Origin of the sequence: Spirillospora sp. NPDC048819, assembly GCF_040650055.1 — a bacterium.
Classification (GTDB): domain Bacteria; phylum Actinomycetota; class Actinomycetes; order Streptosporangiales; family Streptosporangiaceae; genus Spirillospora.
The window spans coordinates 1-57,086 of record NZ_JBEZGN010000047.1 but is presented as its reverse complement, the minus strand read 5'-3'; the positions used below and the strand labels follow the sequence as shown (position 1 = coordinate 57,086).

48 protein-coding genes (1 of these 48 running past the window's edge) are annotated in these 57,086 nt (G+C 72.1%); 19 read left to right on the top strand and 29 right to left on the bottom strand.

Going from position 1 to position 57,086, the window contains the following annotated elements:
- Positions 1-898, top strand: partial view of a CocE/NonD family hydrolase gene (locus AB0C35_RS40415; protein ID WP_358467964.1) — the end only. 1,121 nt of this gene lie to the left of the window's left edge; the window shows 898 of its 2,019 coding nt (coding positions 1,122-2,019); its start codon lies beyond the left edge, outside the window; the stop codon is at positions 896-898.
- Positions 899-932: 34 nt separating this feature from the next.
- Here the strand turns inward: AB0C35_RS40415 and fmdA are convergent, their stop codons facing one another.
- From fmdA to AB0C35_RS40360, 11 genes are all read right to left on the bottom strand, one after another.
- On the bottom strand, positions 933-2,180 hold the full coding sequence (gene fmdA / locus AB0C35_RS40410) for a formamidase (protein ID WP_358467961.1): 1,248 nt from the start codon (positions 2,178-2,180) through the stop codon (positions 933-935).
- 61 nt (positions 2,181-2,241) lie between these two features.
- Positions 2,242-2,526: a zinc ribbon domain-containing protein gene (locus AB0C35_RS40405; protein WP_358467958.1), complete on the bottom strand. Its 285-nt coding sequence runs from the start codon at positions 2,524-2,526 to the stop codon at positions 2,242-2,244.
- Between the two features lie 143 nt (positions 2,527-2,669).
- The gene (locus AB0C35_RS40400; RefSeq protein WP_358467955.1) at positions 2,670-3,053 is read right to left on the bottom strand and encodes a VOC family protein; all 384 of its coding nucleotides are present in this window, start codon (positions 3,051-3,053) and stop codon (positions 2,670-2,672) included.
- On the bottom strand, positions 3,037-3,939 hold the full coding sequence (locus AB0C35_RS40395; protein WP_358467953.1) for an ArsR family transcriptional regulator: 903 nt from the start codon (positions 3,937-3,939) through the stop codon (positions 3,037-3,039). The genes AB0C35_RS40400 and AB0C35_RS40395 overlap by 17 nt, the downstream gene beginning before the upstream one ends.
- A 48-nt stretch (positions 3,940-3,987) precedes the next feature.
- Positions 3,988-4,935, bottom strand: coding sequence for a hypothetical protein (locus tag AB0C35_RS40390; protein WP_358467950.1), 948 nt, complete (start codon positions 4,933-4,935; stop codon positions 3,988-3,990).
- Positions 4,936-4,979: 44 nt separating this feature from the next.
- Entirely contained in the window at positions 4,980-9,146 is a 4,167-nt protein-coding gene (gene fxsT, locus AB0C35_RS40385; protein WP_358467947.1) for an FxSxx-COOH system tetratricopeptide repeat protein, read from the bottom strand.
- Between the two features lie 8 nt (positions 9,147-9,154).
- Entirely contained in the window at positions 9,155-10,285 is a 1,131-nt protein-coding gene (locus AB0C35_RS40380) for a MoxR family ATPase (protein WP_358467944.1), read from the bottom strand.
- Positions 10,286-10,367: 82 nt separating this feature from the next.
- The gene (locus AB0C35_RS40375) at positions 10,368-11,846 is read right to left on the bottom strand and encodes a hypothetical protein (RefSeq protein WP_358467941.1); all 1,479 of its coding nucleotides are present in this window, start codon (positions 11,844-11,846) and stop codon (positions 10,368-10,370) included.
- A 124-nt stretch (positions 11,847-11,970) separates the two neighbouring features.
- Positions 11,971-13,446, bottom strand: a complete 1,476-nt coding sequence (locus AB0C35_RS40370) for an MFS transporter (protein ID WP_358467938.1) — start codon at positions 13,444-13,446, stop codon at positions 11,971-11,973.
- A gap of 205 nt (positions 13,447-13,651) precedes the next feature.
- Entirely contained in the window at positions 13,652-15,967 is a 2,316-nt protein-coding gene (locus tag AB0C35_RS40365) for a hypothetical protein (RefSeq protein WP_358467935.1), read from the bottom strand.
- Between the two features lie 267 nt (positions 15,968-16,234).
- Positions 16,235-16,432: a hypothetical protein gene (locus AB0C35_RS40360; RefSeq protein WP_358467933.1), complete on the bottom strand. Its 198-nt coding sequence runs from the start codon at positions 16,430-16,432 to the stop codon at positions 16,235-16,237.
- A gap of 363 nt (positions 16,433-16,795) precedes the next feature.
- Here AB0C35_RS40360 and fxsT (AB0C35_RS40355) point away from each other — a divergent pair, with 363 nt between their 5' ends.
- A complete protein-coding gene (gene fxsT / locus AB0C35_RS40355) occupies positions 16,796-19,312 on the top strand; it encodes an FxSxx-COOH system tetratricopeptide repeat protein (protein ID WP_358467930.1) in 2,517 nt (838 codons plus the stop codon).
- Between the two features lie 219 nt (positions 19,313-19,531).
- On the opposite strand, the gene AB0C35_RS40350 is transcribed toward fxsT (AB0C35_RS40355), so the two are convergent.
- Positions 19,532-20,755, bottom strand: coding sequence for an FxsB family cyclophane-forming radical SAM/SPASM peptide maturase (locus tag AB0C35_RS40350; protein ID WP_358467927.1), 1,224 nt, complete (start codon positions 20,753-20,755; stop codon positions 19,532-19,534).
- A 102-nt stretch (positions 20,756-20,857) separates the two neighbouring features.
- Positions 20,858-21,412 (bottom strand): GNAT family protein, encoded by a 555-nt coding sequence (locus tag AB0C35_RS40345; RefSeq protein WP_358467924.1) that lies wholly within the window; start codon positions 21,410-21,412, stop codon positions 20,858-20,860.
- A gap of 481 nt (positions 21,413-21,893) precedes the next feature.
- Between AB0C35_RS40345 and AB0C35_RS40340 the strand changes: the two genes are divergently transcribed.
- Positions 21,894-25,457, top strand: coding sequence for a CDP-glycerol glycerophosphotransferase family protein (locus AB0C35_RS40340; protein ID WP_358467921.1), 3,564 nt, complete (start codon positions 21,894-21,896; stop codon positions 25,455-25,457).
- 484 nt (positions 25,458-25,941) lie between these two features.
- On the top strand, positions 25,942-26,745 hold the full coding sequence (locus AB0C35_RS40335; RefSeq protein WP_358467918.1) for an IclR family transcriptional regulator: 804 nt from the start codon (positions 25,942-25,944) through the stop codon (positions 26,743-26,745).
- A gap of 53 nt (positions 26,746-26,798) precedes the next feature.
- On the opposite strand, the gene AB0C35_RS40330 is transcribed toward AB0C35_RS40335, so the two are convergent.
- Positions 26,799-27,248 carry a DUF3598 family protein gene (locus AB0C35_RS40330; RefSeq protein ID WP_358467915.1) on the bottom strand — a complete coding sequence of 150 codons (450 nt, stop codon included), beginning with the start codon at positions 27,246-27,248 and terminating at the stop codon, positions 26,799-26,801.
- A 22-nt stretch (positions 27,249-27,270) separates the two neighbouring features.
- The gene (locus AB0C35_RS40325) at positions 27,271-27,996 is read right to left on the bottom strand and encodes a VIT1/CCC1 transporter family protein (protein ID WP_358467912.1); all 726 of its coding nucleotides are present in this window, start codon (positions 27,994-27,996) and stop codon (positions 27,271-27,273) included.
- Positions 27,997-28,119: 123 nt separating this feature from the next.
- Here AB0C35_RS40325 and AB0C35_RS40320 point away from each other — a divergent pair, with 123 nt between their 5' ends.
- Positions 28,120-28,743 carry a neocarzinostatin apoprotein domain-containing protein gene (locus AB0C35_RS40320; protein WP_358467910.1) on the top strand — a complete coding sequence of 208 codons (624 nt, stop codon included), beginning with the start codon at positions 28,120-28,122 and terminating at the stop codon, positions 28,741-28,743.
- Between the two features lie 53 nt (positions 28,744-28,796).
- Here AB0C35_RS40320 and AB0C35_RS40315 read toward each other — a convergent pair whose 3' ends face one another.
- The 6 genes from AB0C35_RS40315 to AB0C35_RS40290 form a co-directional block, all read right to left on the bottom strand.
- Complete coding sequence (locus AB0C35_RS40315) at positions 28,797-29,831, bottom strand: oligopeptide/dipeptide ABC transporter ATP-binding protein (protein WP_358467907.1); 1,035 nt, start codon at positions 29,829-29,831, stop codon at positions 28,797-28,799.
- Positions 29,828-30,775 carry an ABC transporter ATP-binding protein gene (locus AB0C35_RS40310; RefSeq protein WP_358467904.1) on the bottom strand — a complete coding sequence of 316 codons (948 nt, stop codon included), beginning with the start codon at positions 30,773-30,775 and terminating at the stop codon, positions 29,828-29,830. Before AB0C35_RS40310 ends, AB0C35_RS40315 begins: the two co-directional genes overlap by 4 nt.
- Positions 30,768-32,333, bottom strand: a complete 1,566-nt coding sequence (locus AB0C35_RS40305) for an ABC transporter substrate-binding protein (RefSeq protein ID WP_358467902.1) — start codon at positions 32,331-32,333, stop codon at positions 30,768-30,770. Before AB0C35_RS40305 ends, AB0C35_RS40310 begins: the two co-directional genes overlap by 8 nt.
- Positions 32,334-32,350: 17 nt before the next feature.
- On the bottom strand, positions 32,351-33,268 hold the full coding sequence (locus AB0C35_RS40300) for an ABC transporter permease (protein ID WP_358467899.1): 918 nt from the start codon (positions 33,266-33,268) through the stop codon (positions 32,351-32,353).
- A complete protein-coding gene (locus AB0C35_RS40295; RefSeq protein ID WP_358467897.1) occupies positions 33,265-34,233 on the bottom strand; it encodes an ABC transporter permease in 969 nt (322 codons plus the stop codon). The genes AB0C35_RS40300 and AB0C35_RS40295 overlap by 4 nt, the downstream gene beginning before the upstream one ends.
- 126 nt (positions 34,234-34,359) lie before the next feature.
- Positions 34,360-35,160, bottom strand: a complete 801-nt coding sequence (locus tag AB0C35_RS40290) for a DUF1838 family protein (RefSeq protein ID WP_358467894.1) — start codon at positions 35,158-35,160, stop codon at positions 34,360-34,362.
- 174 nt (positions 35,161-35,334) lie between these two features.
- Between AB0C35_RS40290 and AB0C35_RS40285 the strand changes: the two genes are divergently transcribed.
- The 3 genes from AB0C35_RS40285 to AB0C35_RS40275 are packed head-to-tail and all read left to right on the top strand — an operon-like array spanning position 35,335 to position 37,418.
- Positions 35,335-35,997: a biliverdin-producing heme oxygenase gene (locus AB0C35_RS40285; RefSeq protein ID WP_358467891.1), complete on the top strand. Its 663-nt coding sequence runs from the start codon at positions 35,335-35,337 to the stop codon at positions 35,995-35,997.
- 9 nt (positions 35,998-36,006) lie between these two features.
- On the top strand, positions 36,007-37,230 hold the full coding sequence (locus tag AB0C35_RS40280) for an NADH-ubiquinone oxidoreductase-F iron-sulfur binding region domain-containing protein (protein ID WP_358467888.1): 1,224 nt from the start codon (positions 36,007-36,009) through the stop codon (positions 37,228-37,230).
- Positions 37,227-37,418, top strand: coding sequence for a ferredoxin (locus AB0C35_RS40275; protein WP_358467885.1), 192 nt, complete (start codon positions 37,227-37,229; stop codon positions 37,416-37,418). Before AB0C35_RS40280 ends, AB0C35_RS40275 begins: the two co-directional genes overlap by 4 nt.
- A gap of 96 nt (positions 37,419-37,514) precedes the next feature.
- On the opposite strand, the gene AB0C35_RS40270 is transcribed toward AB0C35_RS40275, so the two are convergent.
- The gene (locus AB0C35_RS40270; protein WP_358467882.1) at positions 37,515-38,192 is read right to left on the bottom strand and encodes a biliverdin-producing heme oxygenase; all 678 of its coding nucleotides are present in this window, start codon (positions 38,190-38,192) and stop codon (positions 37,515-37,517) included.
- A gap of 102 nt (positions 38,193-38,294) precedes the next feature.
- On the opposite strand from AB0C35_RS40270, the gene AB0C35_RS40265 reads away from it, so the two are divergent.
- The gene (locus tag AB0C35_RS40265; protein WP_358467880.1) at positions 38,295-38,894 is read left to right on the top strand and encodes a TetR/AcrR family transcriptional regulator; all 600 of its coding nucleotides are present in this window, start codon (positions 38,295-38,297) and stop codon (positions 38,892-38,894) included.
- A 24-nt stretch (positions 38,895-38,918) separates the two neighbouring features.
- Here AB0C35_RS40265 and AB0C35_RS40260 read toward each other — a convergent pair whose 3' ends face one another.
- From AB0C35_RS40260 to AB0C35_RS40235, 6 genes are all read right to left on the bottom strand, one after another.
- Positions 38,919-39,566: an LPXTG cell wall anchor domain-containing protein gene (locus tag AB0C35_RS40260; protein ID WP_358467877.1), complete on the bottom strand. Its 648-nt coding sequence runs from the start codon at positions 39,564-39,566 to the stop codon at positions 38,919-38,921.
- 31 nt (positions 39,567-39,597) lie between these two features.
- Positions 39,598-40,503, bottom strand: a complete 906-nt coding sequence (locus tag AB0C35_RS40255; protein WP_358467874.1) for an ATP-binding cassette domain-containing protein — start codon at positions 40,501-40,503, stop codon at positions 39,598-39,600.
- Positions 40,503-41,597, bottom strand: coding sequence for a hypothetical protein (locus tag AB0C35_RS40250; RefSeq protein ID WP_358467871.1), 1,095 nt, complete (start codon positions 41,595-41,597; stop codon positions 40,503-40,505). The genes AB0C35_RS40255 and AB0C35_RS40250 overlap by 1 nt, the downstream gene beginning before the upstream one ends.
- The gene (locus tag AB0C35_RS40245; RefSeq protein WP_358467868.1) at positions 41,594-42,658 is read right to left on the bottom strand and encodes a DUF916 domain-containing protein; all 1,065 of its coding nucleotides are present in this window, start codon (positions 42,656-42,658) and stop codon (positions 41,594-41,596) included. The genes AB0C35_RS40250 and AB0C35_RS40245 overlap by 4 nt, the downstream gene beginning before the upstream one ends.
- Positions 42,659-42,730: 72 nt before the next feature.
- Positions 42,731-44,053, bottom strand: a complete 1,323-nt coding sequence (locus AB0C35_RS40240) for a WxL domain-containing protein (RefSeq protein ID WP_358467865.1) — start codon at positions 44,051-44,053, stop codon at positions 42,731-42,733.
- A gap of 437 nt (positions 44,054-44,490) precedes the next feature.
- Entirely contained in the window at positions 44,491-45,174 is a 684-nt protein-coding gene (locus tag AB0C35_RS40235) for a TetR/AcrR family transcriptional regulator (RefSeq protein ID WP_358467862.1), read from the bottom strand.
- 91 nt (positions 45,175-45,265) lie between these two features.
- Between AB0C35_RS40235 and AB0C35_RS40230 the strand changes: the two genes are divergently transcribed.
- From AB0C35_RS40230 to AB0C35_RS40195, 8 genes are read left to right on the top strand one after another with little or no spacing between them, the layout of a single operon-like run.
- Positions 45,266-45,988, top strand: a complete 723-nt coding sequence (locus AB0C35_RS40230) for an alpha/beta hydrolase (RefSeq protein WP_358467860.1) — start codon at positions 45,266-45,268, stop codon at positions 45,986-45,988.
- On the top strand, positions 45,985-47,466 hold the full coding sequence (locus AB0C35_RS40225) for an alpha/beta hydrolase (RefSeq protein ID WP_358467857.1): 1,482 nt from the start codon (positions 45,985-45,987) through the stop codon (positions 47,464-47,466). Before AB0C35_RS40230 ends, AB0C35_RS40225 begins: the two co-directional genes overlap by 4 nt.
- The gene (locus AB0C35_RS40220; protein WP_358467854.1) at positions 47,448-48,773 is read left to right on the top strand and encodes an ABC transporter substrate-binding protein; all 1,326 of its coding nucleotides are present in this window, start codon (positions 47,448-47,450) and stop codon (positions 48,771-48,773) included. The genes AB0C35_RS40225 and AB0C35_RS40220 overlap by 19 nt, the downstream gene beginning before the upstream one ends.
- Before the next feature lie 5 nt (positions 48,774-48,778).
- Positions 48,779-50,821 carry an ABC transporter permease gene (locus AB0C35_RS40215; protein WP_358467851.1) on the top strand — a complete coding sequence of 681 codons (2,043 nt, stop codon included), beginning with the start codon at positions 48,779-48,781 and terminating at the stop codon, positions 50,819-50,821.
- Positions 50,818-51,567 (top strand): ABC transporter ATP-binding protein, encoded by a 750-nt coding sequence (locus AB0C35_RS40210; protein WP_358467848.1) that lies wholly within the window; start codon positions 50,818-50,820, stop codon positions 51,565-51,567. The genes AB0C35_RS40215 and AB0C35_RS40210 overlap by 4 nt, the downstream gene beginning before the upstream one ends.
- Positions 51,564-52,301, top strand: coding sequence for an ABC transporter ATP-binding protein (locus AB0C35_RS40205; RefSeq protein ID WP_358467845.1), 738 nt, complete (start codon positions 51,564-51,566; stop codon positions 52,299-52,301). Before AB0C35_RS40210 ends, AB0C35_RS40205 begins: the two co-directional genes overlap by 4 nt.
- A gap of 21 nt (positions 52,302-52,322) precedes the next feature.
- Positions 52,323-53,846, top strand: a complete 1,524-nt coding sequence (locus AB0C35_RS40200; protein WP_358467842.1) for an AMP-binding protein — start codon at positions 52,323-52,325, stop codon at positions 53,844-53,846.
- 42 nt (positions 53,847-53,888) lie between these two features.
- Positions 53,889-54,020 (top strand): hypothetical protein, encoded by a 132-nt coding sequence (locus tag AB0C35_RS40195; protein ID WP_358467839.1) that lies wholly within the window; start codon positions 53,889-53,891, stop codon positions 54,018-54,020.
- A 24-nt stretch (positions 54,021-54,044) separates the two neighbouring features.
- Here AB0C35_RS40195 and AB0C35_RS40190 read toward each other — a convergent pair whose 3' ends face one another.
- Positions 54,045-55,487, bottom strand: a complete 1,443-nt coding sequence (locus AB0C35_RS40190) for a tannase/feruloyl esterase family alpha/beta hydrolase (RefSeq protein WP_358467836.1) — start codon at positions 55,485-55,487, stop codon at positions 54,045-54,047.
- Positions 55,488-55,777: 290 nt separating this feature from the next.
- Between AB0C35_RS40190 and AB0C35_RS40185 the strand changes: the two genes are divergently transcribed.
- Both AB0C35_RS40185 and AB0C35_RS40180 read left to right on the top strand, forming a co-directional pair.
- Positions 55,778-56,605, top strand: coding sequence for an ABC transporter ATP-binding protein (locus tag AB0C35_RS40185; protein WP_358467834.1), 828 nt, complete (start codon positions 55,778-55,780; stop codon positions 56,603-56,605).
- The coding region (locus AB0C35_RS40180; RefSeq protein ID WP_358467831.1) for an ATP-binding cassette domain-containing protein at positions 56,592-57,086 on the top strand (495 nt) is incomplete at its 3' end. The genes AB0C35_RS40185 and AB0C35_RS40180, both read left to right, overlap by 14 nt.

The following is a 57,086-nucleotide window of genomic DNA, read 5'->3' as shown; positions in this document are numbered from 1 at the left end:
CGTCGGTAAGTTCGCCGGCAAGTGGTGCTCCTACAACGCGCCCCCGGACCTGCCCTACGACCAGCGCGAGGAGGACGGTGGGTCGCTCGTCTTCGAGAGCGACATCCTCGACGAGCGGTGTGAGGTCCTCGGCGCGCCCATCGTCCGCCTGGAACTGGCGGCGACCCGGCCGCAGGCGATGGTGGCCGTCCGGTTGTCGGACGTGGCGCCGGACGGCCGGGCCACCCGCGTCACCTACGGCCTGCTCAACCTCACGCACCGGGACGGGCACGCCGCCCCGCGAGCGCTGGACCCCGGCAAGCGGTACCGGGTCGGCGTCACCATGAACGCGATGGCGCACGCCTTCCCGGCCGGGCACCGCATCCGCCTGTCGATCTCCACGTCGTACTGGCCGCTGGCCTGGCCGCCGCCGCGCCCGGTCCGGCTCTCGGTCTTCACCGGTGCCATCGACCTGCCGGTCCGGCCCGTCGGCGCGGCGGGCGAACCGGACGTCGCGGCCTTCGGGGAGCCGGAGGGGACGCCCCCCATCTCCACCACGCAGCTCAAGATCGGCGAGGAGGGCTGGACGGTGTCCCGCGACCTTGTGAAGTACGCGTCCGCCCTCAAGGTGATCAAGGATCTCGGTGTCGTCCGCATCGACGACATCGGCCTGGAGATAGCCCGCCTGGCCAAGGAGACCTACGGCTGGACCGGCGACGACTACGGTTCCGTGTTCGGCGACGTCGAGTGGCGCATGGGATTCGTCCGGGGCGACTGGGACGTCAGCACCGTGACCCGCACCAAACTGACGTCCACCGCGACGGACTTCCACCTCCACGCGCAACTGGACGCCTACGAGGCCGACCGCCGGGTCCACTCCCGCAACTGGACGATCACCATCCCCCGCGACCAGCTCTGACGGCCCGCGCGGTCGGCCCGCGCGGCCCGGGCGGTCAGGACGCGACGGCGCATTGACCGCGGTCGACGCGGCGGGGCCCCTCGGCGGTGGGACGGACGTCGAAGTCGAAGACGGCCGTGGGCAGGTACAGGGTGCAGCAGGCGTTGGGAATGTCGACCACGCCGCTGAGCCGGCCCTCGATCGGCGCGGCGCACAGCAGCAGGTAGGCCTGCTCGCCCGTGTAGCCGAACTTCTTCAGGTACTCGATGCCGTTCAGGCAGGCGTTCCGGTAGGCCAGCGTGGCGTCGAGGTGATGGTTGGTGTCGGTCTCGTGGTCGACGGAGATGCCGATGAACGAGATGTACTCGTCGTAGCGGGGCTCGACGTTGCCCGGCATGAAGATCGGGTTCGTCGTCACGCCGTACTTCTCCATCCCGCCCTTGATCAGGTCGAGGTGCAGGTCGATGAACCCGCCCATCTCGATCGCGCCGCAGAACGTGATCTCGCCGTCGCCCTGGCTGAAGTGCAGGTCGCCGGTGGACAGCAGCGCGCCGGGGACGAGGACGGGCATGAACACCCGCGCGCCGCGGCTGAAGTTCTTGATGTCCTGGTTCCCGCCGTTCTCCCGGGGCGGGACGGTGCGGGCGCCCTCCCGTCCGACCCGCTCCAGGTCGGCGCCGGTCAGGGTGCCCGCGAGCACTTCCTGCGGCTGCGGAGGCATGGCCAGCGGCGGCACCCGGTTCGGGTCGGTGTCGATGAGCGCCTGCTCGCGGGCGTTCCAGCGGGACAGCAGTTCGGCGGACGGCGCGGTGCCGAACAGGCCGGGATGCGTGATGCCGGTGAAACGGACGCCGGGGATGTGGCGGGACGTGGCGGCCTGGCCGTGGAAGTCCCAGATGGCCTTGCAGGCGTCCGGGAACCAGTCGGTGAGGAACCCGCCGCCGTTGCCCCTGGCGAAGATGCCGGTGTAGCCCCAGCCCTGCCCGGCGACGTTGCCGGTCTCCTGCGGGACGGGCCCGATGTCGAGGACGTCGACGATGAGCAGGTCACCGGGCTCGGCGCCCTCCACCGCGATCGGGCCGCTCAACATGTGGTTGACGTTCAGGTTGAGGTCGCGGATGTCGTTGGCCGAGTCGTCGTTGACGACCTGGCCGTCCATCCACTCCCGCGACTCGACGCGGATCTCCGACCCGGGACGCACGGTGACCGCGGACGGGATGTCGGGATGCCACCGGTTGTGGCCGGGAACCTGCTGGTCGCGCATCGACTTCGCCTGGTCGACGCTGAACACGACGTCGGGCATTTCTTCCTCCAGTACGTGTCTTCTCGCGGTACGGGTGTCTTCTCGCTCATGGGCGAGTGGCTCATGGGCGGGGGAGCAGCGCGTGCCTCGGGTCGGCGGGCGGGGCCGCCGGTCTGCGCGGTGCCTCGGGGGCCCGCTTGACCACCTGCGGCTCGTGGGCGCTGGCCTCCTGGGCCTGAAGCGCCCGGCCGAGCGGGCCGGGAGTGCGGGCGAGGTGCGGCGCGGTGAAGACGCGGGACGCCTCCCCGCCGCAGGACGCGCACGTCTCCGCGGCCCCGGCGGTCCCGATCGGACGGGAGACGTCGAACGGTCCGCACTGCGCGCAGCGGTACTGGTAAATGGCCATGGGCAGCCCCCCAATGCTTCGTGGCGGACTATTCCGCCGAGAAGCACCGGTAAACGAACCGCCCAGGTCAGCCGCTCAGTGGGCGGCGGCCTCGAACAGTTCGATGAGGCTGTCGGCCGGGTCGGTGAGCAGGATCTGGCGCCTCAGTGGGTGGCGGGTTGGAACAGTTCGATGAGGTTGCCTGCTGGGTCGGTGAGCAGGATCTGGCGGCCGCCGGGGCCGGCGACGACGTCGCCGAGGAAGGACAGCCCGGAGGTGCGCAGCCGGTCGATCTCGGCGTCTAGGTCGGCGACGATGAGGTGGATGCGGTTGCGGCCCGGTGCGGCGGAGTCATCGGGTGTGGCGCGGGCGCCGGAGCTCGCCGGGCCCGACAGCAGCAGCCGAAGCGGGCCGCGGACCACGTCGGCGAAGGCGGGCGCGGGGTTGGAGCGCACGGTGAAGCCGAGGTGCGTCGTGTAGAAGTCGACGGCGGCGGCGACGTCGTCGACGATGTAGCGGACGCTGGCGAACTCATCCGGTGTCGTCATGGCTGACCTCCGGGTCCGTGGCGAGCACGGGTAGCAGGTAGCGGATACGGGTGTCGATCTGCGCCGCCGTGTGCCTGAAGGCGGCGCGGTCCGGCCGGCTGGCGGCGGCCGGGTCGGGAATGCTCCAGTGGAGCCGTCGCGGCCGGCCGTCGAACTCGGGGCAGACCTCGCGGACCTTGTCGCACAGGCTGATCACGTAGTCGAACGGGCGGCGGGCGAGAGTGTCCAGATGGCGCGGCCGCTGGTCGCCGACGTCGATGCCGTAGTCCTCGTGCAGGATCCGCACGGCGTCGGGATGCAGATGCGCCCTGGGGTGGCTGCCGGCGCTGGTCACCTCGGCGTGGCCGCCGGTGCGGTGGCGCAGCAGGGCCTCGGCGATCGGTGAGCGGGCGCTGTTCCCGGTGCATGTGAACAGCACGCGGGGCCGGGCCGGGCGTCCGGCGGACGCGGGAGGCGGCGGGGTCGGATCGAGGTGCGGTGCCGGGGGCAGACCGGCGCCGGTGGCGACGGGTCGGGGTGGGGCGGGGGCGAAGTGCGGTGCCGGGTCCAGACCGGTGCCGGTGGCGACGGGTCCAAGTGGGGTGGGGGCGAAATGCAGTGCTGGGTGCAGGCCGGCGCCGGTGGCGGCCAGTGCGTGTGCGCAGCGTTCCAGATCCAGGTGGTAGTAGCTGTCGCGGGAGTCGAAGCTGCTGCGGTGGGCGGTGACCAGCCCGCCCTCGCGCAGCAGCCGCAGATGGTAGGAGACCAGGTTCTGCGGCTGGCCGAGCAGTTCGACCAGCTCGCGGACGCGGAGGTCGCTCCCGGCCAGCTCGGTCAGCAGCCGCCACCGCAGAGGGTGGGCGGCCAACCGCACGAACGCCGGGACGGCCTGACCCGTCGACTCCATGCCTCCAGGATACATCAAACGAGTTTGATGTATCGGCGGGCGGGAGGCTCAGGAGTCCAGGAGGAAGCGGTTGAGGGTCTGCTCCACACGGGTCATGGCCATCGACGGGCCGGTGAACGCCCTGACCGCCTGGTGCAGCCGGTGCAGGCCGCCGGGATAGTCCAGGCAGGTGCGGACGATCGCGTAGGTGTCGGAGCGGGCGTCGGGCCTGCGCGGGATGACGACGCCGATCTCGAACGGCAGGGCGTCCACGAGCTGGTCGCGTCCCCGCTCGTGGGCCAGCAGGGGAATGTCGAGCAGGTGGTCGACCAGCTCGAACAGCGGCGGCGGATCGCCTGCGGGACGGACCGCCCCGGCCGGAGCGGGGGGCGTCGGCGGCGACTGCGCGGGAACGGGCGACGGCAGACCCGGAACGTTCATCCAGGACGTCGTCGTCAGCTCTTTGACCTGGACTTCGACGGGACGGTAGTCACCCGGGTCGAGCAGGTCCCAGCCGTGCCGGACGACGTCGTCGTAGACGCGGTCGGACACGATCACCCCCACGGCCGTTCCCGAGACGCGCAGGGCCTCCTTCAACGCGGGCGCGTCGAGGATGCGGAACGCGTCGTTCACGGCGGTGCCCACCAGGCCGCGGCCGTCCGAGCGCGCCATCCCCATGTGCACGGCCACCCGCAGCTGCATCTTCGCCGGATCGCCGGAGACGGCGTTGTGGTGGCGGATCTCGGCGCGGAGGCGGTCGGTCACCGTGGTGAGGAGCGTGGCGAGGTCGAACTCCGGAGGCACGGCGATCATCACGCCGTCGCCCCGGTCCTCCCAGTAGCAGGCGTCGAAGGCGATGCCGTTCTCCCGGAAGGCCGTCCCGAGGCTCTCGTAGAGCACGTCCCGCACGTGGACGCGCACGCGGTCGGTGCGGGACGGGTCGCCGAACGAGGCGATGTCGCAGATGTAGAGGGAGCAGAGGCCCGCCGGTCGCCAGTCGCCGCGTGCCGTGTCCACGGGTCGATTATGGGTGCCGGTCGGCAAGTGCGCCATGGGGGGAGTCACTCCAGGAGGAGGGGTTCGATGTGGAGTTCCAGGAGTTCTCCCGCAGCCGCCGCGGCGACGTCGGGGTGCCGGTCGCCCAGGACCGTCCGCAGGTCGGCGGCCGACTGCGCGCCGGGGTTCTGCGTGATCACCCGGTGGTTGTGGGCGGCGGCCAGGGTGTGCGGGTGCGCCGGGCCCAGCCGCCTCTGGAGGCCCGCCGCGGTGTCGGCGGAGAGCGCGGCGGCGGACTCCAGCTCGCCGAGCAGGTAGAGGTCGGCGGCGACGCCCGCCGCGCAGCAGAGGGCATGGTGGTGGTCCGGATCGCCGCCGAGGCCGGCGCGGGCCGCCTCGTCGATCCCCAGTGCGGTCTGGGCGTCGCCCGCGGCCCGCAGCGCCGCGCCGTACCCGGCCGCGCAGACGTGGGTGAACGGGTGGCCGTCGCCCAGCACCCGGCGGTACGCGGTGCGGGCCTCGCGGAGCCTGTCACACGCCTGGCCCAGGACCCCCACGGAGATCTCCGCGAGGGCGAGGCACACCTCGGCGGCGAGGGTGTGCGGGTGGTCGGCGCCGAACTGTTGCCGGACGTCGTCCAGCGTCTCCCGCGCGACGCCGTGCGCCTCCGCCGGTTCCCCGGACGCGCGGAGCGTCCCGGCGTGGGTGACGAGGAGCGGCAGGACGTGCGGGGCGGGCGGCGCGGAGCGGGCGTCGGCGAGGCATTCGCGCTGCACCGCGAGGGCCTCGCCGTACCGTCCGAGCTCGTGCAGGTCGCGGCTGAGGCCCCCGGCGACGCGGACCACGTCGCGGTGCCGCGGGCCGAGGCGGCGGCGCAGCCTGGCATGGGCGTCGGAGTCCAGTGCGTGCGCGTGGTGGACGTCGCCGAGCAGCCGCAGGTCCGTGGCGACGTCGGCGGCGGCCAGCAGCGAACGCGCGTCGTCGGCGCCGAAACGTCTGAGCGTCCGCCGCCAGGTGTCGTCGTCGAGTTCGTACGCCTCCCGGAACCTGCCGTGGAACCGCAGATCGGCGCCGGCACCGCGTGCGGCGGACAGGGTGCCGGGGTGGTCGGGGCCGAACCGGCTCCGCATCCGCGGGAGCAGGTCCGCGCCGAGGCCGGCGGCGGCCCGGTGGTCGCCGAGCATCCGCAGCGCATCGGCTAGCCACCGGCCGACCTCCAGGAGCAGCTCGTCGTCGGGGCCGTGCAGGTCCGGCCACGCACCGGCCGCCGACTCGGCGAGCCGCCTGCCGCCGTCGGCGTCACCGCGTGCGAGCAGGTACCGCACCTGGTCGAGCACCACGTGCCGCGCGGTGCCGAGAACGGCTTCGGCGGGCACGAGATGCGGGGTGATCTCGGCGCGCGCCTCCCAGGTGGCGCTGTTCTCGGGCTCCTCGGCCGGGGTCGCGGCGCTGAGGACGGCGTCCACACACGCGCGGACGGGGGAGTGGTCCGCCTGTGGGTGGCCCGCCCGTGGGGCCGCTCTCAGCCGCAGCATCGCCCGAACCTGGGGATGGACGCGGAGGACTTCCGCGTCCGGATCGAAACGGCCGAGCGCGTAGCGGTCGATGTCGCGCATCGCGTCCCGCAGCGTGTCCTCATGCGCGAGCGCCGGTGCGAGGTCCGCCAGCGGCCCGGCCGACAGCATGCGGGCGGAGACCGGGTGGGAGCCGAGGTACGTCCACAGCTCCAGGAGCCGCCCGGCGACGGGCCGTTCCGCGCCGAGCCGCGTGAGGGCGAGTTCGGCCGCGGCGGCGACCTTGGGCGGCATCGGCGGCCTCCCTTCGCCGAGCGTCCGTGCCCGCAGGTCGAGGAGACGCAGGTAGTCCCGGACATCCTCGCCGGACGACCGCCGTGCCGCCTCCAGCCATGCCGCCGCGAGTCTCAGCGCCGACGGATGGTCGTCGAGGTCGCGGGCGAGCAGGTCGGCCTGCCCGGTGGTGAGCCCCGGCGCGCGTGCGCGCAGCAGGGCGACGCTGTCCGCACGGTCGAGGCGGCCCACCCGGATGACGGTGTGCCCGTCGGCCAGGGCGGCGGCGTCGCCGCCGGTGACCAGCACATGGCCGGTGGACGCGCCGGACGTGGCCGGAGGCATCAGCGGCCCGAGGCCGGGCGGATCCGCCGCGTCGTCATAGACGAGCAGCCAGCGCCCGGCCACCGCGCCCGCCCCGAGCGCCCGGAGGGCCTGGGCGGCGGTGCCGAGCCCGGCGCCGCCCGCGTCGAGCCGTTCCGCCAGCGCCGCCAGGGAGGCCCACGCGTCCGTGGCCTGCGCGGCGGGAATCCACCAGACCAGGTCGTACTCGCCCGCGTACCGGTGCGCGTACTCGGCGGCGAGCCGGGACGTGCCCTCGCCGCCGAGCCGGTGACCGGACGCGGGGACGAGCGCCACCGGGCCGTCGTCCAGCGCCTCCCGGGTGGCGGCCAGCAGCGTGTCCCGTCCCACGAAGCCGGGATCGCGCGGCGGCACCCCGCCCCAGATCGGGGTCCCCGCGGCGCGTCCGGCGCCAGGCCCCGGCGCGGTCCCCGGACGGGTCGCGCCGTCCGCGCCGCTCTCGGCGGACGCGGCGCCGAGCCGTTCGGCGACCTCCTTGTAGCGGCCTCCGAGCCGGGCCAGTACCTGGACGGCCACCTGCGCGAACGGCTGGTCGGGCGGGAGCGGCTCCTCGCCCCGCCGGATCGCGCCGAGCAGCGCCGGGAAGTCGTGAGTGGAGCCGAGTTGCTGCTTGACGACGTGCCAGACCTCCGTGAGCACGCGCAGCGCGTCACCGCGCAGCATCCCGCTGAGCAGGACGTCGCGCACCCCCTCCCGGAAGTCGTAGGAGACGGTGCCGCCGGAGCCGTCAGACCTGCTGGCGGCCACGTCCTTGCGGAGGTCATCGGTGACCGTCCCGCCCTGCGATCCGGCCGTCCGCATCAGGTCGCCCAGGTAGACCTCGGCGAGGTGCGCCGGCGTGGAGCGGGGCAGCATCGCCCGCTGCACCAGCCGCATGACCTCCAGGTTGAGCGGGGCCGCCGCCAGATGCCGCGCCAGCTGGAACGCCTCGGGCGAGGACGCCGCGCGGAAGCGCATCACCCGCTCCATCGGGGACGGGTCGGCGCCGCCGGGGTCCTCGGCGAGCGGTGCCACGGCACGCCCGGTGAACAGCGCGACGCCCGGCATGTCCCGCCCGCCGGCGGCGACGAACCCGGCCCAGGTGCGCACCCAGCGCGGCTCGAGCTCCATGACCGGCACGGCGATGCCCGGGTCGGCGGCGGTCCCGTTCGGGCCGCCGTTCTCGGAGAGGAGGGGGGCCGTGGTCGGCACCACCGTGAGCCGGTCGTTGGGGGCCGCGCGGATCGCGGTGCTGAACCGCACCGGCTCCAGCGCCGCCGCGCACCGCGACCAGAGCCGCTGCGGCAGCGGCTGGACGATCGCGACCGGCCCCGCGCGCCCCCACCGTTCCAGCAGCGCGGCGGCCCGGCCGTCCCGCCAGGCCCCGCCGAGGCAGTCGGTCACGACCAGGACCACCCTGCGCCGCGTCGGGTCGATCAGCTCGTCGGGGCTGCGCCCCTGGCCGGGGCTCTCGCCGCCGGGGGCGGTGTCGGTGCGCAGCCGCAACCGCTCGGCGTCGGTGTCCAGCCGCCACACCCGGACGTCGCGGAACGCCCCGAGCTGCTGGAGCAGGACCCGCAGCTCCTCGACCGTGCGCTGCCAGATGACCATGGAGCGGCCGGTGTCGACCACCAGTGACATCTCCAGCCAGCGCTCCGGCGACGGACGCATGACCGGAACCCAGACACCGGTGTCGGCCACACTCTGCGCCGTGTGCGCCTCGTCCAGATACGTCCGGGCGGGGGACGGTGCGGAGACCCGCAGCGGACGCATCGCGCGGACCAGCGGGAGGCTGTGCGAGATCGCGGCCACCCCCGGGCTGCGGACCGGGAACGCCCTGCCCGGCTCACGGCCCGTGACGTACAGCCCGGCCTGCGGGGCCGGATCCCTGCCCGCGGCGGCCGCCCGGTGGCCCTGCGAAGGTCCCGCGCCGCCCGCCGGCCGCGGCCCGGGAGTGTCTGCGGGCACGCGCGGCCGGGGCGCCTCCTGGGCCGGCGGGGCGGCGTTCCCCTCGGCCTCCTGTATCCGCGCGGCGAGCCACAGCGCGTCCGCCAGCTCCTGCGCGGTGGGCGGCGGATCGAGCGCCCACAGCGCCTCGACCAACCGGCTGATCATTTCGAGCCCGGGATGCCCAGCGGACGCAGGATCGTGTCGACCAGGTCGGCGAGCCCGCTCTCGGGCGGGCGGGCGCCCGAGGTCGCCAGGAAGATCGCGTTGAGCAGCTGGTCGGTGGCGAGGTCGCCGTGCGCGCGGCGGGCCAGGAAGTCGCGGATGAGCTCCTCGGCCTCCCGCCGGGCCGGCTCGCCCAGATGCGCCTCGACGATCTCGGCGAGGTGCTCGCCGTTCGGCGGCTCGATCGCCACCCGGACGCACCGGCGCAGGAACGCGGGCGGGAACTCGCGCTCCCCGTTGCTGGTGATGACGACGATGGGGAAGTCCGCGCAGGCGACCCTGCCGCGCTCGATGGACGCGCGGCCCTCACCGGCCGTCATGACCTCCACGACCGGCTGGTCCTCGGGGAGCCGCTCCAGCTCGGGGATCAGGAACCAGCCCTCCTCGAAGATGTTCAGCAGGTCGTTCGGCAGATCGATGTCGCTCTTGTCCAGCTCGTCGATGAGCAGGACGCGCGGCAGGTCCCCCGGCAGCAGCGCGGTGCCGAGCGGCCCCAGCCGGATGTACCGGCCGATGCCGGGGGCGTCCGGCCGGACGTCGGCAGCGGCGTCGGAGGCGGCGCCGGTTTCGCCGTCCACGGCCTGCGGGACGGCCGGGCCCGCCCACGCCGGCCCGGAACCGCGCAGGCTCGCCTCGTGGACCCGGCCGATCGCGTCGTAGTGGTAGAGGCCCTGCTGCAACGTGGACCGGCTCGTGATGGGCCAGTTCAGCACCGGCCCCAGGCCCAGCTCGTACGCGATGCTGTAGGCCAGCGTCGACTTCCCGGAACCGGGCTTGCCCGTGACGAGCAGCGGCCGGCGCAGCTGCAGCGCCGCGTTGACCTTGTCGACGACGCTCTCGTCCGTCCGGTACGACCTCGCGCGCCGGACGTCGCCGGGACGGCGGTCCCCGGTGGAGCCCGTCCCGCCGAAGTCCCGCCAGGGAGGAGGCGGCGGCAGGCTCCTGATGCGGTCGTGCGGCCGGTTGCCGCCCGTGAAGATGTGCCAGTCGCTCTGCGGGGACGACGCGCTTCGCGGGGACGACGCGTCCGGCGGGGGCACTGCTTCGGGTCCGGGCACTGCTTCAGACATAGGGGACGATCCGTCCGGCGGGGGCGATCCGTCCGGCCCGGGCACTGCGTCAGACATGGGGGACCTCTCTCGTGGCCGGTCGTCAGGTGGGGGGTCTCAGCCGCTGGTACGGCTCGGGAATGCGGTCGGCATCATCGAAGAGCAGGGCCAGGTCCAGGCCCGGGTGCTCGCCCGAGCCGTTCAGCGCGGCCTGGCGCCGCAGGTCGAGCAGCCGGTGCGGCAGCGTCATCGGGTCGGTGGCCAGCAGCGCCGTCACCTGCTTGACGAGGTGGTCGGACGGTTCCTCGCGGCGGCACCAGGCGATGACGGGGGTTCCCGCCTGCAGGCCGACCCACAGCTCGTCCACCGGCTCGGGCGTGTCGCCCCACGGCGGGAAGGCCATCGCCAGGACCGCCGCGGACGGCTGCAGCAGCCTGGCGTAGAGCCACTGGTTGTCGAACTCCCGGGGCGTGGCGACCCAGCAGACCTCGCCGTCCTGCGACGCCTCCCGGAGCCGCGTCCACTTGCGGCGCCAGTGGTGGTGCAGGGCACCGCGCCGGAGCCGGTCGAGGCTGCGCAGGACCACCGGGTAGTCGACCCCGAGCCGCCGCTCCAGGCCGTCGACGGTGATGGCGAGCTGGTCGAAGGCGAACCCGAACAGCCCCCGGGGCAGCACGAACTCGATGACGAGGTCGGGGTCGTCCCGGTTCACCACCTCGGGGTCGTCGGCCAGCAGTTCCCCGAGCAGGACGGGAAGCAGCGCACGCGGCAGCGGCTCGTCGTCGCTGCGCAGCGTGATCCCGGGGTCGGTGCCCTTCTGGAGCCAGGCCGTGACCATCAGGCTGTCCGTTCCGGCGCCGTCATGGCGGCACTCGACGGTGAGGTAGGTGCCGGCCTGCGCGCGTGCGTCGGCTGCGGGGCCTCCGGGAAGGGCGGGGCGTCCCGGCCCGGTCAGCCGTGCGGGGTCGACGCCCGAGCGCTCCGCGAACCGGCGGGCCCAGTCCCGGATGGCGGCGGCCGTGTCCCCCTCGGCGTGCTCGGCGAGCCCGTGGACGAGCACCAGCAGCGGCGGCACCCCGTCCGCGCCCTGGAGGACCTGCTCCAGATGGGCGACGGCCTCCCGGAGGCTCCGGACATCGTGGTCGGGGACGGGCCCCACCGGGCCGACGGCCCGCCGGTAGAGCGAGGGAAGCACCGAGGCGTACGGGGAGGCGGTGCCGTTCCGCTCCAGCGCGCCGACGAGACTGTGCAGGTCGCGGCTTTCGGCGGGGGTGAGCAGCGGCTCGGGGACCAGCTCGGCGACGACGGCGTTCAGCCCGGCCATCGGGGTGCTGCCGCGGTGGATCCGCTCCAGGACGCCGGCCAGCGCGTGGACCGCCCCGGTGGTGGTGAGGCAGGCCCGGACCAGCGACCAGACGTCGTGCAGCTCCTCCTCGTGCCGGTCGAACGGGAGGTGCCGGCCGAGCTCGTCCTCCAGCAGGGTGACGTAGAGGTCGCGGGTACGCCGCCGGCGCATGCCGTCGATCTGCATGAAGGCCGTGACGAGCCGCTCCTGATCGGCCAGATCGAGCGACCCGTTCACAGTGCGGTGCCTCCGCGTCATCGCGCGCGTACGTACGGTCGGACAAATATACGATCACCCAGGAAGGAAGATTTGGGGCGTCTGCCACATTCTCCGTGTTTTCCGCCGCAGTGACCGATGCCGGTCAGCCCGCCGCCGCCTCGGTGTCCTCCGCCAGCGCGGCGGTGGCGGCCCGGAGCGGCCAGATCCGCAGCAGATGGTCGGAGGCCATGAGGACCGGGATGGCGAGGGCCACGACCGTGAAGCCCCCGGCGGCCAGGATCGCGGCCCCGTCGGTGTCCAGCGCCGCGACGATGTACCCGGCGCACAGCGCGCCAACGGAGAGCGCGCCGGTCGTCAGGAACCGGTTGAAGCCCGCCACGATGCCCTGCATGTGGGACGGGACCTCGGTCAACTCGTAGATGCTCAGGGTCACGTTGATCTGCGCGCCCATGAAGCCGCACGCGCCCCAGGCCATCAGCCCGTAGTAGGCGGACTGGCTGAGGGCGACGACCAGGATGAGCGCGAGCCAGACAGCCCCGCAGATGATGACGACCCTCCGCGGGCTGGCGCGCCGCGGCCCCCGGCCGGCCAGCATGGAACCCAGCACCCCGCCGAGGCCGCTCGTCGCCAGCAGAAGCCCGATCATGGAGCCCGACAGATGCTGCTCCTGCGCGCGGACGACCAGCAGGAGCATGACCGTCTGGAAGAGGAAGTTCGCCAGTGCGCAGGCACCGAGAGCACTGCGCAGAAATCGGTCCTTGGTCAGAAACAGGAGCCCTGCGAGTATTCCAGGCGATTGTTGATGAATGTCCTGCGAAGTCCGCTGATCCTTCGGTGTCACCTTGTCATGCATCTCGTGCGAGTCATCCGGCATGGCACCCGATGCCCGTTTATTAATGGCCCGGAAGTCGCGGGTGCGCATCCAGTGCAGGGACAGGCACGAGACCAAGGCGGTCACTACACCGAGGACGAATGGGAACATGTGGCCGATGGCGTACAGGGTGCCGCCGAGCGGCCGGCCGAGCAGTACCGCCATGTGCTGCCTCGCCTCGTTCTTGCCGACCGCCGGGTGCAGCGTGTCCCTCGGCACCACGTGCCGGATGGCGACCGTCTCGGCGACGTCGTAGAACGCCACGGCGCAGCCCTCGACGGCGATCGCCGTGATGAGCAGGATCTCCCTTCCGCCGTCGAGGAACAGCAGCCCGGCCGCGAGCACGGACGCCACCGCGATGCGGACCGCCTGGCAGACGGACATGATCTTGCGGCGGTCGACCCGGTCGGCGACCAGCCCGGCCGGGACGTGCAGCAACAGGCCCGGGATCGTTCCGACGGCCAGCACCCAGCCCGCGAAGACGGGGGACCGGGTGAGGGCCAGCGCCAGCAGCGGGGCCGCGGTGGACATGTTCAGCGCACCGATCTGGGAGACCGCCGAGCCCGTCCACAGCAGGGTGAAATCGCGCGGCCGCCGCGGGCGCAGCCTCCGCCGCCACGGCTCCCGGCCGTGCTCGTACCGCCGCCCCAGCCGCCCCGGCCCGGGGCTCCCGGTGCCGTCCCCCGCGGGGGTGGAGCGCGCCCGCCGGGCCGCCTGCGCGTTCGGCTCCGTTGCCGGCGCGGTCATGGTCACTGGTCCGAACTCTCCCTTGAGCAGTAACACATGCCCGCAGGTATCGAGGCGAACCAGGAATGTCAGGTGCGTCCTGATTGGTAGTGCGGCATGACGTCAGACTGTCGATCGTGGAATACCCGCGAAACAGCGGCATGCTACCGGTTTGCCGAACGGCCGGGAGGGCTTTTATCGTTGCTTGACAGGAATATGGAGTGCCTCACGCGCGCTGTTGGCGCGGCCGGACGACGGGTACTGCAAGGAGCGGATGATCCCGTTCATCCATGAGACGCTTCGCCTGTTCCCGAAGTTGGGGCGGCAGCGGTGGATGTTCCGCCGCCACCGCTCGCGCGGCGAGTGCGGCGGCGCCGCGTTCGTCGCCGTCCAGCCGCTGGACGCGGGCCAGCCGCAGCAGCACGGGCCCGTTGTCGGCGTCGGCGGGGCCCGGGGGGCCGAGATGCGCCCCGGCGGGCTCGCCGCCGGGCTGCGCGGCGCCGGTCGCGTCCCAGGGCTCGCCGGTCGCGTCGACGCACATCGCCTGGGCCAGCGCCCACGCGGCGCGCGTGGAGAAGCGGGCGTTGTGGTCGATGCGGCGCAGATCGCGCAGCGACGGCTCGGCGTGGCCCAGATCGGCGAGAATCTCGCCGCGGGTGCGCAGCGCCTCGGTGGTGTCGCCGTGGCGGCTCAGCACCGCGTCCAGGACGGCGAGTGAGGCGCGGATCTGCCCGTCCGCCCAGAGGGCCAGGCCCAGGCCGGTCTGGACGGCGGTGTCGTTGGGCAGCCTTCCGGCGGCGGCGCGCAGGTCCCGCACGGCCTCGGTGGCGTCGGCTTCGAGCTTCAGCCGGCCCAGCGTGACCAGGAGCCGGCCGACCGCGAGCGTGTCCCCGAGGGCCTCGTAGAGGCGGGCGGACTCGCGGTAGTGCTCCGCCCCGTCGGGGGCTCCGCGCACGCAGGCGATGTCGCCGCGCAGGCACTCGGCCTCCGCGAGGAGCCGCAGGTCCTCCTTGCCGCAGCCCCTCACGGCGGCGGACACGTGGTAGGAGGCCAGGTCGAAATCCCCCTCGGCGAGGGCGAGCTCAGCGAACCGGAGCCGGGCCGGGGGCGCGGGACGCTGGGGCGGGGCCGGCCTGTCGCCGATCTGGTGGACGGCCTGGATCAGCCGGGGATGCAGGTGGTAGCGGCGCTCACCCGAGTCGAGCCGGGCCCGCAGGACATGGCGGTCTTCCAACGCCCACAGGACGGCGGCGGGCACCGCCCGCGCGGGCTCCGAGTCCTCGGGGACGCCGGCGCCGCCCCGCTCGGGCGCGAACGCGGCACGGAACCAGACGAGGATCTCCCGGGCGGGCCGCCGGTGGTCGGCCGCCACGGTGGCCAGCGCCTGGGCGCAGAACTCGGCCAGCCCCCTGTCGACGTCGTCGCTGAGCCGTGCGGCGTCGTCGCTGAGGCGTGCGGCGTCGTCGCTGAGGCGTGCGGCGTCGTCGCTGAGGCGTGCGGCGTCGTCGGCGAGCCGTCCCGCGTCTTCGGCGAGCCGTGCGACGTCGTCGTGGGGGGTGGTGCGGGTGCCGGTGATCTCGCTTGCGGGGGTGCCTGGATGGGTGACGGTGTCGGTGATCTCGCCTGCAAGCGCGCCCGGCTGGGTGCCGGTGCCGGACGGGGTGCCGTTGTCGAGGCGGGGGGCGGTTTCGGTGAGCGGCTCGTCCCACAGGCGGGCGCAGGCCACCTGGAGCAGCGCCGGGTCGACGGCCGAGGTCGTCCGGGGCCGCTGCGCCCAGGGTTCCCGGACGGTCCGGAGCTCGTCCACCAGCCGGGCCGCCGATCCGGCCGGGGCGGTGTGCCCGGACCGTTTCAGGGGCCCGTCCACCGCCTCGACGGCGGACGCCCGGTCGAAGGGGGCCAGCGCGTAGCCGTCCGGGTCGGCGGTGCCGTCGCGCAGGCGCGAGGCGAGCCGGTCGACGAGCGGGCGGATCTCCTCCAGCCGGTCGTCCCGCACCACGATCAGCAGGTGGGCGGGAAAGAACTCCAGCATGGTCCCCAGCTCGTCGAACAGCGGCTCGCGGTGCCGGAGCCAGGGCCCCGCCGCGCGGAGCAGCAACTCCGCCTGGTCGATCGCGAACAGCTGCCGGGGGCGCAGGCCGAAGCGGTCGGTCTGCGCGCGCCCGCGCAGGTAGTCGAGCAGCGAGAGCCCCCAGACGCGGCTCGGTGACTCGTCCGGGTACCAGGAGGACAGCAGCGCGAAGACGTACGGGTTCTGGTCGGGCAGGGCGCCGATGGGGCATGCCGGGCGGTGCACGGGATGGCCGACGGGCGCCGTGTGCAGCCCGCTCGCCCGCAGATGGGGCACCACCCCGGCGTGCAGCAGGGACGTCTTGCCCACGCCGGCGGGCCCGTGCAGAAGCGTGACCCTGTGCCGCTGCCAGCGGTCGGCCACGTCGCGGATCTCTGTCGCGCGTCCGTGAAAGTACCCCTGGTCGGCGACCCGGAAGGGGCGCGCTCCCACATACGGGGCGATGTCGGCGGGCGGGTCGTGGGCGGTCATCGTGACCTCCCCAGGCCGCGTGCTCGTGCGCAGCCTGGGACGGTCACCGCGATCGTGGACCTTTTGCTTTGACACTGCGGCCATCCAGTTCGACACGCTGGATTCGCGGTTCCGCCAAGCCACGACCCGCCTGCTGGTCATGACCTGACAGCCGACGGGCCTCCAGCGAAGAGGTCGGTCTGACAACCGTAGTACAGCGTCGGCCCGCCTTGGCCGAAACGGTTCCGCTCGAACCGGGAAATGGCCAAGTGTGGCTAACGGGTCAGGTCACGGACGGGCGGGCGACGAATCCGGTGACGACGGGTAGAGCTGGCCGAACCCGGCCGGGCGGTGGCCTCCCGGCCGTGCCGGGTCGAGCATTTCGGCGAGTGCGGTCCGCAGTGCGGAGCTGGGCAGGCGGTGCAGTTGCGATGTCGAGACCCGGCTGAGATCGATGGGGCTGATCTTGCTGTCACTGTTTCTCATCTCGGCCTCTTTCTCCGCTGGGTGCGGGCGGGCGGCATGACGCACGACATTTCCGAGTCTGACAGAAAATCACCTCCCGGGCCAGATGGCGTGAACGGGAACCGTTACCTAGAATGTTCTCTCGATTTCAATCGGACTTCGCGCTGATTGGGTCGTTCATATATTGCTATGGACGCTGACCGAATCTCGGGCATCCGGGGATGTTGTGTCACCTGTTGCAGAGCCGGAACGGGGAACGATGTTCACTCGGGAGAGTTGCGGCCCGAGTCCGGCCCGTGCTCGGCCCGGACGGCCGGCACACTCCGCGGTGCGGCGGGCGCCGCGGCGACCGAGTGGGAGGCGGAAGGCGTGACGAGTCCACGCATGGGAGCCGATGCCGTACCGGGGCGGGTTCCCGACGTCTGGGGAAAGATCCCTCCTCGGAACAAGAACTTCACCGGCCGCGACGAGCTGCTCGACCGGCTGCGCGCCGGCATCACCGGCAACGTCACCGCCGTCGTGCCGCACGCGCTGCACGGCCTCGGCGGCGTCGGCAAGACGCAGATGGCCGTCGAGTACGCCTACCGCTACCGGCCCGAGTACGACCTGGTGTGGTGGATCCCGGCCGACCAGCCGGTCCTGGTGCGCTCCTCGCTCGCCGGCCTGGCCTCCCACCTCGGGCTACCGTCCGCGGCGGCGAGCGGCATCGAGGACGCCGCGAACGCCGTCCTGGACGCGCTGCGCCGCGGCGACCCGTACAGCAACTGGCTGCTGATCTTCGACAACGCCGACCAGCCCGAGGAGCTGATCGACAGCCTCCCGCACGGCCCCGGCCACGTGCTGATCACCTCGCGGAACCACCGCTGGGACGGGGTCGTGGACACGGTCGCCGTGGACGTGTTCACGCGCGCCGAGAGCGCGGAGTTCCTCCGCAAGCGGGTTCCGCGCGGGGTGGACAGGGCCGAGGCCGAGCGGCTCGCCGACGCGCTCGGCGACCTGCCGCTGGCGCTCGAGCAGGCCGGGGCCCTCCAGGCCGAGACCGGGATGTCGGTGGAGGAGTACCTGCGGCTGCTGAGGGAGCGGACCAGCCAGCTGCTCGCCGAGGGCAAGCCGACCGAGTACCCGGCGTCGATGACGGCGGCCTGGGGCCTGTCGGTGTCGGCCCTCGACCGGACGCTGCCCGAGGCGATCGACCTGCTGCGCTGCTGCGCCTTCTTCGGCCCCGAGCCGATCCCCCGGGACCTGTTCAGCCAGCCGAAGGCCAGCCTCGGCCCCCGCCTCACCAGGCTGCTGGCCGACCCGATCCAGCTGAGCCGCGTGATCGCGGAACTCGGCCGCTACGCGCTCGCCCGGCTCGACAACCAGAGCCGGACCCTCCAGGTGCACCGGCTGATCCAGGCGCTGCTGCGCGACGAGCTGCCCGAGGACGCGAAGGAGCGGATCCGCCACGAGGTGCACCTGCTCATGGCCGGGTACGCGCCGGCCAACTCAGAGAACCGGCTCGGCTGGCCCCGGTTCTTCAACCTGCTCGGCCACATCGGCCCCACCGAACTGGCCGGCTGCCAGGCGCCCGATGTGCGGACGCTCGCCCTCAACATGGTGCGCTACCTGGTCGTGTCCGGTGACTACGTCTCGGCCCGCGCGCTCGCCGAGGACTTCGTCGAACGCTGGGCCAAGGACTCCGGCGAGGACCACTACGACGTCCTCAACGTCCACCTGGAGCTCGCGATCGTCCTGCGAGAGCTGGGCCAGTTCGGCGCGTCCGCGGAGCTGAGCCGCAAGACCAAGACGATCGCCCGGCGGACACTGGGACCCGACGACGAGCTGACGCTCCGGTTCCTGCGCGGCGACGGCGCGGACATGCGGGCCGGCGGTGACTTCCAGTCGGCCAAGGCCAGCGACGAGGAGGCCCTGCGCCTGCACCGCGGCAAGTTCGGGGACGCCGACTCGCGGACGCTGCTGGCCCTCAACAACCTCGCGCTGGACTACGCGCTCAGCGGTGACTACGTGGGCTCGCGGCGGCTCCACGAGGAGGCCTACCAGGCGCAGCTCGTCCTCGACCCGGAGGCGGGCAACCCGAACCGGCTGCTGATCGCCTGGAGCGGACTGGCCCGTGCGGTGCGGCTCTGCGGCGACTACCTGGAGGCGTGCGACTTCGGTGAGGACGCCTACGCCTTCGGCGTCGAGCAGCTCGGCGCCGAGCACATCTGGACCCTCCGCACCCAGCGCGACCTCTCGATCGCGTCGCGGCGGTCCGCGGAGTACGACCGCGCGCTGGAGCTGGCGTCCGACGTCCACGCCCGGTGCCTGCGGCTGTTCGGCCTCGACAACCCCGACACGCTGGCCTCCGCGATGGCCCTGTCGAACGTCCACCGCAGCATGGGCAACCTCGAGGAGGCGCACGAACTCGCCGCGGACACGGTGCGGCGGTACCCGTCCGTCTACGGCAAGGACCACCCGTACCATCACGGCTGCGTCGGCAACCTGGCGGTCCTGCGCCGGCTCATGGGCGACCCGGCGAACGCGCGGCAGCTCAACGACACGGCCATCAACGGCCTGGAGTCCAAGCTCGGCCGCGACCACCACTACACCCTGACGGTTGCCCTCAACCTGGTCAGCGACCTGTCCGCCCTCGGGAAGGCGGAGGACGCCGCCCGCCTCGGCGAGGAGACGCTCCGGCGGCTGCGCACGTCCCTGGGCGACGAGCATCCGCTGGCCTCGGCCTGCGCCGCCAACCTCTCCCTCGACTACGAGGCGCTCGGACGCTCCGAGGACGCCGCCGCGCTCCGCGAACGGACCGAGGAGGTCTACCGCACCACGTTGGGGCCGGAGCATCCAGACGCCAGGATCTTCCTCGAACGCAGGCGCATCGACACCGACTTCGACCCGGCGCCGGTGTGAGAGCCGGCGCGTTCACAGCAGTGCGAGGACGCGCCGGTTCACAAATCGTTGGAGCAGGCAGGTTCACAGCAGTGCGAGGGCGTGCCGGTTCGCAGGGCTGTGAGAGCCGGCGGGTTCACGGCAGTGCGAGGGCGTGCCGGTTCGCAGGGTTGTGAGCGGCGGCGGGTTCGCGGCATTGCGAGGGCGTGCCGGTTCCCAGGGCTGTGAGAGCTGGCGGGTTCACAGCATTGCGAGGTCGTTCAGGACGGCCGAGCGGATGTGGGTGATCAGCCTGAGCAGGTCCATGCAGTAGACCGATGGGTTGAGGAACCCGGTTCCCGAGCGGTACCGGTGCGGGTACAGGCCGCCGCCGCAGACCTGCCGGACGTTGCAGGTCTGGCATTGCGGCGCGAGGGCGCGGTGGCGGATCTGCCGGGCGGCGATCTCGGGGAGCATCAGCGCGACGTTGAACGGGTCGCGCGACACGTGCAGCGCCGTGCCGGGAGCGCCGTCGTACGACGACTTGAGCGTGTCCACCTGCTCGATCCGCCCGTTGGTCTCGACCACGACCACGGCGACGGGGGAGAGCCCGATGGCCTCGCTGTGCGAGCGCTGGCCGCACAGCAGCCGGATGATCTCGTGGAACAGCCGGATGCGGGTGCGCTGCTCCGGGGCGCGGAACCAGAGCTCGAAGACCTCGATCAGCCAGTCCCCGTACGGCGTCGACTCGTCGGGGGACCGGCCCGGCGGCGGCGTGTCCCAGTTCCCGACCGGCAGCAGGAAGTCGATGCCCGGCGGGTCCGACTGCAGCAGGGCCTCGTAGGTGGTCGCCGGATCGTTCCGGAGGTCGATGGTGCTGAGCAGCCCGCCGAACAGGTGCCGGTACTCCGGTGCCGTGATGGCGTCGAGGCCGGCGAGCACCTCATGGTGGCTGCCGCGTCCGTCGCCGTGCCGGCGGTGCCGGTCGTGGGCCTGCTCGTCGCCGTCCAGGCTGATTCCCACGACCACGCCGTACTCGTCGAACAGGTCGAGGAAACGCGAGTCGAGCAGCACGGCGTTGGTCTGCATGTGGAACCTGACCGAGACGTCGGGTTCGGCCGCCGTCCGGATCGCGTCCAGCGTGTAGCGGAGGTGGTCGAGCCCGGCGAGGAGCGGTTCGCCGCCGTGGAGGATGACGTCGACGTCCGGCAGCAGGTTCTGGCGGGCGTGCTCGGCGATCCGGCGGGCGACGTGGTCCACGACCGGCCGGGCCATCCGCCGCGGCTGCGACCGCCAGCCCTGGTCGGCCATCTCGTACATGTAGCAGTAGTCGCAGGACAGGTTGCAGCGGCTGTGCACCTTGATCACGAACTCGTGGAACGGGGTCGGGCGCCAGCCCTGTTCGAGCAGCGCGCGGACGTCCAGGGTCTCCGGCCACTCCGGGGTGGTGCCGGCGGCTCCCGCTGCCTCGGCCTCGACGGCCACGCTGACCTACCCTCTGACGGTGGGATACGGGCGCTGACGCTGGGATCCGGGCGCGGCTCCGCGCACCTCCCTTTCGTCACATATGTCGGATTAACAAGATCATTAAACCTCTGCCGCGGCGTGTGTCTCCGCCGTGATGGCCCACCGCTCGTGGTCCCGCCAGACGTCCTCGATGCGGACCAGGCCGACCGCCAGTCCCTCTTTGCGGAACCCCAGCCGCTTGACCAGGTTGATCGACGGCTCGTTCGCGGGCTGGATCTCGGCCTCCAGCCGGTGCAGGCCGAGCCGGCCGAACGCGTCGTCCAGCACGAGGCCCAGTCCTTCGGACATGTGGCCCCGGCCCTGATGGGGGACGAACGCGCCGTACCCGAGCACGCCGCGCTGGTATCCGGCGCGCAGGATGTGGTTGATGGTGACGTGCCCGACCATCTCCCCGCCGCCCTCCCCGCCGTCGCGGCGGCACACCGCGTACGCGACCGCCGACACCTCGTCGAAGCGCGCCAGGTAGGGCCCGAACTGCTCGGCGGTGAGGGGCAGCCACAACCAGGGACGGTGCAGCGCGGCACTGGCGGCCGCCCGTTCGACGAACTCCGCCCGATCCGCATCTGCGAGCGGCCGCACCATCACCTGCGGGCCGGCCGCGAGTACGCCACCCATCGACAAGGAATCTACCGAAGTCCTCCGGGCGCGCTGTGCGTCTTGCGTATCGGCCGTATCAGCCGCATGAATTCGGAGGCTCCATTACCCGACCACAGAGGGCGGGAACAAGGGCCGGGGACCTGACGCGGAGGGGCCTCGCGGTGAGCCGGGAATGCGCAGAACCCGTCCAGCGGCTCCGTTCTGGGGGCTAAGATCCCTATTGGCGATCAGAGTGCCCGCCAGGGTTGATAGTGTCCGCCAGGGTGAGGACCACCGGAAGTCGATCATGGTGTCCGGTTGCGGGTGGGACCCTCACAGGACCTACGGTGCACAAGATGCTGCGGAGACCACCCCCCGCCGGACTCCGCGGGCCCTCTGACCCATTGGCCCCGGCCAAAGCATTGTTGACCAGGGGCGATTCCTCTTAACTGAAGAGCAAGTCCGCTGCGGCCACGGTCGGAACGGTGCCGCGAAGCTAGTAGAAGAGAGGCATGGGCGTATGGCGTCTGATCCGGAGCCGCGCGTTGGTGTCGTGGTGCCCATTTACAACGTCGAGCAGTATCTGAAGGAGTGCCTGGCCTCGATCGCCCGGCAGTCGCTTCGCGAGCTCGACGTGGTTCTGGTGAACGACGGATCGACCGACTCGAGTGCGGAGATAGCACGGACCTTCACGGACGGTGACCCCCGGTTCCGGCTGATCAGCCAGCCCAACGGCGGGCTCGGGAATGCGCGCAACGTGGGCGCGGAAGCCGTCCGCGGCGAGTACCTGGTGTTCGTCGACAGCGACGACATCCTCCCCGACCACGCGCTCGAACTGCTGGTGGAGACGCTGGAGCAGACCGGTTCGGACTTCGCCTCGGGCAACGTCCAGCTGCTGAACGAGCAGGGGCTCGTCCAGTCCCCGATGCACCGCCGCCCGATGGGCACGACGCGGCTGCGCACGCACATCACGCGCGACCGGCTGCTGATGTACGACCGGCTGGTGCCCAACAAGCTCTTCCGCCGCAAGTTCTGGGACGAGCACGAGCTCCGGTTCCCCGAGGGCGTGCTGTACGAGGACATCCCGGTGACCCTGCCGGCGCACTTCCTGGCCTCGACGGTCGACGTGCTCAGCGAGCCCGTCTACTACTGGCGGCAGCGCACCGGCGAGTCGCTGTCGATCACCCAGCGGCGGACCGAGCTCAAGGCGGTCACGGACCGGTTCGCCGCGGTGGAGACGGTCAGCCGGTTCCTGGGCGCGCGGACGGAACCGCAGGTGCGCGCGTGCAAGCAGGAGTACGACGAGGTCGCCCTGCGCAGCGACCTGCGGATCTTCGTGAACGTGCTCGACGAGGCCGACGACGAGTTCCGGGCCCGGTTCGTGGAGCTGGCGCAGCCCTTCCTCGAGCAGGCCGACCCCACGGCGATGGAGTCGCTGCCGGCGATCCTGCGCCTGAAGTGGCACCTGGTCAGCCGCGGACTGATGCCGGAACTGCTGAAGGTGCTGGAGTACGAGCGCCTCAAGCAGCGGATCCCCGTGACGCGCCTGCTGTGGCGCCACTACGCGAAGTACCCGTTCTGGCGGGACCGCAGCCTGCGGATCCCCCGCCGCGTGTTCCGGCTCGGCGAAGAACTCGCGACCCGCTCCCGGCTGCACGAGGTGACGTGGCGGCGCGGCAAGCTGCGCATCACCGGGCACGCCTACATCTCGAACATCGGGGCGCGGTTCCCCTGGTCGTCCTTCAAGATCATCGGCCTGCGCAGCACGGGCGGCGGCCGTACCAAGATGGTCCCGGCGCGCACCCGGCGCTACCGGTACGCCGACGCGGTGTCGGGCAACCCGAACCGCAGCCACCAGTGGTCGGGGTTCTCGTGCACCATCGACCCGAAGAAGCTGCGCCGCGACGGCAAGTACGTCGACGGGACGTGGCTGATCGCGGCCGGGGTCTACAGCCGCGGGCTGATGCGGCGCGGCGCGCTGGCGGCCGCCTCCTCGGGCAGCGGCGCGCACCCGCCGTCGCGTTACGTCACCGACGACGTGCGCATCGTCCCGATGCTGACCCGCGGCGGCACGCTGCGGATCCAGGTGGAGACGGTGCGGGCGCGCCTCACCGGACACCAGATCGTCGACGGCTCCCTGGAGATCCGCGGCACCATCCGCGACGGCGTGCCGGAGGGCGCCGCAGTGGTCGTGCGCCGGCGCGCGGGGACGGTCCTGGCCCAGCATGAGGTGACCTCCGACGACGCGGCCCCCGGCGGTTTCCGGGTACGGATCCCGCTGCGCGACCTGGTCGCCGACATGCCCGTCCTCGACGAGGAGGCCGAAAGCCTGGTCAAGCCCGGGCAGGGCACGGAACCCGATGACGGCATCGGCTGGAGTCTCCACGTGAGCCTTCAGGACGGAGCCGACGCGAAGGACGAGCCGGTCCGGCTGGTGCTGGACGACGACGTCGCCGAGGGGCTGTACCCCTTCGAGGACAAGGAAGTCGCCGTCTACCGCTCCCAGGACGGCTACGCGTGGCTGAAGGCCCGCACACCGCGGCCGGTGGTCACCGATGCGGCCTGGGAACGGGAAGGGACGCTGGTGCTGGCCGGGGACTACCCGGGCGGAGCGGCGGAACTCGTCCTGCGCAGCCGTGACCAGAGCGACGAACGCGTCTTCGCGATGTCGGTGCAGGACGGTCGCTTCCACGCCGAGCTCCCGGTGAGCAGCCTGGTCACGCTCGGCGGCGTGCTGCCGTTGCCGGCCGGGAAGTGGGAGCTGCGGATCCGGCCGTCCGGCGGCAAGACGAGCCTGGCCATGACCGTGGACCACGCGGCGCTGGAGCGCCTGCCGGTCGAGACGATGGTGGACGGCCGGCGCTACGTGTTCCGGGAGCAGGGCTACGACCTGCCGGTGCTCGAGGCCCAGTCCAACCTCCGGATCGGCGAGCGCGGCCCGTACCGCCAGCTGCGGACCCGCATCCGCCACTACCGGGCGCCCCGGCGGCTGCGGCCGCTGCGTCCCGCGGTCCTCTACGACAGCTACACCGGCAAGCAGTACTCCGACAGTCCGCGCGCCCTCCACGAGGAGCTCGTCCGGCGCGGAGCCGATGTCGAGCACCTCTGGGTGGTGCGGGACGGCCAGGTCGAGCCGCCCGAGACGGCGCGGCCGGTGCGGTTGTGGGGCGCCGAGTGGTATGAGGCGATGGCCCGCAGCCGCTACATCATCTCGAACGCGCACCTGCCCGAGTGGTTCGTCCGCCGTGAGGGCCAGGTCGTGGTGCAGACCTGGCACGGCACGCCGCTCAAGCGCATCGGCCACGACATCGAGGACGTGCAGTTCGCGAACAAGCGGTACCTGGAGAAGGTGGCCAAGGAGGCCCCGAACTGGAACTACCTGGTCTCCCCGAACGCCTTCAGCACGCCGATCCTGCGCCGGGCGTTCCGCTACGAGGGGGAGATCATCGAAACCGGGTATCCCCGCAACGATGTGCTCGCCTCTCCCGACCGCGACGTGCTGGCCGCGCAGGTGCGCGAGCGGCTGGGCCTGCCGGAGGGCAAGCGCGCGGTGCTGTACGCCCCCACCTGGCGGGACGACAACTACTACGGCCCCGGTAAGTACCGGCTCGACCTGCGCCTCGACCTGGAGCGGGCGGCGGAGGCGCTCGGCGACGACCATGTCCTGCTGATCCGGCGGCACCCCAATGTGGTCGACACCGTCCCGGAGGTCGCGGGCGGGTTCGTCCGCGACGTCTCCGGCTATCCCGACATCGCGGAGCTGTTCCTGGCCGCCGACGTCCTGATGACGGACTATTCGTCGCTGATGTTCGACTACGCCAACACCGGCCGTCCCATCCTGTTCTTCACCTACGACCTGGAGCACTACCGGGACGAGCTCCGGGGCTTCTACTTCGACTTCGAGGAAGAGGCGCCGGGCCCGCTGCTGAGGACCTCGGACGAGGTGATCGAGGCGCTCCGCAACATCGACGAGGTCGCCCAGACCTACGCCGAGCCGTACGCGCGGTTCACCCAGCGCTACTGCGAACTCGACGACGGCAAGGCCTCCAGCCGCGTCGTGGACAGGATGCTCGGCACCGAGTGACGCCCCGGCCCCCGGCCCGGTCGATGCCACGGGCCGGGGGCCGGATGCTCGGCACCGTCTGACGTTTCAGCCCCCGGCCCGGTCAATGCGCACCATGGGTCGGGGGCTGAATGCTCGGTGCGGACTGATGTTCCGGCCCCTGGCCCGGATCAATGCCACCATGGGCCGGGGGCCGCCGACTCGCCAGATCGATCCCGCTTCGAGCCGGGCGGTCACGGCCAAGACCGTGTCGGCCGGGCGGCCGGCAGGATCGTGTCCGCCCCGTGGACGTCGAGATACCGGTCCCACACGTGGACTCTCCACATCGAAACGTTGTGGAGAGTCGTTCCATTATGCGAAATTATGTTCCAGGATGGGCCGTGGGGGTGGCCGATTTCCTCGACACCATAATCGTCACCGACCCGCCCGTGTCCGTCGGCTTCCGCTATGACGGGGAGGCCGGAACCTGAACACAAGCCCCCAGGGAGTAGGGACGTCCATGCCCATGGACACTTCAAAGCCGATTCGCAGCCGCGGCACAGAGTCGTCGAGCAAGACCGTCGCCACCGTGGAACGCGCGGCGGACGTGCTCGTTCTGTTCGCCGAGCCCGGCTCGATCACCCTCGGCGTCACCGAGATCGCAGAGCGGCTCGGTCTCTCCAAGGCCGCGGTGCACCGGATCCTCGCATCCCTCCGGGTGCGGGGCCTGATCGAGCTGGATGTGAACACTCGCAGGTACTCGCTAGGCGTCACCACCATGCGACTCGGGTTGGCCTATCTCGACCGCATCAACATCCGCCGGATAGCGGCCCCCGAACTTGAGGCTCTGTCCCGGTCCCTGTCCGAGACGGCGACGCTGTCGATCCGCACGGGCAACTCCCGTGTGTACGTGGACCAGGTGACGCCCAGCCGGGAGGTCATCATGTCGGTGAGCCTCGGCATCCCGTATCCGCTGCACGCGGGGGGCTCGTCCAAGGCGTTCCTGGCGTTCCTGGACGAGGAGGAGGTCGACGCCTACCTCGCCGACACGCCGCTCGTCCGGCTGACCGAGCGCACCATCCTCGACGAGGACGTCCTGCGCAAGGAGCTCAAGACCATCCGCAGGCGGGGCTACGCCCAGTCCGTCTCCGAGCGCCAGCCCGGCTCGGCCTCGGTCGCCGCGCCGGTGTTCGACCACCACGGCCGGCCCGCGGGCGTCATCAGCGTCTGCGGCCCCGCCGAACGGTTCCGCGGCGAGGCGAAGAAGTGCGCGGAGGCGCTGCTGGAATCGACCCGCAAGCTGTCCGCCGAGATGGGGTACGGCGGCTGACGGAGGGGCCGGGCCCCACCGTGGCCGCGTTCGGAGGACGGTCGCGGTGGCGTTCATGACACGCGGGTCTCGTTGATCAGCGTGCGCCGGACGCAGCGGCCGCCGCTGATCCACTGCCAGGTCCGGCTGCGCTCGCGTCCGTCCTCGCTCAGCACGATGAGCTCGAACAGCCGCATGTCGGTCCCGCGCTCCTTGTAGATCCACGACAGGTAGATCGTGTCGTCGTCGACCGCCCGGAACTCGCCCTGGATGCGCTCGGTGTCGAACGCGCAGCGGCCCCCGCCCCGGTAGCTGCCGGGGAACCGGTGCTCCTCGGTCCGCCCGTCGTCCCAGGTGTACTCGTTGACCTGGTAGTAGTCCCATTCACCGTCGGCGGGCAGGCGGCACGACAGGCGGGACCGGTGGGTGTCGATGACCTTCCCGTCCCGGTCGACGTGGACGTAGGTGCCCTCCCAGTCGCCTTCGTGGCGTGCGAGCAGCGGCATGTCCTCACGGATGCCCATGCGATCTCCTTGGCCGGTCGGATCAGGACAGGCCGGCGCCCACCAGGCCGCCGATGCCGAAGGTGGTGGCGGCGGCGACGCCGCCGAGGATCAGTTGCCGCAGTGCGCCGCGCCACCAGGGCCGGGCGGTCAGCCTCGCCACGACGGCGCCGGCGGCGAGCAGGCCCAGCGTGCTCACGACCGCCGCGACGAACAGGCCGTCGGCGCCGAGCATGAACGGCAGCACCGGGGTGATCGCGCCGAGCGCGAAGGCGGCGAACGAGGTGGAGGCGGCCACGTACGGCGACGGCAGGTCGTCGGGGTCCACGCCGAGTTCCTCGCGGACGTGGATGCGCCACGCCACCTCGGGGTGCTCGGAGAGCTGTCGGGCCACGGCTCCCGCGGTCTTCTCGTCGAGCCCGCGGTTCTGGTAGAGGGCGGTCAGTTCGGCCAGCTCGCCGTCGGGGTCGCGGGCGAGCTCTCTGCGCTCCACGTCGATCTCGGCGCGCATCAGCTCCGTCTGCGAGGCCACGGAGGTGTACTCGCCGGCGGCCATGGAGCAGGCCCCCGCGGCCAGGCCGGCCAGTCCCGTGATCACCACCGTGGTCGATGAGGCGCCGCCGCCGACCACGCCGCTGATCAGGGCGAAGTTGGAGACCAGCCCGTCCATCGCGCCGAACACCGCCGGACGGAGCCGTCCGCCGGTCACGTCGCGGTGCCCGCGATGGTGCTCCACGGGAGGGGAAAGGGTCGTGGCCTCGGCGCTCATGGGGTCCTCTCGGGGGCTCTCCACAGGGTCTTGTTTTACGACACTATGTCGTGAAACAGTGTTCCGCAAGTCACTGCCGGGGCTCGTTTCGGAGCCGCGGACACGTCCCATGGGAGGCCACCGATGCCCGCACCTCGTCCCGCACTGGCCTGGGCCCGGCCACTGTCGGCCGTGTCGCTGTTCGCCGCCGCCGCACTGGCGCCGGCCCTGCCGGCTCTCACCGCGACCGCGTCCGCCGCCGCCAAGCCGGAGATCACCGTCACCCCGTCCGAGAACCTCGCCGACGGCGGCGAGATCAGCGTTCGGGGGTCGGGTTTCACGCCGGGGACCCTGCTGTTCGTGGCCGTCTGCGACACCGCGAAGCCGCTCGGCGGCTCCTGCGACACCGGCAACTACAGCAAGGCGACCACCGGCGACGACGGCTCGCTGTCCACCAAGCTCAAGGTCGTCCAGGTCTTCGGCGACACCGACTGCGCGAAGACGTCCTGCGCCCTGATGACGAACGACCCGGCCAACCCCAGGGACACCCGCAACTTCGTCACGGTGCCGCTCACCTTCGCCGGCGGGACGTCCGGCGCGCCGACGGCGGCGTCCACTCCGGCCGGGCAGGCCGCTCCCGCCGCGCGCGAGGACGACGGCGGCTCCGGCGGCATGCTCCTGGCGGCCGGCGCGGTCGCGTTGCTGATCGTGGCGGGCGTCGTGGTCTTCCTGGTCAGGCGCGGCCGGCCCGCCTCCGCCGGCCGTTAGCCGGCGGCGTGCCCGGGGGCGGGGCGGAGGCACCGCCCCGCCCCCGGCCGCCGTCATCCCTCCGCCTCGGCGGTCGCGTCGAGGAGCTCGACGTCGCGCAGGCAGGCGCTCCGCCGGCCCCCGATGCGGACCAGCACCGGGCGTTCGCGGCCGCAGAGGTCCACCGCGTACGGGCAGCGCGGATGGAACGCGCAGCCCGGCGGCGGGTTCACCGCCGAGGGCACCTCACCGCTCGGCGACACCGGCCGGCGCCGCGTCGGGTCGGGCACCGGGACCGCCGCGAGCAGCATCCGCGTGTAGGGATGCCGCGGCGAGGTGAAGATCTCCTCGGCGGGGCCCGACTCCACGACCCGTCCCAGGTACATGACCGCGACGCGGGTGGCCAGATGCCGGGCGATGTCCAGCTCGTGGGTGATCAGCACGTAGCCGAGCCCGAGTGACTCCCGCAGGTCCAGCAGCAGGTTGACCAGCGTCGCCTTCACCCCGACGTCGAGGCTGGCGGTCGGCTCGTCCAGGACGATCGCCCGGGGCGAGGCGGCCAGCGCGCGGGCGACGGTGACCCGCTGCAACTCGCCGCCGCTCACCCCGGCGGGCCTGCGTCCGGCGTACTCCGGGGGCAGGCCGACCTGTTCCAGCAGTTCGCGTACCCGCTCGTCGCGTTCGGCGCCCGACGCGCACAGCCCGTGCAGGGCCAGGGGCTGCCCGATCGCATGGCCGATGGTCTTGCGCCGGTTCAGCGCCGACCACGGGTTCTGCGACACGAACTGGACGGTGCGGCGCACCTCGCGGGGCAGCCGCGAGCCGGCCCGCACGCCGTCGATGCGCACCTCGCCCAGGGGCGGATCCAGCAGCCCCACCGCCAGCCGCGCGATGGTCGACTTGCCGCAGCCGGACTCGCCGACGATCGCGAGGGTCTCCCCGGGCGCCAGCGACAGCGACACGTCCTCCACGGCGTGCACCGTCCGGCGCCCGCGCCGCAGGAGACCCTTCCCGAGATCGAACCTGCGCGTGACGTGGTCGAGTTCGAGCAGGCGCGGCTTCTCCGGCGGCGCTGCCGTGGGAGGCGGGGTCGTGGGAGGCGGGGTCATGCGGACTCCTCGGCGCGATGGCAGCTGACGGTGGCCCCGAGCGTGACGACCGGCCGCGGCTGTTCCTCCCGGCAGCGGGCCAGGACCTCGGGACAGCGCGGGGCGAACGCGCATCCCGGGTGATGCGCGGCGCCGGCGGCGCTGCCGGGGACGGTGCTGAGGCGCTCGCCCGGTTCGGTGCGACCGGGCAGCGCGGCCAGCAGCGCCCGCGTGTAGGGGTGGCGGGGCGCCGCGAAGATCTGCTCGACCGTGCCGGTCTCGGCGAGCCGGCCGCCGTACATCACCGCGACCCTGTCGCAGACCTGCGCGACGACCGCCAGATCGTGGGTGATGTAGAGGATGCCCAGGTCCAGGCGGTCCCGCAGGTCGAGCAGCAGCCGCAGCACCTGCGCCTGGACGGTCGCGTCCAGGGTCGTGGTCGGCTCGTCGGCGATCAGCAGGTCGGGCCGGCGGGCCAGCGCGGCGAGCACGATCAGCAGCCGCTGCAGCTGCCCGCCGGAGAAGCGGTGCGGGTAGTCCCGGGGACGGTCCAGGACGGCGCGCAGCCCGACCTGCTCCAGGAGCGGCGTGAGGTCCTGGCCGCCGCCGTACCACCGGAGCTGCGCCAGCACCGGGGTGGACGGGCTGAGGGACGTCATCGGCCGCTGCGGCACGAACCCGATGCGGGTCGCGCGCATCCGCCGCATGGCCTCTTCGGACAGGCCGGTCAGCCCTGTGCCGTCGAACGTCAGGCCGGCGGCGCTCAGCCGTGCGCCGTCCGGCAGGGTACGGGTCAGCGCGGCGCAGACGCTGCTCTTGCCGCTGCCGGACTCGCCCACCAGGCCGAGCACCTCGCCGCGGCGGAGCTGGAAGGTGACGCCGCGCACGGCGGGAACGGGGGTGCCGGCGTGCCCGGCATAGTCGACGTGCAGGTCCTCGACGTCCAGCAGAACACGGTCAGGCACCGGACCTCCCCGCGGGCCGGAGGCGGGAGACGCCGAGCCGGTTGATCCGCATCTGTACCTGACTCATCGGTGTCACGCTGTCGCGCTGGCCGACGATCATCTTCGGGTAGGCCGCCGGGAACATCACCGCGTCCTCGGCCAGCGTGCGGTTGACCTCTGTCAGCAGCCGGACGCGTTCGTCCTGGTCGGAGGTCTCCCACACCCGGCTGAGCGCCCGGTCCACGCCGGGGTCGCGGTAGCCGCAGGCCAGGACGCTGCCGGACTGTGCGGGGGAGAGCGTGAGGTAGTTCGCCGCCCCGCTGGTGAAGCCGCTGGCGAACTTGTTCATGATCATCTGGTAGTCGCCGGAGATCCAGCGCTGCGCCCAGGGACCGCTCTGCAGGACGTCCAGCTTCACGGTCACGCCCACCTTCTTCCAGTTCTCCACGAGGATCTGTGCGATGCCCTCGATGGTCTGGCTCGCCGCGATCGTGAGGGTGAAGCCGCGCTCCCCGCCGCCCGCGGCGTTCAGGAGGCGCTCCGCCTTCGCCGTGTCGGGCCGGGCGGGGAAGACCTTCAGCGCGGGGTCGTAGCCCTGTTCGGCGGGCCCGATCGGACCCTGGCCGAGGGTCGCCGCGCCGCCGAAGACCTTGTCGACCACGGCCTGCCGGTCCATCGAGCACGCGATCGCCTTGCGGAAGTCCTCGTCGTCGAACGGACTGCCGCCCACCTTCACGTAGGTGAGGATGTCGATGGGCGCGTCCACCTTGTGGACGGTCGTCCGCTCGTCGCCGCGCAGCAGCGGCAGCGCGGCGACCGGCAGGTTCGTGCCGATGTCGATCTTGCCGGCGCGCAGGTTCACCACGCGGGTCGAGCCGTCCGGGATGATCGTGTACTCCATCCGCGGGAACGCGGCCCCGGGCCCGTGGTAGCCGGGGTACGCGCTCAGCGAGTAGCCGAGTCCCGCCGCCGCGTCGTCCATCCGGTACGGCCCGGTGCCCATCATCGTGTCCTTGCGCTTCACGAAGGACCGGTGGGTGATCGGCAGGTTGGTGAGATGGGACCGCAGCAGCCCGTACCGGCGGTTGAGCTTGATCTCGACCGTGTGCCGGTCCAGCGCACGCGCACCCGAGTAGTAGCGCAGGAAGTAGACGATCCATTCGCTGCCGCTGGCCAGCGCGGTCACATGCCGGAGCGAGGCCACGACGTCCTCGGCCGTGAAGGGGTCGCCGTTGTGGAAGGTGACCCCCTTCTTGAGCGGGATCGTCACGGTGAGCCCGTCCCCGGAGACCTTCGGCTCCCCGGCGGCCAGCAGTGGAACGGACCGGAGGCGGTCGTCGTAGTCGTACAGGGTCTCCATGACCGGCTCGGCGATCCAGCGGGTCACCTCGCTGCCGGAGTCGAGCGGGTTCATGTTCCCCGGCCCGGCCTCGATCCCGATCCGCAGGGCGCCGCCCTTCGCGGCCCCGGCCCCCGCGCAGCCGGCGGCGCCGGCCAGCGGGATCACGGCGGTGCCCGCCGCCAGCGTGGTGAGGACGCGTCGCCGCGACCAGTCCGGCAGCGGTGTGCTGGCCGTCATCGATTCCTCCGGTGGGGTCATCGCGCCGCGCCCCGCTCGCCGAGGTGGTCGGCCAGCGCGTCGCCGATCAGGTTGAAGCCGAGGATCCCGGCGAGCATCACCGCGCCGGGCAGGACCGAGTACCACCAGACGCCGCCGGGAAGGTAGCCGGTGCCGCCGCCGGTCAGGTTGCCGAGCGTCGCCTGCGGAAGCTGGACGCCGAGGCCGAGGAAGCCGAGGCCGCCCTCGGCGAAGATGGCCAGGGCCATGGCCAGGAACGCCTGCACCACCATGGCGGGCATCACGTTGGGCAGCAGCTCGCCGAGGACGATCCGCGAGCGCGGGACGCCGACGACCCGCAGCGCGGCCACGTAGTCCTGCCCGGCCTCCGCCATCGTGGCCGAGCGGGCGACCCGCGCGAAGTAGGGGATGAAGGCGAACCCGAGGAGGAGCACCACCTTCGTCGTGATCGTGATGGAGACCGGGCCCAGACGGCCGGTCCCGGTGCCGGTGAGGCCGATCACGAACATGGCCAGGACGAACATGGGCAGCGCCTGGACCGTCTCCAGCGCACGCATGATCAGGTCGTCGGCGAGCCGGCCGCCGAGATAACCCGCCAGGATCCCCAGCGGCAGGGCGATGAGCAGGCCGAGCGCCACCGCCGACAGGCTGACCAGCAGGGAGACCCTCGTCCCCACGGCCGCGCGGGCCAGCAGGTCGCGGCCGAGCTGGTCCGTGCCGAAGGGGTGGGCGAGGCTCGGCTCCGCGAGCACGGTCGCGCTGCCCGCGTTGGGGTCGGGCGTCAGCAGCGGCCCGACCGTGGCGAGCAGGCAGAACAGCCCGGCGCAGCCGACCCCGAACCAGGTCAGCGCGTCCCGGGGGCGGCCGCGTGTCCAGCGGCCCGGCCTCGCCCGCGTGCCGGTGCCGGGTCCCTTCAGCAGTTCCGGCGGGCTCATGCGGCCTCCGTCCCGGAGAGCACGCTCTCCCTGATGCGGGGGTCGATGATCATCTGGGCGATGTCGACCAGCAGGTTGGTGAACAGGTACAGGACCGCCACCGCCAGGCAGCAGCCGGCCGCGACGGGATAGTCCTGGCGGCGGAAGGAGTCGACCATGAGCTGGCCGAGTCCCGGGATGCCGAACACGTTCTCGATCAGGATCGCGCCGCTGAGCAGCATGCCCAGCATCAGGCCCACGACGGTGACCGTCGGGATGGCGGCGTTGCGCAGCGCCACCTTGCGCACGACGAACCGGCGGCGCATCCCCATCGAGGTGGCGAACGACACGTAGTCGCGATCCAGCACCTCCAGCAGCGAGCCGCGCAGCGTCCGCGCGACCACGGCGAACGCCGGCAGGCCCAGGACGAAGGAGGGCAGCACCATCGACGCGAGGTGCGGGCCGAACCCGTCTTCGGGCGGTACGTACCCGACCGGGAACACGCCGGTGATGTACACGCCGAAGACGAGCACGCAGGCCAGCCCGAGCCAGAAGCTCGGCACCGAGAGCGCGATCACGCTGAACACGCGCAGGAACCCGTCGAAGAAGGAGCCCCGCCGCAGTGCCGCCAGGCAGCCGGCGACGGTGCCGAGCGCCATCCACACCCCGCCGGACAGCGCCGCCAGCTCCAGCGAAACGGGCACCCGCCGGGTGAGGGAGGACCACACCGGCTCGCCGGAGAACACGGACTGGCCGAGGTCGCCGCTGAACATGCGGCCGAGGTACTGGACGTACTGCTCGCGAAGGGACGCGTTGAGCCCCAGCCGTTCGGCGACCGCCGCGCGGCTCTCCTCGCTGTAGCCGTAGCCGAGCAGCGTGTAGAGGGGACTCCCCGGCGACAGCCGCAGCAGGAAGAACACCAGCGAGACGACCACGAACACGGTGGCCAGGAGGGAGAGCGTCCGCCGGAGCACGTAGAGGGCCAAGAGGGATCACCCCTTCCGGTTGAAAATTCCGGAATCATGTTCCTGATATAGGAATGCGGGCGCCGCTGGTCCCGATGCTAGGACCCGCCGCGCCGGAGCGTCGTCATCCGAATGATGGATTGCCCGTCAGGGGGCCGACCGGCGGGAACCGGCCGGATGGCGCTTCTTGAACGCGGTCCAGCTCGACTCGCTGGACGGTGACCACTCCGTGGGAGCGTGCCGGAACCGCGGCCCCCGCTCCTCGACGAACCGCCGCGGGCGGCCGGGCACGCCGGGCCATCCCGCGGCCTTCCCGCCGCGGCAGTGGTACAGCAGCGCGCCCGGACGGCCGGCCATCCGCATCCAGGGCAGCCACGGCGCCATCCTCGTCCACGACAGGGAGCACGGCACGCTGTCGAGCGCGGGATCGTCCAGGTCGGCGGCGCGGGTGAAGAACTGGAACAGCTCCATCGCCCGGTAGACGTCGTCCCCCGAGTTGTCGGGGTAGTCGGCGACCGGCAGCGGGGACGGGTAGGCGAGCAGCACGTCGGAGTTGAAGACGACGTCGCCGCCGACCCGCGTCCGGGGGAACCGGAACGGCCCGCGCGGGCCCTCGGCGAGCCAGCGGAAGTCGACCGGATCGTTCCAGACGTGGTCGACGTCCACCCGTTCGCCGGTGTAGCGGTTGTCCCAGGAGTCGATGATCTCCCGCGAGACGGGGTCGAGGTAGCAGGCCGCCTCGCGGGTGAGCAGCTCCACGCCGCCGTCCACGGGGACGGCGCGGCCGACGTTGACGCCCTCGAACCCGAACAGATGGTGCGGGCCGTCTCCGGGCAGCCAGGCGTAGACGTCGCCGGTCCACCAGATGACCGTCTCGTCCCCGCCGCGGCTCGCGCGTACCCGGACCAGGTCGTCCAGTGCCCGCCCGGGATCTCCTTCGGAAGGCATGACGGCTCCTCTCCCGCCGGCGCCGAGCCGGCGTATTTCGCGACGACATGTCGTCAAAGCCCTTGACGCCCGTCGCCATCTTGATGACACTCTGTCGTGAAACAACGTTTCAATGCAAGCTTTTCCCGAGCGCCGTCCCGAGCGGCGGCGCGACCGCCGACAAGGAGATCCCCGTTGACGCAGACACCGAAAGACGGTTTCGCCGACCAGCTCAGGAAGGCGACCTGGACCGACCATGAGGCGGCCGAGTACACCAACTACATGCAGGCGCTCCTCGGCGGTCAGATCTCCAAGGACGGCTACGCCGAGATGGTCGCCCAGCACTACTACGCCTATGTCGCGATTGAGGAGGCCGGGCACGCGCTCGCGGACGATCCGGTCGCCGGGCCGTTCGTGATCCCCGAACTGGAGCGCGTGGCGACACTGGAACGCGACCTCGAAGTCCTCTACGGCGCCGGCTGGAAGGACGCCATCAAGCCGTCCAAGCCGACGCTGACCTACGTGGCGCGGATCAACCAGGTCGCGGACTGGGCGGGCGGTTTCATCGCGCACCATTACACCCGCTACCTGGGCGACCTGTCCGGCGGGCAGGTCATCCGCAAGTCCGCCGAGCGGGCCTACGGCCTCAGCGGCGACGACGGAGTGGGCTTCTACAACTTCCCGAAGATCCCCGACTACAAGGCGTTCAAGGCCGGGTACCGGGACAAGCTGAACGCGCTGGGCCTCGACGAGGTGGAGAGCAAGCGGATCGTCGGGGAGACGCTGCTGGCCTACCAGCTCAACACCGAGGTGCTGGCGGACCTGGGCAAGCGGATGTCCGAGTTCAAGGTCGCCTGACCGGCCACGATGGACTTTCCGCTGCACACCCGGCCGCTCGGCCCCGCGCGGCTGCTCGGCGCGGCGCCGGGCGGTCGCGGCGTCCGCGGACCCGGCCCGTCCGGCACCGAGATCATCGAGATCGCCGCCGCCGCCGGGATACGCGGCCGCGGCGGCGCCGGGTTCCCGCTGGGCGTCAAGCTGCGCTCCGTGGCCGGCTCCGCCGCACCGGGCCGCTACGCGATCGCGAACGCCGAGGAGGGGGAACCCGGCTCGGTGAAGGACCGGTTCCTCATCCGCGAACGGCCGGAGCTCGTCGTCGAGGGGCTGCTGCTTGCCGCCCGCGCCGTCGGTGCGGACCGGTCGTTCCTCTACGCGTCCGACCGGCCGGGGGCCGACGCCCTGGACGAGGCCGCGCGCCACGTCCCGTCCGTCGAAATGATCCGGGTCGAGCCCGCCTATGCGGCCGGGGAGGAGACCGCCGTCGTCCGGGCCGTCGGCGGTGGACCCGCGCTGCCCGTCGTCAAGCCGCCGCGTCCATGGCAGGAGGGCCTGCACGGAGCGCCGACGCTGGTCAGCAACGCCGAGACGCTCGCCCAGCTCGCCCTGGCGGTGCGGCTCGGCCCGCGCGCCTACCGGGAGGCCGGAACCGGCGACTCGCCCGGCACGTTCCTCGCGACCGTGTCCGGCGGCGGAAGGCCGCCCGTGCTGTACGAGGTTCCGTACGGCGTCCCGCTGCGGGAGCTGGCCCGCGCTCACCTCGGTGACCACGCCGCGGTGACCGGGGTCCTGGCGGGCGGGCTCGCCGGCGGGCTCCTGCCGGCCGCGAGGCTCGGCCTGTCGCTGACGCACGCGGCCTTCACCGCCGCCGGCAGCACGCTCGGCTGCGGCGGCTTCGTGCTCCTCACCGCCGAGTGCCCGGTCGAGGTCGCCGCGGGCGCGGCGGCCTTCTTCGACCGGGAGAACGCCCGCCAGTGCGGGCCGTGCGTGCGCGGCACCGAGGCGGTCGCGACCCTGCTGGCGGGGCTCATGGCGGGGACCGCCGGGCCCGGCGACGCCGCCCGCCTGGAGCGCCTGGCGGGCGGGCTGGCCGGACGCGGCAACTGCGCCACCCCCGACGCGGTGAGCGTCCTGGTCGGCTCGTTGTTCCGGCACCACAGCACCCTCGTGCACGCGCACGCCGTCCGGAGCTGCGCCCGGTGCGCCGGAGCGCGGCCCTTCGATGTCCGGATTCCATTGGGAGAGTCATCATGAAGAAAGTCGTCATCGACGCCGCGGCCTGCGATGGCCAGGGATACTGCAAGCGCTTCGCGCCCGAGGTCTTCGACCTGGACGAATGGGGCTACGGCAAGGTGATCAACGAGGAGATCCCCGACGCGTCGCGGCCCGCGGCCGAGGCCGCCGCGGAGGCGTGCCCGATGCAGGCGATCAAGCTGCTCTGAACCGCGGCCATGACGGACCGCCCCCACCGGGTCCTCCGGCGGGGGGCGGTTTCGCTTCCCTGCCCGGCGGCGAGCCGGGACGGACGCGGCACACGGTCAGGAGAGGCCGGCTTCTTCGCCGAGTTCCGTGGTGATGGCCGTGTTGGCCTCGAACGCGCGGGTGCCCTCGGAGACCAGCGCGTCGATGTCGCCGGGCCCGGCCGGGACCGCGTTCATGCGGGCGTGGTAGTCGCCGATGAAGGCGGCCGGGTCAGCGATGTCGGCGAAGTCGTAGAACCGCATGCCCTCGCCCTCGGGCAGCCCGTAGGTCGTGGTGAGCAGCTTGGCCAGCGTCGCCCCGCCGTGCAGGTAGCCGGCGTAACGGATCCAGTGGTGCGGGACGAGTCCGAGCGGCCACTCCTCGCGGACGTGGCGCAGCCGGGCCACGTAGGCGTCGGTGCCCGGGGACGGGCTCAGCTCGTCCCTCCAGTCCCGGCCGTGGAAGTACGCGAGGTCGCGCTCGATCGCCTCCGTACGGGCGAGTTCGGGCAGGTGAAGCCGGCCGACGGCGGGGTCGTCGCGCAGTGCCTCGGACGTCGCCTCCAGGGCCGCGTAGACGAAGTGGAACCGCACCAGCCATCGGCTGTAGGCGTCCTTCGACAGCCGGCCCTGGAACATGGCGAGCATGAACGGCGTCTGCTCGGCGGCCTGGTGGGCCGCCGTCGTCCCCTTGTAGAGGAGCTTGGACAGGGGCTCCCGGTCGGCGGCCCGGTCGGCGGTGGTCTCAGCCGGCATGACGACTCCCTTTTCACGACAGTATGACTTAAAAGATAACGACAGACTGTCGTGAAAACAATGCTCCAGCGGTGGTGAGATCGGGACATGAGAAGATGAGGCATGCCTAAAATCTCGGCCACCACGCTGGGTGAACACCGTGCGCAGACGGTGGACCGCATCTTCGACGCGGTCGCCCGGCTCTCCCGTGACCGCGGCATAGACACGATCTCCATGACCCAGGTGGCCGCCGAGGCCGGCGTGACCCGGACCGCGATGTACAACTATTTCCCGGACAAGGCGGCCCTCCTGCTGGCCTTCACCGAGCGGGTCACGGCGTACTTCGTCGAGAGCTTCGAGCAGGGACTGCCCAAGAACGCCGACGCGACGACACGGCTCCGCGCCTTCATCCGCCTCCAGCTCCGCGGACTCGTCGCGCACCCGCACCCGAACGCGGCGGAGGTGACCGCGGCGCTCGGCCCCGAGGCGTATGAGGCCCTGGCCGCGCACGTCGCGCCCATGCAGCGGATCCTGACGGGCATCCTCGCCGAGGGCATGGAGTCCGGCGAGTTCCGGCGCGCGGACGTCGAGGCGACCGCGCGCAGCGTCCTCGCGACCGTGGGGGCCGAGCGTCTCCCGCTCATCAGTGACGCCACCACGATCCGCAAGTCGGAACGGAACGTCACCGCCTTCGTGCTGGGGGGCGTCGCCGCCCCGGAATGAAGCGGTGCGGCGCGCCCCCCGGACTCACGACTCGCGCCTCCGGCGCGGAATGATGAACAGCGCCGCGCCCCCGGCCATCACCAGCGCCGAGGCGACAAGCGCGTAGGTGGGAAGGCCGTCGGGGCTGCCGGTGTGCGGAAGCTGGCCATCGCCGTCTCCTCCTCCTCCACCACCGCCGGTGCCCCCGCCGCCGTTCCCGCCGTCGCCTCCTCCTCCGTCACTTCCTCCGCCGCCGTTCCCGCCGCTCGCGAAGTCCAGCGGCACCTTGGCGAGGACGGCGGTCGGGTCGAGGAGGCTGGTCGCGGCGATGACACAGGCGCCCGCCTTGGCCGTGCAGTCCACATCACCGATCTTCTCCACCAGGACGATCGACTTCGGCCCTCCGCTGCCGGGAACCCACGTGCCGGCGGCGTCGCTCTTGCCGCCGACCAGAGCCTTGTCGTTCACGCAGGCTCCCTGTGCGAGCACGGGCTTGCACTGGCCGATGACGATGGCCTGCAACCCGGGCTTGAGGCCGGTGAAGGACTCGACGGTGATGGATTCCCCCACCTTGACTCCGGTGGTCTTGCTCATCTTGAGCGCCGGGGCGGCGAGCGCGGACGGGCCGAGGCCCACCACGCTCACCGCCCCGATCGCGGTCACGACACCGAGGCGCCGGTACATCGAGCGCATCTCTCCTCCTGCGGATCGTCGGATCGTCAGATCAGTCGGTGGCCGGTCGCGTCATGGACCGGCCTCGGGCACGGGTCGGGCGGGCGGACCGGAGCAGGTCCGCGATCTGTGCCGGACGCGGGGCCGCGAGCTCGGCGGCGACCCGTCCGTCCGCGAGCACGCACGCCCGGGCGCTCACCGAGAGCGCGACGGGGATCATCGGCTCGGCGAGAACCGCCGCGGCACCCCCGCCGAGCAGCCGCCGCACGACGTCCGCGAGCGCGCCCGCGGACGGTCCGGCAAGTCCCGGCGTGTAGCCGACGTCTGCCCGCGCGTCCGCGGATGGTCCGGCCAGTCCCGGGGTGAGGTCGACGTCTGCCCGCGTATCTGCGGATGGTCCGGCCAGCCCTGGGGTGAGGCCGGCGTCCGCCTGCGTGTCTGCGGATGGTCCGGCCAGCCCGGGGGTGAGGCCGTCGATCAGCAATAGGCGGGGCCGGGACAGCAGTGCCTCGGCGAGGCCGAGGAGCCGGTGTTCACCGTCGGTCAGCGCGCCCAGCGGCGACCGGGCGCGGGCTCGCAGCATCGGGAAGACGTCCAGGACCGCGGCGGCGGCGCGGGCGTCGCCGCGCATCCGCGCACGTCCACGCAGGTGGTCCTCGGTCGTCTGCGGACCGCTCCGGCCGGACGAGGGGCCGATGGGATGGCCGACCCCGATGCCTCTCGGCTGCTCGGCGCCGTCCAGAAGCACCGCGCCGCCCGTGAGCGGAGTCCGTCCGGCGAGGACCGCCAGGACGGTCCGCGCCCCGGGGCCGAAGAGCGCGACCGCCTCGCCCGGCCGGACGCCGAACCCGACGCCGCGCAGGCCGCCGAGCTCCGGAGCGGTCGCCAGCTCGCGGACCTCCAGCAGCGGGGGCGCCCCGCTCGCACCGTGGGCGCGGGCACGGGAGCGGACGCCCATCACCGCCGCTCCCCAAGGAAACGGTCGAGTGCATCGAGGTCGACCAGGGCCTCGCCGCGGCTCCGCAGGAAGGCCACCAGCTCGGCGCGGTCGACGTGGCCGGGATCACCGCCGGGAGCGGCCGTCCGGTCGAGATGGGCGAGCAGTTCCCCGACGTCGACGACGGAAGGGGAGCGCGAGGCCACCGGGTGGTGCGCCGGCCCGGAGGGGCCGGCGAAGGCGATGGCCCCGCGCGTTCGTGGCGCCGCTCTCCGGACGGCGCGGCGGCGGAGGGTGAGGCGGACTCCGAACAGCAGAAGCAGCGCCGCGACGACGTTCGCGCCGATCAGGCCCCACGGAAAGGTGCTGAACGAGGTCTCGAACGGGACGGAACCGGCGTACCGGCCGCCGACGACGAACGTCCCGAAGGAGGCCGCGGGCAGTTCCACCCCGATCCGGTACGTCGCGGTCTCCCCGGGCGCGATGACCCCGCTCGGCGGTGCGTCGAGCGGGACGTCGGGCTCCCGGCCGGCCCCCCAGCCGGCCACGATCGGGGCATCCTTGATCGGCTCCGCGCCGCGGTTGCGTATCCGCACGACCAGGGTCCGGCGCGGAACCCCGCCGAAGAACTCGCCCCATCCTCCGCTCCCGACGACCTCCAGCCCGACGACGTCGGCCTGGACGGGGATGATCTCCGGGAGGATCGCGCCGGTCGGGTGCCCCAGCACGGCAAAGGGGACCGTGCGGTGCAGCGGTGCGCCGGCGCCCGAACCCGGCATTGTCGCCACGCGGATCACGCACGGGCAGTCGGCGGGCGGTGCGCCCACGGTCAGCCCCGCCTCGAAAACGCCGGTGGGTGCGACCCGTGCGGAGACCCCGCGCCTGGTGTCGCAGTCGGCCGAGCCGTGCACCGCGTTCTGCCCGCAGACCTGGATCTGCACGGCGGTGCCCGGAGTCCAGCCGCTTCCCCGGACACGGACCGCCGTCCCCGCCGCGGCCTTCCCGGGCACGGCGCTGATGCCGGGCCGCTCCGCGGCGGCGCTCGCCGGTGCGGAGACGGGGAGAGCGGCCGGGAGAAGGGCGACGACGGCGAACGCGCGGCGCAGGCGCATCATCGGCGCGTTCCGTCCTCGAAGTACGACTCGTCGACGAGCGCCTCGGGGACGGCGGGACGAGCGGCATCGGACCTCGCGCGGCGGCGTATGAGCCGGGGGAGGACGGACCAGCAGAAGAACGCGATCACGACTACGGCGATCAGCGCGGCCCACGGCACCTCGATGAACCGGCTCTGCGTCCGGGCCTTGATGCCGTCCCCGGCCGTCAGTTCGACTCGCACGGTGACCGCCTCCAGCGGCGGCGGACTGTCCCAGGGCACGCTGAGTTCCGTGCGCTGGCCGGGCAGGATCTCCGGAAGCCGCCGGACCGGCCATTCCTTGATGGTGCGGCCGAACAGCCCCGTGGCCCAGATCCGGGCGGTGGGGCTCAGCCGCTGGTTGCCGGTGTTGACGACCGTGTACCGCACCGTGCCCCGACCGTCGCGGACGTAGGGCAGCAGCGGCTGGCTGCGCTCGACCGACAGCGCGTCCGGTTTCAGCGCGGGGGTCAGCGGGCCGGCGACGCGCAGGTAGATCCGGGCGGCCACCCCGCGGCGCAGCCCGACCGCGGTGCCTCCCGGCCGCGCGCCGCCCTCGATGGCGGTGTTGAGCGCGACGATCCCGCCGATGTGCTCCCCGGGTGTCGCGTTGTCCGGGATCGTCACGGTGAACGGGACGTCCCGCGCCTTGCGGGCGGGCACCGTCAGCTTGCCGGTCTTGAGCTTGACCCATGCGCCGACGTCCCGCCGGGGTTCGGTCGCGGTCCGCAGCGCGAAACCGGCGTCGCGCGGGGTGTTGTAGGCGTCCGCGCCGTAGACCAGGAAGGTGAGCGGGCCGCCCGTCAGGTTGGTGATGCGCACCGCGTCCCGGATGGTCTTTCCGGCAGGGGCGTCCATCGCGAAGTAGGCCCGCGGAGCCAGCGCGTCACCGTGGCTGACGGGACCCACGGACCAGGACCCGTTCCCGGTCGCCGGTGCTGGTTCCCGCGCCAGCGCGGCCGGTGCGCCCGTGCAGACGGCGAGCGCGCACGCGGACGCCGCGGCTGCGGCGCGGCGGGCTGAGGGCCATGGGCCACGGATCATGGTTACCTCTGGGGTCGTGGGATCCGGCCGGGCCACGACGCGTGAACCGCGCCGTGACCCGGCCGGGGCCGGTCAGGACAGGACGATGGTGAGGACCGCCTGGTACTGGCCGGCCCCCGTCACCGCGGGGACATCGAGTTCCAGCCCGGCGTCGGCGGTGTAGGTGCCGCCGACGACCGCGCCGCCTTCACCGTTCGGGCCGCTGCACAGGGTCGCCGCCGTGGTGCTGCTCAGCGGACCGGGGCTGCCGGCCGTGACCGGAGTCGCCCCGGGACCGGACGTGCAGCCGGGCGTCCACGACAGGTTGCCCGCCGGGATCTTCGGGCCCCCGGCGGACGCGAAGTCCGTCATGGTCGCCGTCAGCGACCACCCGGTGGCGCCGCCGCGGGCGTCGATGACCTCGACCCGCTTGATGTCGCCGGTCGCGGTCTTCGCCGTGCCGTCGAGCGTGACGGCGCCGAGGTCGACCTCGCCGGGCTGCTGCGACATCGTCAGCTTCCCGGCCGCCACCGAAAGGTTGAGCCGCTGCTCACCGCACTGCCCGACGGGCTTGTCGGCGCACGCGCCGGTGGGCGGCGGGACCTTCTCGGTGACGGTCAGCCCGACGGACTTCTCCACCGAGCCCTGCCTGGCCACGATGGTGCGCGTGCCCGGAGCGGCGTCCTCCGCGACCTTGGCCGTTCCGGTCAGCTTTCCCGACGCGTCCGCCGAAGCGGACACGCCGGTCAGGCCACCGGCCGCGCAGGCGGCGCCGTTCTCATCGCACAGCGCCAGTTCCACCGGCCCGCTCTCCCACCGGGCGCCGCCCACCGTGATGGATCCGCCCTGGTGGACGGTCGCGGGCTCGATGGTCAGGGACGGCCCCGCGTTGCCCACCTTCACCGTGGCGAGGGCGGGCGCGCCGGCGGACACCTGGCACGCGATCGTGGCCGCCACGCCGGAGGCGTCGATGTCCATCGTGACCGTCTTGGGCACGATGGCGATGTCTCCCGCCGCGGACGCGTTGAACTTGCCGGTGAGCTTGTTGATCGGGATGGGGACGTTCGCGGGGACGTTCCCCGTCTGGGTCGGGGTGCTGAACGCGAACTCGCCGGTCACCGCACCCGAGAGCGCCATCGTCCCGCTGGTCGTCCAGGACAGCACCGGCAGCGGCGACTTGCTGGGCATGTCACTCAGATCGACCTCGACCGTGACGTCGTCGCCGGTGGTCGCGGTCGCCGGCGCGGTCACGGTGACGGTCGCGGGGTAGGAGAAGGCGTTGCCGAGGACCGTGCAGTCGTAGCCGACCTGCGCGGTTCCCGCGAACGCCGCCTGCCCCGCCATCGCGGGGACCAGGGACGCGCCCGCGACGGCGACCGCCACCGCGAGCGCCCTGAGTCTGGGGGGTGCAGCCATAAGGAGTGCCGCTCCTTCCTGTCGGACGTCCCGCCAGTGCCGGGACGCCGCGGGCAGCCGGCACCGCACCACCAGCCCGCCTTACGGACCAGCGCCCGATGAATGTTCCACATGCAGGAACGCAGTTCCGCAAGTGCCAACAGCGAACTCCGCGGCACAACCGATGTCAAGACCACCCGAGGAGATTGTTTCGCTAATAGAACCGCCGTTCCACACAGCGGCAACTGCCGAAGGCCTTAGGCGCTATCTGACGGAACCGCCGCTCACCTGGCCGGACATGCCGACGGGCGGAACACCGTGAAGCCGAGTGCCGCCGGCCACCGCACCGGGGGCCGATGAAGGCCGAAGCCGGTCACGGCGACCAGCGGTCCCGGCGACGCGCGCCCGGCCGGCGTGGTGGGTCCTGGTGGGTGGCGAAGGCTCTTCGTCGTCCCGGATCAGTGGTTCTGATCAGTGTGCTGATCTTGGTGGGCGGCGCGGGCCCTCATGCTGGTGATGAGCTCTTCGAGGCCGAAGTGGAAGCGCGTGTCCATGAGCTCGGGTTCGGTGCCGGGAGCGAAGCGCACCAGGTGGGGGTACCGTTCGGCGGCGTCGTCAGGCCGTTCGGCGTAGCGCCGTGTCGTTGAGGCCGACGTCTCGGCCATCACGAAGCCCAGGACGAAGACGAGTGCGGTCCAGTACGCGTGGGACACCTCGTCTTCGGGCAGTCCGCTCTCGGCGATGAGTTCGAGGAACAGGTCCGCGACCCGCAGTGTCTCGCCGCCGAGATCCCAGCCCGCCTTCCACAGGACGGGGATGAGTTCGGGCCGCGCACGCAGCGCCAGGCGTGCCGCGACGAGCAGCCGCGTGAGCCGCTCGTCCCAGGGGCCTTCGGCCGGCACGTCGATATCCCGGAGGGTGTCGTCGAGGATGAGGCGCAGTAGCTCGTCCTTGTCGCGTACCTGCCAGTAGAGGCTCCCGTGGCCGACGCCGAGCCGCCGCGCCACGGCGCGCATCGAGAGGCCGCCGACTCCTTCCTCGTCCAGCAGCCGGCTGCCGGCCGCGACGACCTCCGCGAGTGTCAGCGGCGTGCGCTTGCGCTTGGCGGGCCCGGCGGCTTCCCGCCGCTCGTCTCTTGACACTGGAACAGCGTACCAGTACGTTCGGGCCCCACCTCTCTTGAACACTGTTCCAGAGAGGGTCGAGTCCGAGTCCGAGGTCGAAGGAGAACAGATGGCGGAGCGTCCCTGCGTGCTCGTTCACGGCAGCTGGCATGGCGGATGGCACTGGGAGGAAGTGGCGGCCCGGCTGCGCTCGGTGGGCCTTCGCGTCTTCGTCCCAACGCTGACCGGGCTCGCCGAGCGCGGGCACGAGGCCGCGGCCGACACCGACCTTTCGGTCCACGTCCGTGACGTCGTCTCGGTCATCGACGACAACGACCTGAAGGACGTGCTGCTCGTCGGGCACTCCTATGGCGGCATGGTCATCACGGGCGCGGCCAATGCCCGGCCGTCCCGGATCGGAAAGCTCGTCTACCTGGACGCATTCGTGCCCCGGCACGGCGAATCGGCCGCGACGATCCTCGGCGAGGACTTCGTCCGCATGGCGGAGGCCGCCGCCGCGCAGGCCGGCACACCGCACCTGATCCCGCCGCTGTTCACGGTCGAGGACTCGCTCGGCTGGACGGGAGAGCTCGGGGCGGCCTTCGCCGCGCGGATGTGCCCGCACCCGGCGGCGACGCTCCATGAACCGGTCCGCGCCGACGGCGAGCTCACGGCCGAGCAGATCTTCATCCGGTGCAACGAACACCCGCTCGGGCTTTTCGACGGCTATGCGGCGATGGCCCGCGATTCCGCTGACTGGCGCTATTTCGAGCTGGCCTCCCGGCATGACGCCGTCCATCTGATGCCCGCCGCCGTCGCCGGAATCCTCGAATCCCTGGGAGAGCAGGAATGAGCACCCTCGACGACCAGACCCGGCTTCTGCTCGAGAAACTGGCCGAGACCCCGTTTCCGGACCTCAAAGCGATGGAGCCGGAAGAAATGCGCTCGGCGCACGCGGCGTTCTACGCCTCCGTCGGCCTGCCCTCCGATCCGTCCATCGCGGAATCCCGCGATCTCGATGTGCCCGGGCCGGACGGTCCCGTCCCCGTCCGCATCTACAGGCCCCGGGGAGCGACCTGGGATCCGCTCCCGCTGCTCGTCTACTTCCACGGTGGCGGCATGGTCGCGGGGAGCATCGACTCCTACGACGCGATCTGCCGGATGCTCGCGCACCGGGCGGGTGCGGTGGTGGTGTCGGTCGGTTACCGGCTCGCGCCCGAGCACCCCTTCCCGGCGGCCGCGGACGATTCTTACGCGGCGCTGAAATGGGCGGTGGAGAACGCCGCGATGATCGGCGCCGATCCCGCACGCGCCGCAGTGGGCGGGGACTCTTCGGGCGGAAATCTCGCGGCGGTCGTCGCTCAGACGGCCCGTGCGAACGGAGGACCGCACCTGGTCTTTCAACTGCTCGTCTATCCGGCGGTGGGGACACTGGGACACAGCCGCTCGATGTCTCGGTTCGCGACCGGCTACATGTTCGGACGCGACGAGTACGACTGGCTGTACGAGCAGTACCTGCCCGACCCGGATGACGCGCGAGACCCGCGGGTCTCACCGATCGTCGCCGATCTGGCGGGATTGCCGCCCGCACTCGTCATCACGGCGGGCTTCGACATCATGCGCGACGACGGCGAAGCCTACGCGCAGCGCCTCCGGGAAGCCGGAGTGCCCGTCGTCCTGCACCGTTACGAATCCACGATCCACGCGTTCCTGAGCATGGCCGCCGTACTGGACGCCGGCCGAGAGGCGATCGAAGAATGCGCCGCCGCGCTGAGGAACGCCTTCGCCGCCGCGCGCGGCTATGAGAACGACCATGTGCGCATCGTGTACCAGGACGGTGCGACCGATGGTCCCGCGGTCGTCGTGGACCTCGGCACCGGTGGTATCCGCTACGAGCCCGCGGCCCTTCCTCCGGGCGACGCGAGCACACCCGAGATACGAATCCAGTTGAAGGCCCCGCCGGAGACGGAACCGCTCGGTGACCGCGACGCGGTGCGCGCCGATCCCGGCCGCTATCTCGTCGAGTTCGAGAACGAGCGGGTCAGAGTCGTGCGCCTGCATTTCGATCCGGGCGAAGAAGGCGTCATGGTCGCCCATCCGCCACGTGTCCTGGTGACGCTGAGCGACGTCGCGGTGAGCCTGCGGTTCGCGGACGGACGCACCGACGAGCGCAGCGCTCCGGCGGGCGTGGCCGGCTGGCTCGAGGGCGAGACATTGCAGACCCGGAACGCCGCGGACGACCGGCTTGAAGTGATCCTCGTCGAGCCCAGGACCGACAACGGCTCCAACCGAAATGGGAATGGGGAAGGGCAATGGCATTCCGATCTATGACGATCGCCTCGGCGGCGGCGTTGGTGCTGCTCGCCGGATGCGGCAGCGGCACGGGCGATTCGGACGGGAAGGCGTCCGCCGGTTCGGCCGTGGTGCCGAAGGTCAGTAACGACTGGGCGCTGCGGTACACCGGCGGCACGGCAGGTCCGGCGGACACCAAGAAATCCCCGATCAAAGTCGGCTACATCAACCAGGAGGGCGGCGCACCCGCCTTCCCCGAGGCGTCGACCGGCATCGACGCCGCGGTCGCGTACATCAACCGGGAACTGGGCGGGGCCAAGGGGCATCCCGTCGTCCTGGAGAAATGCGTCGTCCAGAGCGAGGAGGACGGGCAGAAATGCGGGACGCAGATGGCGAACGACCCCGAGGTCAAATTCGTCATCGAGGGCGTGCTCACCGTGGGGAACAAGGCGATCTATTCGGTTCTCGGAGGCCGGAAGCCCATCATGGAGGCGAGCCCCTCCACGAGCGACGATCTCACCGCCAAGGGCGCCTACTCCTACACGCCGGGCGGGCCGGGGACGATCGCGGGAATGGCGCAGTTCGTCGCCGAGCAGCTGCCGGACGTCCGCCGCGTCGCCGTCCTCTACGCCGACAACCCGGCCGGCAAGGCGTCCGCCGAACAGTTCCTCAAACCGCAGCTCCAGAAGCTCGGCGTCACGGACGTCAAGCTCGTGGGGGTCGCCGACACCGCCACCGGCCCCGATGTCGCGGCGGCGATCCAGGCGGCGGGCGGACGCCAGGCCGACACGCTTCTGTCCTTCCTCACCGTGCCCGGTTGCATGGCCACCTACGATGCCCTGCAGTCCCTGGGCATCACACCGCGGGTCGTGGCGACGGGCCTGTGCTTCGGCACACCGATGACCAAGCACATGCGCGATGTCGGGTCCGAGGACCAGGTTCCCGACGGCTGGTACTTCACCAATTTCGGGTACAGCTACTTCACTCCTGACGAGGCGTCGGGAATGGCCACCTATGTCGCCAAGGTCAAGCAGTACGCCCCGAAGAACGCCGAGTACACGGGTTTCGCGGGCTACACGTTCGCGAACCTCATGACCGCGATGAAGTTCGTCAACGAGATCGGTCCGGACCGTCTGACCTCCGAGGCGATGGCGAAGGCGATCGAGTCCTTCGAGGGTCCGATGATGATGGTCGCCGGTCCCATCGAGTGCGGCTACAGCCCCGTCTTCGCGGCGCTGTGCGGGAGCCAGATCGGCGTCGAGCAGTACAAGGACGGGCGCTGGATCCAGGTCGCGACGCCACTGCGCGACAACGCCATCTCGATCGCCCAGGCGCTCGGCGGCTAGACACCATGCGCATTCCGACAGCGGCCATCGGCCTCGCCGCACTGGCGGGCGGCGCCGTGGTCCTCGCCCGGGTCCTTCCGGACGAGGCCACGGCCCTGCTCCTCGGCACCGGCACCGGCTGCCTGATCTCGGCGATCGCGCTGACCATCGTGCTGACGTTCCGCGGATCGGGCACGGTCAACTTCGCCGCCGGCGCGATGGCGATGGAGGCCGCCTACGTCTATGACGACCTGCGGCGCAGCGGCACCCTCTTTCCCACCGATCTGTCGCTCGGCGGTCCGCTGGGAGTCCTGCCGGCGATGGTCGTCGCCCTGATCGCCTCGGCACTGCTCGGCGCGCTGTGCCACGTGCTCGTCTTCCGTCCGCTGCGCTCGGCGCCGCCGCTGAGCAAGGTCGTCGCGTCGGTCGGCGTCCTGATCGTGCTGCAGGCGATCGCCCTGCTGCGCTATGGGAGCACGCCGCGTTCGCTTCAGCCGATCCTCTCCAAGACACCGGTCCGGCTTTCGGACGACATCATCGTGCCGGGCGATCAGCTGCTGCTCGCCGGGATCGTCGTGGTGCTCACGATCGCGCTGTGGGCGGTGTTCCGGTTCACCCGCTTCGGTCTCGCCACGCGGGCCGCGGCGGAGAACGAGCGCGCCGCGACGCTGCTGGGCTTCTCCCCGGACTTCCTGGCGGGGGCCAACTGGATCCTGTCGGCCGTCCTCGCGGGCTTCCTGGGCATACTCGTGGCGACGGTCAACGGCTCCCTCGACCCGGTGACCATCACACTGCTCGTCGTCCCGGCCCTGGGGGCGGCGCTGCTGGGCGGGCTGACCTCGTTCGGCGTGGCGACCGCCGCCGGGCTGGGCATCGCGATGACGCAGAGCCTCATCCAGGTCCTCAGCCTGGAGCCGTGGTTTCCCCAGGCCGGATCCGGGCCACTGCCCGGAGTACGCGAAACGGTGCCTTTCGTCGTCATCGTCATCGCACTGGTCGTCCGCGGCCAGACGCTTCCCACCCGCGGCACCGTCTCTCCGGTGAAACTGCCCGAGATTCCCCGCCCGAGGCGCCTCGGCGCCGGGGCCGTGGTGGTCGCCGGCGGCTGCGCCGCCGGGCTGCTGACGCTCGGCCCGGTGTGGCGGCTGGCGATCACCAACACGTTGATCGGGGCGCTCATCTGCCTGTCGCTCGTGGTCCTCACCGGCTACGTGGGGCAGATTTCGCTCGCGCAGATGACGCTCGCCGGCGTCTCCGGCTTCGTGCTCGCCAAGCTCGCGTCCGGCGCGGGCGTCCCGTTCCCGCTGGCGCCGCTCGCCGGGGCGCTGGTCGCGACCGTGTTCGGACTGGCCATGGCGGTGCCCGCGCTGCGGGTGCGCGGCGTCAACCTGGCGATCCTCACGCTCGCCGGCGGGGTCGCGGTCGAGAAGCTGGTCTTCGGCAACCCCGCGTGGTCGGGGGGTCTGGAGGGCGCACAGGTGCCGTCCCCCGCTCTGCTCGGCGTGAGCTTCGGTCCCCGCGATCCATCGTCGGTGCTCGGCGACGGCAAGCTCCCCAGCCCGTGGTTCGGGATCTTCTGCCTGGCGGTCGTGATGGCCGCCGCGGCCGGCGTCGCGAATCTGCATCGCTCGGCGACCGGCCGCCGCATGCTGGCCGTCCGCTCCAACGAGCGCGCCGCCGCGGCCGCGGGGGTGAGCGTGGCGGGGACGAAGTTGCTCGCCTTCGGCCTGGCGGCGTTCATCGCCGGCCTCGGCGGCGCGCTCTCCGGCTACCGCTTCGGTTCGGTGTCGCCCGAGTTCTTCGGCGGCGTCGCGTCGCTGACATTCCTCGCCTACGCCTACCTCGGCGGGATCACGAGTCTGTCCGGCGCCGGCCTCGGCGGCTTCCTCGTCGCGGGCGGCGTGGGCTTCACGGCACTCAAACAGTGGGTCCACGTCGGGGATCGCTGGACGCTGCTCGTCACCGGCATCGGGTTGGTGGCGACCGCCGTCATGAACCCGGAAGGCATGGCGGGCGCGCTGCGCGAGACCCGCCGGCGGCTCACCCGGCGCAAGGCGGTGGCACCATGACGGCCCTCCTCGAAGCCCGCGGACTGGGCGTGCGGTTCGGCGGCGTCCAGGCGCTCACCGACGTCGACCTCACGGTGGACGAGGGAGCCCTCGTCGGCCTGATCGGCCCCAACGGCGCGGGCAAGACGACGCTCATCGACGCGCTCACCGGCCTCGTCCCGGCCGGCGGGCGCGTCACGTTCGCCGGACGGCAGATCGGCGGCCTGCCCGCACATCGCCGGGCACGGGCCGGCCTGGGACGTACCTGGCAGTCGCTGGAGCTCTTCGGCGACCTCACCGTCACGGAGAACCTCCAGGTCGCCGCCGACCGGCAGGGCCCCTGGGGAATGCTCCACGATCTCCTCCGCCCACGCCGGACCGCGCCCGCACCCGGTGTCGCGGAGGCGCTCGCCCTGCTGGAACTCGGCGACCTCGCCGGCCGGATGCCCGACGAACTGACGCAGGGGCAGCGCAAGCTCGTGGGCGTGGCCCGGGCGCTCGCGGCACGACCGCGGCTCGTGTGCCTGGACGAGCCCGCGGCGGGCCTCGACACCGACGAGTCGGCCGCGCTCGGCCGGCACCTGCGGCGCGTCGTCGACGCCGGTACGTCGATGCTCCTGGTGGACCACGACATGGGCCTGGTGTTCAGCATCTGCGATCTCGTCTACGTCCTGGAGTTCGGGCGCGTCATCACCGCCGGCGCACCGGCCGACGTCCGGGCCGACCGCGCCGTCATCGCGGCCTACCTCGGAGGGGACGGCGCGTGAACGCCCTCGATGTGAAGGACCTGCGGGCGGGCTACCGGGGACTGGCGGTCGTCCGCGGGCTCAGCCTGCACGTCGCGGCGGGGGAGGTGGTCGCGCTGCTCGGCCCGAACGGGGCGGGGAAGACGACCACGCTCCTCACCGTGGCCGGCCTGCTCCCGGTGATCGGCGGTGAGGTGCGCATGCTCGGCGCGGAGGCCACGGGGGTGAAGCCGCACCGGCTCGCCCGCCGGGGCCTGGCCCATGTGCCGGAGGACCGGTCGCTGTTCGCCTCCCTGACGGCCGCCGAGAACCTGCGGCTCGGCGCCCGGCGCGGCGCGCCGGACGTCTCACGCGTTCTCGGCTACTTCCCCGCGCTCGGCCCGCTGCTCGACCGGCGTGCGGGGCTGCTGTCCGGCGGGGAGCAGCAGATGCTCACCCTCGGCCGCGCGATCGCCTCCGGGCCCCGGCTGCTGATGGTCGACGAACTCAGCCTCGGCCTCGCGCCGATCATCGTGGAGCGCCTGCTGCCCGTCCTGCGCCGCGTCGCCGAGGACACCGGCTGCGGCGTGCTGCTGGTCGAGCAGCACGTCCACCTCGCACTCGAGGTCGCCGACCGCGCCTACGTCCTCGCCCGCGGCGCCCTGGTGGCCGAGGGCGACGCCGGCGAGTTCGCCTCCGACCGCCGGCTGCTCGAAGTCGGCTACCTCGGCGAGAACGCCGTGCCGGACGGCCCTGCCGACCAGACCGACCGATGACGTGCCCACACGAGGAGAGACATGTACGCCGCCCAGCACGCGATCAATCACCCGGACAAGCCGGCGATCATCATGGCCGGCAGCGGCGAGGTCGTCACCTTCGCCCGGTTCGAGGCCCTCGCCAACCGCATCGCGCACCTGTTCCGATCGACCGGGCTGGCCCGGCTCGACCATGTCGCCTTCTTCATGGAGAACACCCCGTGGCTTCTTGAGTGCGAGGCCGGCGCCGAGCGCAGCGGCCTGTACTACACGCTCGTCAACTCCCACCTGACGGCCCCGGAGGCCGCCTACATCGTCGACGACTGCGAGGCGGCCGTCGTGATCACCACGGCGGCCAAGCTCGACGTCGCCGCGGACCTGGTCGCCCGCTGTCCCCGGGTCGCCCGCTGGCTGGTGGCCGGGGCCCAGGATCCGCCGGCGCCCTTCGAACGGCTGGAGGACGCGCTCGCCGGAATGGACGACACGGCGATCGCCGACGAGCGACTCGGGGTGGCGCTGCTCTACTCGTCCGGCACCACCGGCCGCCCGAAGGGCGTGCTGCGTCCGCTGCCCGACGTCCACCCCGCCGAACCCGTACCGGTCATGGAATTCGCCGCGCGCCTTTTCCGCCAGCGGCCGGGAATGGTCTACCTGTCGCCCGCCCCTCTCTACCATTCCGCGCCACAGGTCAGCATCGCGGGCACGCTGCGCATCGGGGGCACCTCCGTCGTCATGGAACGCTTCGACGCGCGCGAATACCTGCGCCTCATCGCCCACCACAGAGTGACCCACACCCAGGCTGTTCCCACGATGTTCTCGCGGCTCCTCAAACTGCCGGCCGACCTCCGGGAAACGGCGGACGTGTCCTCGCTGGAATCGGTGACCCACGGCGCCGCCGCCTGCCCCGTCCCGGTCAAAGAACAGATGATCGACTGGTGGGGGCCGATCTTCCACGAGTACTACTCGGCGACCGAAGGCCACGGCTTCACGATCTGCGACTCGTACGAATGGCAGGACCACAAGGGCACCGTGGGCAAAGCGGTCCTCGGTGAACTGCTGATCGTCGATGACGACGGAAACGAGTGCCCGCCCAACCGCCCCGGTCTCGTCTACTTCCGCGGGGCGACCAATTTCGAGTACTTCAAGGACCCGGAGAAGACCGCCGAGTCCCGTGACCCGGCCGGGACGGCGAGCACCGTGGGGGATGTCGGCTACATCGACGGCGAAGGGTACCTCTACCTCACCGACCGCAAGATCAACATGATCATCTCCGGCGGCGTGAACATCTATCCGCAGGAGACCGAGGACCTGCTCATCACCCACCCGAAGGTGCTCGACGCGGCGGTCATCGGCGTCCCGGACGACGAACTCGGCGAGGTCGTCAAGGCGATCGTCCAGCCGGTCGACGAGATCGAACCGGACGAGGATCTCGCGGCGGAACTCATCGCGTTCTGCCGCGAGCATCTCGCGCGCTTCAAATGCCCGCGCTCGATCGCCTTCGAGGCGGAGCTCCCCCGCCAGGCCACGGGAAAGCTGCACAAGCGTCTACTGCGCGAACGCCACTGAGGCGACGGCGCCCACTCGGCTTCCGCCGATCTCGACGTCTGGGTGGTCGACCCGCGTGAGTCGACCACGCCTTACCACTGGTTCCGCATCACCCCGCGCCGCGTCCAGGCCTGGCGCGAGGTGAACGAGCTGGCCGGCCGCGAGCTGATGCGCGAAGGCCGCTGGCTGGGCTGATCCCGTGTCCCTCCTCGGTCCGGGTCAGCCGATGGAGCAGGTGTTGGCCACGTCGCCGGTGGTCTGCCGGGGGACGGTGCCGCTGGGCGGGGGCGCCTGGCCGCCGCGCGGGGCCGTCCAGCGTTCGAGGGCCTCGAACGCCGTCCGCATGCAGGGGAGCAGCGGGCGCATCCGGTCCGGGAACATGTCGTACTCGATGTCCAGGTGGGACGCGCCCTCGATCCGGTAGTAGCGGTGCAGGTGGCCCCTCCGCCGGGAACGGATCTCCGAGTAGTACGCGTCGCCGTGGATCTTGATCGGCAGCAGGGAGTCCAGCGTCCCGTGCACGGAGATCATCGGCTTGCCGATGCGGCCGTCGAGCGAGTTCCGCTTCACCGCCTGGTGCACGCTCTTGGGACGGGTGTAGTAGCGGTAGTCGGTGTCGCAGTCGGGCGTGCCGCTTTCGCAGAACGGGATCCCCGCCTCCAGATCGCCGTCGTAGGAGGGGTCGACCTCCTCGCGGTACCGGCGCTGCGTGCTGTCCCAGATGTAGTGGTAGTTGAAGTCCCACAGGAACTCCGAACCCGGTGCGTAGCCTGCCTCGATCATCGCGGCGTGCGCCGCGGGGTCGCCGGTCGCCGCGTACTCGGGGTAGTTGCGCAGCGCCACCGGCAGGTGGACGAGCGCGTTGGGCCCGTTGTCGCTCGGCCAGTACGTGCCCTCGGCCTCGACGCCGCCGTCGTACAGCCAGGGGCGGTTCTCCAGCACCCAGCGCACCAGCTGCCCGCCGTTGGAGACGCCCATCGCGTACGTCCTGCGGGGCCGCTCGCGGTAGTGGCGGGCCACGGTCGCCTTGGCGGCGACGGTGAGCTGCGCCATCCGGTGGTACCACTCCCCGACGGCGTCGCCGGGCCGCCTGCCGTCCTTGTAGAACTCCGTGCCGTTGTTGCCCTTGTCGGTCGACGCGAACGCGTACCCCTTCGCGAGCACCCAGTCGGAGATGACCACGTCGTTGGAGTACTGGAGGCGGTTGCCCGGAGCGCCGGAGACCACGAGGCCGCCGTTCCAGTGCTCCGGAAGCCGGATCACGAACTGGGAGTCGTGGTTCCAGCCGTGGGTGGTGTTGAACGCGGAGTCGTCGCGGAAGTAGCCGTCGATCTGGATGCCCGGGACCCCGCTGGGGTTGCGGGTGGCCGCCGACTGCATCCCCGACCACTGGGCGGGGACGGTGTGGCCCGAGGCGATCGTGCCCGCGGTGGTCAGATCCTCCAGGCAGGCGGCGACCTGCCGCTGCGCTCCGGGGACGTGGACGCGGTCCATGCCGTGGCAGCGGGCGTCCGCCTGAGCGGGCGGGACGGCCGTCACCAGGGGGCCGGCCAGGAGCGGCGCCAGCAGGGCCGCGAGGACGGGTGATCTGCGAAGCATGTGCATGTGCGGCTCCGGGGGTGGGACGCGGAGCTCTTCGGCCGAGCCCGCGGTGGACGCCATGCTGTTCGACCGGCGGCGGACGCGGCGACGTCGGCGGGCGCCACTCTTGACCGGCGACCTGTGGCGGCCGCGTCCATGAACTGCGGGGCGGACGTCCCGATCGGCCCCCTCCACGTCCCATCAGGGCGTATGTCCCTCGCGCTGACCGCCGTGCGGTGTGGAATTCGTTCACAGGGTGCTCTCCGAATGTGTGTCCCGGTCACCTCGCCGCCTCACCCGGCCGCCGCCTAGCGTTCACCGTCACGGCGCCCCGGGTGCGGCCCGGGCCGGCGATGAAGCGAGGAGGACGCATGGGAGGAGGACCCGAGGGGAGCGGGCACGGGCGCGATCCCGGCTCCGGTGAGGCGGCCCCGGGCGGGGCCGTCCCCGTACTGAAGGCGCGGGGCCTGGTCAGGGAGTTCCGCGGCTTCCGGGCCGTGGACGGCGTCGACCTCGACGTGGCCGACGGTGACGTGCACGCCCTGGTCGGCCCCAACGGCGCGGGCAAGACCACCCTGTTCAACCTGCTCACCGGCTTCCTGAAGCCGACCGCGGGCAGCGTGCTGCTGGAGGCCCGCCGGGAACTGGCCGGACGCAGCCCCGAGGCGATCACGCGGCTGGGCGTGGCGCGCTCCTTCCAGATCACCAGCCTGTTCGCCGAGCTGACCCCGCGCCGGCACGTGGAACTGGCGCTGGCGAGCCGCACCGGTCTGGGCTGGCGGTTCTGGCGCTCGGACCGGGCGCTGGACCGCTTCGCCGGACGCGCCGGGGAGCTGCTCGACCAGGTCGGGCTGGCCCGCCACGGCGACGTGCCGGCGGGATCGCTGGCGTACGGACGCAAACGCGCGCTGGAGCTGGCGCTCGCCCTGGCCCTCGACCCCAAGGTCCTCCTGCTCGACGAGCCGACCGCCGGAATGGGGGTGGAGGACGTGGAGCGCACCATCGAGCTCATCCGCAAGATCCGTGCGGGCCGCACGGTGGTCCTGGTCGAGCACAACATGAGCGTCGTCGCCAGCCTCGCCGACCGGGTGACCGTCCTGCAGCACGGCACGGTGCTGGTCGAGGGACCCTACGCCGAGATCCGCCACGATCCGCGCGTCATCACCGCCTACCTCGGAGACGCCCATGCTGCGCGTTGACCGGCTGTCGGCCTGGTACGGCGAGGCGCAGGCCCTGCGCGAGGTGTCGATGCGGGTCGACGAGGGCGAGATCGTCACGCTGGTCGGCCGCAACGGCGCGGGCAAGACCACGCTGCTGCGCTGCCTGATGGGACTGCACGGCTCGTACGGCAGGACGGCGGGCACGGTCTCGCTGTCCGGCGAGGACGTCACCGGTCTCGCGCCCCACCGCAGGGCCCGCCGCGGCCTGGGCTTCGTCCCGGACGACCGGGGCGTCTTCGCGACCCTCTCGGTGGAGGAGAACCTCACGCTGCCGCCGGCGATGGGTTCCGACCCGTGGCCGCTGGAGCGGGTGTACGAGACGTTCCCGAAGCTGCGTGAGCGGCGCAGATTTCCCGGGACGAAGCTGTCGGGCGGGGAGCAGCAGATGCTCGCGCTGGCGCGGGTGCTGCGGACGGGCGCCCGTTTGCTGCTGTGCGACGAGCCCACCGAGGGCCTGTCG

Bases quoted from the DNA above. Each gene is read 5' to 3' on its own strand.
- fmdA (WP_358467961.1), bottom strand. From the start codon at position 2,180: ATGCCCGACGTCGTGTTCAGCGTCGACCAGGCGAAGTCGATGCGCGAC.
- AB0C35_RS40405 (WP_358467958.1), bottom strand. From the start codon at position 2,526: ATGGCCATTTACCAGTACCGCTGCGCGCAGTGCGGACCGTTCGACGTC.
- AB0C35_RS40400 (WP_358467955.1), bottom strand. From the start codon at position 3,053: ATGACGACACCGGATGAGTTCGCCAGCGTCCGCTACATCGTCGACGAC.
- AB0C35_RS40395 (WP_358467953.1), bottom strand. From the start codon at position 3,939: ATGGAGTCGACGGGTCAGGCCGTCCCGGCGTTCGTGCGGTTGGCCGCC.
- AB0C35_RS40380 (WP_358467944.1), bottom strand. From the start codon at position 10,285: ATGTCTGAAGCAGTGCCCGGACCCGAAGCAGTGCCCCCGCCGGACGCG.
- AB0C35_RS40370 (WP_358467938.1), bottom strand. From the start codon at position 13,446: ATGACCGCGCCGGCAACGGAGCCGAACGCGCAGGCGGCCCGGCGGGCG.
- AB0C35_RS40365 (WP_358467935.1), bottom strand. From the start codon at position 15,967: ATGACCGCCCACGACCCGCCCGCCGACATCGCCCCGTATGTGGGAGCG.
- AB0C35_RS40360 (WP_358467933.1), bottom strand. From the start codon at position 16,432: ATGAGAAACAGTGACAGCAAGATCAGCCCCATCGATCTCAGCCGGGTC.
- fxsT (WP_358467930.1), top strand. From the start codon at position 16,796: ATGGGAGCCGATGCCGTACCGGGGCGGGTTCCCGACGTCTGGGGAAAG.
- AB0C35_RS40345 (WP_358467924.1), bottom strand. From the start codon at position 21,412: ATGGGTGGCGTACTCGCGGCCGGCCCGCAGGTGATGGTGCGGCCGCTC.
- AB0C35_RS40340 (WP_358467921.1), top strand. From the start codon at position 21,894: ATGGCGTCTGATCCGGAGCCGCGCGTTGGTGTCGTGGTGCCCATTTAC.
- AB0C35_RS40335 (WP_358467918.1), top strand. From the start codon at position 25,942: ATGGACACTTCAAAGCCGATTCGCAGCCGCGGCACAGAGTCGTCGAGC.
- AB0C35_RS40330 (WP_358467915.1), bottom strand. From the start codon at position 27,248: ATGGGCATCCGTGAGGACATGCCGCTGCTCGCACGCCACGAAGGCGAC.
- AB0C35_RS40325 (WP_358467912.1), bottom strand. From the start codon at position 27,996: ATGAGCGCCGAGGCCACGACCCTTTCCCCTCCCGTGGAGCACCATCGC.
- AB0C35_RS40320 (WP_358467910.1), top strand. From the start codon at position 28,120: ATGCCCGCACCTCGTCCCGCACTGGCCTGGGCCCGGCCACTGTCGGCC.
- AB0C35_RS40315 (WP_358467907.1), bottom strand. From the start codon at position 29,831: ATGACCCCGCCTCCCACGACCCCGCCTCCCACGGCAGCGCCGCCGGAG.
- AB0C35_RS40305 (WP_358467902.1), bottom strand. From the start codon at position 32,333: ATGACGGCCAGCACACCGCTGCCGGACTGGTCGCGGCGACGCGTCCTC.
- AB0C35_RS40300 (WP_358467899.1), bottom strand. From the start codon at position 33,268: ATGAGCCCGCCGGAACTGCTGAAGGGACCCGGCACCGGCACGCGGGCG.
- AB0C35_RS40290 (WP_358467894.1), bottom strand. From the start codon at position 35,160: ATGCCTTCCGAAGGAGATCCCGGGCGGGCACTGGACGACCTGGTCCGG.
- AB0C35_RS40280 (WP_358467888.1), top strand. From the start codon at position 36,007: ATGGACTTTCCGCTGCACACCCGGCCGCTCGGCCCCGCGCGGCTGCTC.
- AB0C35_RS40275 (WP_358467885.1), top strand. From the start codon at position 37,227: ATGAAGAAAGTCGTCATCGACGCCGCGGCCTGCGATGGCCAGGGATAC.
- AB0C35_RS40270 (WP_358467882.1), bottom strand. From the start codon at position 38,192: ATGCCGGCTGAGACCACCGCCGACCGGGCCGCCGACCGGGAGCCCCTG.
- AB0C35_RS40265 (WP_358467880.1), top strand. From the start codon at position 38,295: ATGCCTAAAATCTCGGCCACCACGCTGGGTGAACACCGTGCGCAGACG.
- AB0C35_RS40260 (WP_358467877.1), bottom strand. From the start codon at position 39,566: ATGCGCTCGATGTACCGGCGCCTCGGTGTCGTGACCGCGATCGGGGCG.
- AB0C35_RS40255 (WP_358467874.1), bottom strand. From the start codon at position 40,503: ATGGGCGTCCGCTCCCGTGCCCGCGCCCACGGTGCGAGCGGGGCGCCC.
- AB0C35_RS40250 (WP_358467871.1), bottom strand. From the start codon at position 41,597: ATGATGCGCCTGCGCCGCGCGTTCGCCGTCGTCGCCCTTCTCCCGGCC.
- AB0C35_RS40245 (WP_358467868.1), bottom strand. From the start codon at position 42,658: ATGATCCGTGGCCCATGGCCCTCAGCCCGCCGCGCCGCAGCCGCGGCG.
- AB0C35_RS40240 (WP_358467865.1), bottom strand. From the start codon at position 44,053: ATGGCTGCACCCCCCAGACTCAGGGCGCTCGCGGTGGCGGTCGCCGTC.
- AB0C35_RS40230 (WP_358467860.1), top strand. From the start codon at position 45,266: ATGGCGGAGCGTCCCTGCGTGCTCGTTCACGGCAGCTGGCATGGCGGA.
- AB0C35_RS40225 (WP_358467857.1), top strand. From the start codon at position 45,985: ATGAGCACCCTCGACGACCAGACCCGGCTTCTGCTCGAGAAACTGGCC.
- AB0C35_RS40220 (WP_358467854.1), top strand. From the start codon at position 47,448: ATGGCATTCCGATCTATGACGATCGCCTCGGCGGCGGCGTTGGTGCTG.
- AB0C35_RS40215 (WP_358467851.1), top strand. From the start codon at position 48,779: ATGCGCATTCCGACAGCGGCCATCGGCCTCGCCGCACTGGCGGGCGGC.
- AB0C35_RS40210 (WP_358467848.1), top strand. From the start codon at position 50,818: ATGACGGCCCTCCTCGAAGCCCGCGGACTGGGCGTGCGGTTCGGCGGC.
- AB0C35_RS40200 (WP_358467842.1), top strand. From the start codon at position 52,323: ATGTACGCCGCCCAGCACGCGATCAATCACCCGGACAAGCCGGCGATC.
- AB0C35_RS40190 (WP_358467836.1), bottom strand. From the start codon at position 55,487: ATGGCGTCCACCGCGGGCTCGGCCGAAGAGCTCCGCGTCCCACCCCCG.
- AB0C35_RS40185 (WP_358467834.1), top strand. From the start codon at position 55,778: ATGGGAGGAGGACCCGAGGGGAGCGGGCACGGGCGCGATCCCGGCTCC.